The sequence below is a fragment of the Streptomyces sp. NPDC041205 genome (assembly GCF_055591765.1).
On record NZ_JBVIZH010000006.1, the window covers coordinates 398418 to 454316 of the forward strand.

General features: G+C 72.7%; 48 protein-coding genes, 2 pseudogenes and 1 CRISPR repeat array (1 of these 51 cut by a window edge). Of the genes and pseudogenes, 25 read left to right on the forward strand and 25 right to left on the reverse strand.

Features of this window, described 5'->3' with window-relative positions; all coding sequences use genetic code 11:
• On the forward strand, nt 1-614 hold the end of the coding sequence (locus tag ACZ6BG_RS26860) for a serine-threonine protein kinase (protein ID WP_469005931.1). The gene continues 715 nt to the left of window position 1, outside the view; only the last 614 of its 1329 coding nucleotides appear in the window; its start codon lies beyond the left edge, outside the window; the stop codon is at nt 612-614.
• Between the two features lie 76 nt (nt 615-690).
• Here ACZ6BG_RS26860 and ACZ6BG_RS26865 read toward each other — a convergent pair whose 3' ends face one another.
• Nucleotides 691-3537, reverse strand: a complete 2847-nt coding sequence (locus ACZ6BG_RS26865; RefSeq protein ID WP_469005933.1) for a penicillin acylase family protein — start codon at nt 3535-3537, stop codon at nt 691-693.
• A 299-nt stretch (nt 3538-3836) separates the two neighbouring features.
• Here ACZ6BG_RS26865 and ACZ6BG_RS26870 point away from each other — a divergent pair, with 299 nt between their 5' ends.
• Nucleotides 3837-4445 (forward strand): hypothetical protein, encoded by a 609-nt coding sequence (locus ACZ6BG_RS26870; RefSeq protein ID WP_469005936.1) that lies wholly within the window; start codon nt 3837-3839, stop codon nt 4443-4445.
• A gap of 59 nt (nt 4446-4504) precedes the next feature.
• Here ACZ6BG_RS26870 and ACZ6BG_RS26875 read toward each other — a convergent pair whose 3' ends face one another.
• Nucleotides 4505-5023, reverse strand: a complete 519-nt coding sequence (locus ACZ6BG_RS26875; protein WP_469005938.1) for a hypothetical protein — start codon at nt 5021-5023, stop codon at nt 4505-4507.
• A gap of 78 nt (nt 5024-5101) precedes the next feature.
• On the opposite strand from ACZ6BG_RS26875, the gene ACZ6BG_RS26880 reads away from it, so the two are divergent.
• Nucleotides 5102-5803: a 3-keto-5-aminohexanoate cleavage protein gene (locus ACZ6BG_RS26880; protein ID WP_469005941.1), complete on the forward strand. Its 702-nt coding sequence runs from the start codon at nt 5102-5104 to the stop codon at nt 5801-5803.
• A 128-nt stretch (nt 5804-5931) separates the two neighbouring features.
• On the opposite strand, the gene soxR is transcribed toward ACZ6BG_RS26880, so the two are convergent.
• Nucleotides 5932-6393, reverse strand: coding sequence for a redox-sensitive transcriptional activator SoxR (soxR, locus tag ACZ6BG_RS26885; protein ID WP_469005943.1), 462 nt, complete (start codon nt 6391-6393; stop codon nt 5932-5934).
• A gap of 93 nt (nt 6394-6486) precedes the next feature.
• Here soxR and ACZ6BG_RS26890 point away from each other — a divergent pair, with 93 nt between their 5' ends.
• Nucleotides 6487-6951, forward strand: a complete 465-nt coding sequence (locus ACZ6BG_RS26890; RefSeq protein WP_087883433.1) for a MaoC family dehydratase — start codon at nt 6487-6489, stop codon at nt 6949-6951.
• A 64-nt stretch (nt 6952-7015) separates the two neighbouring features.
• On the opposite strand, the gene ACZ6BG_RS26895 is transcribed toward ACZ6BG_RS26890, so the two are convergent.
• Together ACZ6BG_RS26895 and ACZ6BG_RS26900 are read right to left on the reverse strand one after the other, a co-directional pair.
• Nucleotides 7016-7642, reverse strand: a complete 627-nt coding sequence (locus tag ACZ6BG_RS26895) for a TetR/AcrR family transcriptional regulator (protein WP_469005945.1) — start codon at nt 7640-7642, stop codon at nt 7016-7018.
• A gap of 90 nt (nt 7643-7732) precedes the next feature.
• A complete protein-coding gene (locus tag ACZ6BG_RS26900) occupies nt 7733-8884 on the reverse strand; it encodes an acyl-CoA dehydrogenase family protein (RefSeq protein ID WP_469005947.1) in 1152 nt (383 codons plus the stop codon).
• Nucleotides 8885-8981: 97 nt separating this feature from the next.
• Here ACZ6BG_RS26900 and ACZ6BG_RS26905 point away from each other — a divergent pair, with 97 nt between their 5' ends.
• The gene (locus tag ACZ6BG_RS26905) at nt 8982-9629 is read left to right on the forward strand and encodes a TetR/AcrR family transcriptional regulator (RefSeq protein ID WP_468480649.1); all 648 of its coding nucleotides are present in this window, start codon (nt 8982-8984) and stop codon (nt 9627-9629) included.
• Nucleotides 9630-9722: 93 nt separating this feature from the next.
• Here ACZ6BG_RS26905 and ACZ6BG_RS26910 read toward each other — a convergent pair whose 3' ends face one another.
• The 7 genes and pseudogenes from ACZ6BG_RS26910 to ACZ6BG_RS26940 form a co-directional block, all read right to left on the reverse strand.
• Nucleotides 9723-10808: a Zn-dependent alcohol dehydrogenase gene (locus ACZ6BG_RS26910; RefSeq protein WP_469005950.1), complete on the reverse strand. Its 1086-nt coding sequence runs from the start codon at nt 10806-10808 to the stop codon at nt 9723-9725.
• Between the two features lie 43 nt (nt 10809-10851).
• Nucleotides 10852-12240: an aldehyde dehydrogenase family protein gene (locus tag ACZ6BG_RS26915; protein ID WP_469005952.1), complete on the reverse strand. Its 1389-nt coding sequence runs from the start codon at nt 12238-12240 to the stop codon at nt 10852-10854.
• A 229-nt stretch (nt 12241-12469) separates the two neighbouring features.
• Nucleotides 12470-12663: pseudogene (locus ACZ6BG_RS26920) on the reverse strand (transcriptional regulator); the annotation flags it as partial.
• A gap of 191 nt (nt 12664-12854) precedes the next feature.
• Nucleotides 12855-14222, reverse strand: a complete 1368-nt coding sequence (locus ACZ6BG_RS26925; protein ID WP_469005954.1) for an MFS transporter — start codon at nt 14220-14222, stop codon at nt 12855-12857.
• Nucleotides 14223-14290: 68 nt separating this feature from the next.
• Entirely contained in the window at nt 14291-15751 is a 1461-nt protein-coding gene (locus ACZ6BG_RS26930) for a CitMHS family transporter (protein ID WP_469005956.1), read from the reverse strand.
• Nucleotides 15752-15872: 121 nt separating this feature from the next.
• The gene (locus tag ACZ6BG_RS26935) at nt 15873-18206 is read right to left on the reverse strand and encodes a molybdopterin oxidoreductase family protein (protein WP_469005958.1); all 2334 of its coding nucleotides are present in this window, start codon (nt 18204-18206) and stop codon (nt 15873-15875) included.
• A gap of 141 nt (nt 18207-18347) precedes the next feature.
• Entirely contained in the window at nt 18348-19007 is a 660-nt protein-coding gene (locus ACZ6BG_RS26940) for a TetR/AcrR family transcriptional regulator (protein WP_468480643.1), read from the reverse strand.
• Between the two features lie 121 nt (nt 19008-19128).
• Here ACZ6BG_RS26940 and hmgA point away from each other — a divergent pair, with 121 nt between their 5' ends.
• From hmgA to ACZ6BG_RS26955, 3 genes are read left to right on the forward strand one after another with little or no spacing between them, the layout of a single operon-like run.
• Nucleotides 19129-20475 (forward strand): homogentisate 1,2-dioxygenase, encoded by a 1347-nt coding sequence (hmgA, locus tag ACZ6BG_RS26945; RefSeq protein WP_469005962.1) that lies wholly within the window; start codon nt 19129-19131, stop codon nt 20473-20475.
• A 52-nt stretch (nt 20476-20527) separates the two neighbouring features.
• A complete protein-coding gene (locus tag ACZ6BG_RS26950) occupies nt 20528-21277 on the forward strand; it encodes a GntR family transcriptional regulator (RefSeq protein WP_030356155.1) in 750 nt (249 codons plus the stop codon).
• A 25-nt stretch (nt 21278-21302) separates the two neighbouring features.
• Nucleotides 21303-22505, forward strand: a complete 1203-nt coding sequence (locus ACZ6BG_RS26955; protein ID WP_469005967.1) for a type ISP restriction/modification enzyme — start codon at nt 21303-21305, stop codon at nt 22503-22505.
• A 16-nt stretch (nt 22506-22521) separates the two neighbouring features.
• Here ACZ6BG_RS26955 and ACZ6BG_RS26960 read toward each other — a convergent pair whose 3' ends face one another.
• A complete protein-coding gene (locus ACZ6BG_RS26960; protein WP_469005969.1) occupies nt 22522-22803 on the reverse strand; it encodes a hypothetical protein in 282 nt (93 codons plus the stop codon).
• Between ACZ6BG_RS26960 and ACZ6BG_RS26965 the strand changes: the two genes are divergently transcribed.
• Nucleotides 22784-23299, forward strand: coding sequence for a helix-turn-helix transcriptional regulator (locus ACZ6BG_RS26965; protein WP_469005971.1), 516 nt, complete (start codon nt 22784-22786; stop codon nt 23297-23299). The two genes, ACZ6BG_RS26960 and ACZ6BG_RS26965, sit on opposite strands and share 20 nt — an antisense overlap.
• Before the next feature lie 374 nt (nt 23300-23673).
• Here ACZ6BG_RS26965 and ACZ6BG_RS26970 read toward each other — a convergent pair whose 3' ends face one another.
• The 3 genes from ACZ6BG_RS26970 to ACZ6BG_RS26980 all read right to left on the reverse strand — a co-directional run bounded on the left by ACZ6BG_RS26970 (nt 23674) and on the right by ACZ6BG_RS26980 (nt 25417).
• On the reverse strand, nt 23674-23946 hold the full coding sequence (locus ACZ6BG_RS26970; protein WP_030356142.1) for a hypothetical protein: 273 nt from the start codon (nt 23944-23946) through the stop codon (nt 23674-23676).
• A gap of 116 nt (nt 23947-24062) precedes the next feature.
• Nucleotides 24063-24878, reverse strand: a complete 816-nt coding sequence (locus ACZ6BG_RS26975; protein ID WP_469005974.1) for an anti-sigma factor — start codon at nt 24876-24878, stop codon at nt 24063-24065.
• Nucleotides 24875-25417 (reverse strand): sigma-70 family RNA polymerase sigma factor, encoded by a 543-nt coding sequence (locus ACZ6BG_RS26980; protein ID WP_469005977.1) that lies wholly within the window; start codon nt 25415-25417, stop codon nt 24875-24877. The genes ACZ6BG_RS26975 and ACZ6BG_RS26980 overlap by 4 nt, the downstream gene beginning before the upstream one ends.
• A 255-nt stretch (nt 25418-25672) precedes the next feature.
• Here ACZ6BG_RS26980 and ACZ6BG_RS26985 point away from each other — a divergent pair, with 255 nt between their 5' ends.
• From ACZ6BG_RS26985 to ACZ6BG_RS27000, 4 genes are all read left to right on the forward strand, one after another.
• Nucleotides 25673-27271: a DUF4331 domain-containing protein gene (locus ACZ6BG_RS26985; protein WP_469005979.1), complete on the forward strand. Its 1599-nt coding sequence runs from the start codon at nt 25673-25675 to the stop codon at nt 27269-27271.
• A gap of 270 nt (nt 27272-27541) precedes the next feature.
• Complete coding sequence (locus tag ACZ6BG_RS26990) at nt 27542-28969, forward strand: tetratricopeptide repeat protein (RefSeq protein ID WP_469005981.1); 1428 nt, start codon at nt 27542-27544, stop codon at nt 28967-28969.
• A 530-nt stretch (nt 28970-29499) separates the two neighbouring features.
• The gene (locus tag ACZ6BG_RS26995) at nt 29500-31035 is read left to right on the forward strand and encodes a nickel transporter (protein ID WP_469006220.1); all 1536 of its coding nucleotides are present in this window, start codon (nt 29500-29502) and stop codon (nt 31033-31035) included.
• Between the two features lie 62 nt (nt 31036-31097).
• Nucleotides 31098-32789, forward strand: a complete 1692-nt coding sequence (locus ACZ6BG_RS27000) for a serine/threonine-protein kinase (protein ID WP_469005983.1) — start codon at nt 31098-31100, stop codon at nt 32787-32789.
• Between the two features lie 43 nt (nt 32790-32832).
• Here the strand turns inward: ACZ6BG_RS27000 and ACZ6BG_RS27005 are convergent, their stop codons facing one another.
• Nucleotides 32833-33654: an SGNH/GDSL hydrolase family protein gene (locus ACZ6BG_RS27005; RefSeq protein WP_469005985.1), complete on the reverse strand. Its 822-nt coding sequence runs from the start codon at nt 33652-33654 to the stop codon at nt 32833-32835.
• Nucleotides 33655-33887: 233 nt separating this feature from the next.
• Between ACZ6BG_RS27005 and ACZ6BG_RS27010 the strand changes: the two genes are divergently transcribed.
• The 6 genes from ACZ6BG_RS27010 (at nt 33888) to ACZ6BG_RS27035 (ending at nt 42839) form a co-directional block, all read left to right on the forward strand.
• The gene (locus ACZ6BG_RS27010) at nt 33888-34328 is read left to right on the forward strand and encodes a hypothetical protein (RefSeq protein WP_469005987.1); all 441 of its coding nucleotides are present in this window, start codon (nt 33888-33890) and stop codon (nt 34326-34328) included.
• Nucleotides 34329-34332: 4 nt separating this feature from the next.
• A complete protein-coding gene (locus ACZ6BG_RS27015; RefSeq protein WP_469005989.1) occupies nt 34333-35436 on the forward strand; it encodes a GNAT family N-acetyltransferase in 1104 nt (367 codons plus the stop codon).
• A gap of 411 nt (nt 35437-35847) precedes the next feature.
• Nucleotides 35848-36756 (forward strand): glycosyltransferase family 2 protein, encoded by a 909-nt coding sequence (locus ACZ6BG_RS27020; RefSeq protein ID WP_469005991.1) that lies wholly within the window; start codon nt 35848-35850, stop codon nt 36754-36756.
• Nucleotides 36753-37793: a glycosyltransferase family 2 protein gene (locus ACZ6BG_RS27025; RefSeq protein ID WP_469005993.1), complete on the forward strand. Its 1041-nt coding sequence runs from the start codon at nt 36753-36755 to the stop codon at nt 37791-37793. Before ACZ6BG_RS27020 ends, ACZ6BG_RS27025 begins: the two co-directional genes overlap by 4 nt.
• Nucleotides 37790-38593 (forward strand): polysaccharide deacetylase family protein, encoded by an 804-nt coding sequence (locus ACZ6BG_RS27030; RefSeq protein ID WP_469005995.1) that lies wholly within the window; start codon nt 37790-37792, stop codon nt 38591-38593. Before ACZ6BG_RS27025 ends, ACZ6BG_RS27030 begins: the two co-directional genes overlap by 4 nt.
• Nucleotides 38586-42839 (forward strand): lipopolysaccharide biosynthesis protein, encoded by a 4254-nt coding sequence (locus tag ACZ6BG_RS27035; protein ID WP_469005999.1) that lies wholly within the window; start codon nt 38586-38588, stop codon nt 42837-42839. The genes ACZ6BG_RS27030 and ACZ6BG_RS27035 overlap by 8 nt, the downstream gene beginning before the upstream one ends.
• 87 nt (nt 42840-42926) lie before the next feature.
• On the opposite strand, the gene ACZ6BG_RS27040 is transcribed toward ACZ6BG_RS27035, so the two are convergent.
• Nucleotides 42927-44351: a GH39 family glycosyl hydrolase gene (locus ACZ6BG_RS27040; protein ID WP_469006001.1), complete on the reverse strand. Its 1425-nt coding sequence runs from the start codon at nt 44349-44351 to the stop codon at nt 42927-42929.
• Nucleotides 44352-44481: 130 nt separating this feature from the next.
• Here ACZ6BG_RS27040 and ACZ6BG_RS27045 point away from each other — a divergent pair, with 130 nt between their 5' ends.
• Nucleotides 44482-45576, forward strand: coding sequence for a DUF5925 domain-containing protein (locus ACZ6BG_RS27045; protein WP_469006003.1), 1095 nt, complete (start codon nt 44482-44484; stop codon nt 45574-45576).
• Nucleotides 45577-45668: 92 nt separating this feature from the next.
• On the opposite strand, the gene ACZ6BG_RS27050 is transcribed toward ACZ6BG_RS27045, so the two are convergent.
• Nucleotides 45669-46061, reverse strand: coding sequence for a GntR family transcriptional regulator (locus tag ACZ6BG_RS27050; protein ID WP_469006005.1), 393 nt, complete (start codon nt 46059-46061; stop codon nt 45669-45671).
• 73 nt (nt 46062-46134) lie between these two features.
• Here ACZ6BG_RS27050 and ACZ6BG_RS27055 point away from each other — a divergent pair, with 73 nt between their 5' ends.
• Together ACZ6BG_RS27055 and ACZ6BG_RS27060 are read left to right on the forward strand one after the other, a co-directional pair.
• Entirely contained in the window at nt 46135-47067 is a 933-nt protein-coding gene (locus ACZ6BG_RS27055; protein ID WP_469006007.1) for a GNAT family N-acetyltransferase, read from the forward strand.
• Entirely contained in the window at nt 47048-47554 is a 507-nt protein-coding gene (locus ACZ6BG_RS27060) for a ribonuclease FAU-1 family protein (RefSeq protein ID WP_469006009.1), read from the forward strand. Before ACZ6BG_RS27055 ends, ACZ6BG_RS27060 begins: the two co-directional genes overlap by 20 nt.
• A 16-nt stretch (nt 47555-47570) precedes the next feature.
• On the opposite strand, the gene ACZ6BG_RS27065 is transcribed toward ACZ6BG_RS27060, so the two are convergent.
• Nucleotides 47571-48620, reverse strand: coding sequence for a methyltransferase domain-containing protein (locus ACZ6BG_RS27065; RefSeq protein WP_469006012.1), 1050 nt, complete (start codon nt 48618-48620; stop codon nt 47571-47573).
• Between the two features lie 125 nt (nt 48621-48745).
• On the opposite strand from ACZ6BG_RS27065, the gene ACZ6BG_RS27070 reads away from it, so the two are divergent.
• Nucleotides 48746-48898, forward strand: a complete 153-nt coding sequence (locus ACZ6BG_RS27070) for a hypothetical protein (RefSeq protein ID WP_385721620.1) — start codon at nt 48746-48748, stop codon at nt 48896-48898.
• Between the two features lie 114 nt (nt 48899-49012).
• Here ACZ6BG_RS27070 and ACZ6BG_RS27075 read toward each other — a convergent pair whose 3' ends face one another.
• The 3 genes and pseudogenes from ACZ6BG_RS27075 to ACZ6BG_RS27085 all read right to left on the reverse strand — a co-directional run bounded on the left by ACZ6BG_RS27075 (nt 49013) and on the right by ACZ6BG_RS27085 (nt 50594).
• On the reverse strand, nt 49013-49495 hold the full coding sequence (locus tag ACZ6BG_RS27075; RefSeq protein WP_469006014.1) for a GNAT family N-acetyltransferase: 483 nt from the start codon (nt 49493-49495) through the stop codon (nt 49013-49015).
• A pseudogene (locus ACZ6BG_RS27080) lies at nt 49492-49863 on the reverse strand (tripartite tricarboxylate transporter permease); the annotation flags it as partial. The gene ACZ6BG_RS27075 and the pseudogene ACZ6BG_RS27080, both read right to left, overlap by 4 nt.
• The gene (locus ACZ6BG_RS27085) at nt 49758-50594 is read right to left on the reverse strand and encodes a helix-turn-helix domain-containing protein (protein ID WP_469006016.1); all 837 of its coding nucleotides are present in this window, start codon (nt 50592-50594) and stop codon (nt 49758-49760) included. The gene ACZ6BG_RS27085 and the pseudogene ACZ6BG_RS27080, both read right to left, overlap by 106 nt.
• Nucleotides 50595-50893: 299 nt before the next feature.
• Here ACZ6BG_RS27085 and ACZ6BG_RS27090 point away from each other — a divergent pair, with 299 nt between their 5' ends.
• On the forward strand, nt 50894-51343 hold the full coding sequence (locus tag ACZ6BG_RS27090; protein ID WP_469006222.1) for an NUDIX domain-containing protein: 450 nt from the start codon (nt 50894-50896) through the stop codon (nt 51341-51343).
• A 53-nt stretch (nt 51344-51396) separates the two neighbouring features.
• Here the strand turns inward: ACZ6BG_RS27090 and ACZ6BG_RS27095 are convergent, their stop codons facing one another.
• Entirely contained in the window at nt 51397-51612 is a 216-nt protein-coding gene (locus tag ACZ6BG_RS27095; RefSeq protein WP_469006018.1) for a hypothetical protein, read from the reverse strand.
• A gap of 246 nt (nt 51613-51858) precedes the next feature.
• Nucleotides 51859-52620: direct repeats of the CRISPR family, unit length 29 nt; unit sequence GGGAGCACCCCCGCGCGTGCGGGGACCAC.
• A gap of 987 nt (nt 52621-53607) precedes the next feature.
• Between ACZ6BG_RS27095 and ACZ6BG_RS27100 the strand changes: the two genes are divergently transcribed.
• Nucleotides 53608-54663: a lytic polysaccharide monooxygenase auxiliary activity family 9 protein gene (locus tag ACZ6BG_RS27100; RefSeq protein WP_469006021.1), complete on the forward strand. Its 1056-nt coding sequence runs from the start codon at nt 53608-53610 to the stop codon at nt 54661-54663.
• A gap of 100 nt (nt 54664-54763) precedes the next feature.
• Here the strand turns inward: ACZ6BG_RS27100 and ACZ6BG_RS27105 are convergent, their stop codons facing one another.
• Nucleotides 54764-55636 carry an esterase/lipase family protein gene (locus ACZ6BG_RS27105; RefSeq protein WP_469006023.1) on the reverse strand — a complete coding sequence of 291 codons (873 nt, stop codon included), beginning with the start codon at nt 55634-55636 and terminating at the stop codon, nt 54764-54766.
• Nucleotides 55637-55899: the final 263 nt, after the last annotated feature.

Genomic DNA, 55899 nt, shown 5'->3' on the forward strand with positions numbered 1-55899 from the left:
AGGGCACGTACTACGCGATGAAGCGCCGGGCCGGCGCCATCGGGCAGCTGGGTCTCGGCCCCGCCCTCGGTCTGCTCGCGGGTGACGTGCCGGGCCTGCGCGTCCATCTGATCGGGCACAGCTTCGGGGCCCGCATGATCTCGTACGGGCTGCGCGGCATGCCCGCCGGGGCGCGCTGCGTGAAGTCCGCCACACTGCTCCAAGGAGCCTTCTCGCACTACGCGTTCAGTCCCCGGCTGCCCCACGACCGCTCGCGCGGCGGGGCGCTCGCCGGGGTGGAGCGGCGGGTCGACGGGCCGCTGGTGTGCTGTTTCTCGCGCCATGACGACGCGCTCGGCAAGCTCTATCCGCTCGCCTCCAAGCTCGCCGGTGACTCCGCGAGTTTCCTCAACCTGTGGGAGCGCTACGGCGCCATCGGGTTCGACGGGTTCAAGGCCGTCGACGGTGCGAAGCGGGTGGCGCTCGGCGGGGTCCTTCCGGCCCGGGGGTGCGTGAGCGTGGACGCGGCGGCCGTGGTGCGGCGGGGCGGCCCGCCCAACGGCGCGCACAGCGACATCTGCCATGCCGAACTGGCCCATGCGGTGTACGACGCCGGACGGATCGCCCTCGCCTGACCGGGGAGTTCACCCCGTCGGTCGGACAGGGCCCGAAGCGCCCTGTCCGACCGGAGTGATCCCCGCCCCACGCCGGTCACCGGTGCCGGGGGAACTCCACCACCTGCTGGTAGGTCGGCCGGTTCTGCCACTGGACGGCGCGGTGCGTGATGCCGCCGACGGCCCGGTGGATCACGGCGTCCGCGCACCACTGCTCGCCCGCCTTGCAGCTCGCGTCACCGGGGTAGACCTCTGACGCCGGTTTGGCGACGGCACGCTCCAGGCTCTTCAGGAGCGCGTCGCGGCACGCGTCGAGCTTGCCGTTCCCGCAGTACGCCTCCTTCGTCCAGCCCTCGACCGGCTCCCCGAGCACGGTCCGCAGGTCCTTGTCGGCATAGCCCCACCAGCCGTACTGGAAGGCCGACCCCGCGTGCGCCCCGGTCGGCCCGTGCCCGGCCGACGGTGCCTCGTCCACGCCGAGCTGCGAGGTCAGCGCGGCGTAGAGACCGTCACCGAGGCCGGGCTTGAACACGGCCTCGACGAGTTGCGGCCACCAGGCGTCCATGATCCGTACGGCGTCGGGGTGCGCGTAGGCGTGTGAGCCCTGCGCGGTCTCCTTGCGCTGTGAGCCCGCCTTGCGCCAGGCCTCCAGTTGCTGCACGGCCTGGGCCAGGCGCGGGTCGTCCACGGCCTTGCTGCGGATGACCTTCAGGAGCTCGGGAAGGACCTGTTCGCCGCGCAGATCGGTGACGGCGGCCTCCGCCATGGCCCGGGTGAGCGAGGCCCGGGTGACGCCGCCCTCCTCGGTGAGCTTCTTGACCCGGTCGTCGAGCAGGTCGCCGCGGTGCACGGCGCTCATGCCGAAGCCGGCCGCGCTGAAGTCCTTGGCCTGTTTGTTGTTCCAGGAGATGTAGTAGTCCTGGTTGACCGAATGCGGGTGCTCGGCGGCCGGCGTCTGCGACGAGGTGTTGTTCGCCGGGTCGAAGTCCCGCCATTCGTAGTCCTGTTGGGCCTTCACCGGGAAGGACGGGTCGATGTCGGCGGCACGCCGGGGGTTGGCGCCGCTGTTGTAGTACGCGATGTCGCGCGAGTCGGAGTAGAACCAGTTGAAGGCGTAGGAGATGTGCTGAGCCGCCTTCTGGAAGGTCGCGGCGTCCTTCACGTACGACGGGTCGTTGAGCATCTGGAAGCCGATGATCGAGTCGGCCTCGTGCCGGTAGGTGGAGCGCAGCGAGACGTACGCCACGGGCTTGCCGTCGACCGTCGCGCGGTGCGTGACGATGCCGTAGTTCGTGCGGAAGACCTGCATGCGGTAGGAGCCCGCCGCGGTGGAGTCGGCGACGGTCGGCTTCCAGGCGTTCTTGCGCTCCAGCTTGTCCATCGGGGTGCAGGTGCCCCGGTAGAGGTAGTGGGTCGCGTCCTTCCCGGGGGTGCCGCCGCCGGGTGCGCACAGTTCGACGGCGTACGTGTCCGTGATGTCCTGGCCCGCGGACGTCGCCGACCACGCGTAGTCCTGGCCGCGGCCGAGCTGGACGTACATGCCGACGCCCGCGAAGGAGACGCCGCGCGCGCTGATGCCGGGGCCCTGGAGTTCCTGCTGCATCAGGAGCTGGGGCGCGAAGTAGCCGGTCTGGGGGCCGAAGACGGCGACGGGGTTGCCGCTCGCGGTGTGCTTGCCCGAGACCAGCAGGGCGTTCGACATGCCCTTGCCGTGGGCGGGGTTGCCGGCCGACCCGAACAGGTCGGACGGCAGGACGCCCTTGTCGTACATGCCCTGGAGCGGCTTCAGCTTCTTCGGGGCCTTGACCGGGTCCTTCGGCGCCTTCGCCGGGTTCTTGGCCGTGGCCCTGGCGCCGCCCTCGCGGTCGTGGACGAGTTGTTCGCGCTCCACGGAGCCCGGGTCCGGCAGGGCGGTGCCGCGCGCCTTCTCGGGCTTGCCCGCGTACGGGAAGCTGCTGCCGTCGTGGAGGGTCTGGACGGTCTCGGGGTCGTTGCGGCCGCGGAACTTCTCCCAGACCTCGGTGCCCTTCTCGACGCCGTACTTCTGCTGTGCCGCGAGCAGCGAGAGCGCCGACTCGACCTCTCCCCCGCCGCCGTTGCCGAACAGACCGCCCACCACGGAGGCGAGCGCGATCATGTCGGTGATCTTGAAGGGCTGGATCTCGCCGACGTTCGTGATCGCGTCGATCTTGCCGGTGAGGACGTACTCACCGGGGAAGTACCGCCCGTCCTTGGCCTTCACGCGGTACGCGTTGAGCCCGTCGACGTACGCCTGCGCGTCCTCCATGGCCCGCCGGCCGCGCTCGCCCTGCGTGGAGCGGATGTAGTCGACCTGCCGCTGCAGGTCCGCTTCCGTGTACGGGGCCTGCGGCCAGAACTGCTGCTCCAGGCCCTGGTTGGCGGGGGCGCCGCCCGCGAACGGGGTCAGCTCGCCGCGGCCGATGTGCCGGAACAGATCGATGAGCCACAGCCGGTCCTGGCCCGCGGCGAAGCCCGCGCCGAACTCGGTGCCGTAGCGGGTGGTGCCCTGGATGTGCGGAATGCCGTACTTCTTGTCGCGGGTGATCGTCACGTCGTCCCGCGGCTTGGTGACGGAGGCCACCTGGTCGGGCTCGACGCCGAAGGAGGCGTCGTTGAAGAACTCGGTGAGCTTGCCGTCGGTCAGCGAGGGATAGCCCGCCGCAAGGGCGTCGTAGGGGCCCAACTGGTCGTCGGCGTGGGCGGGCTGGGTGCCGAAGACGCGGTGACTGAGGATCTCGGCGAGGGTCGCGTTGCCGTTCGCGCCGGGCGGCAGGATGTCCGCGCAGTGGTCGCCGCAGTAGTCGGTGACCGGCGGGGGTTCGGCCGCGGCGGCGCCGGGTCCGGGGGCGAGCAGCAGACCGGCCCCGAGGACAAGGGCCGCTGACATGGTGAGGGTTCTGAGCCGTGCGGTGCGTCGTCGCATAGGTGCTCCTCCAGGTCCTAGGGGTCCTAGGGGTCCTTGGGGTCCTGTGGGTCCTGCGGAAGGCCGTCGCGGCGGAGGTTACTGTCGGGTTGCCGAACCTGAAAGGTGAACAACCGTCGCCTTTTCACAACCACCACACGCATCTCCGCTGACCTGCGGGGAACGCGCTGATGGAAGCCATCGAAAATCGGATGGCACCAAAACGTGAGTCGATACGTCTACTCGATGCCTCTCGGGTCCAGGGCGACATCCCTCGGCCCGGGGCGACGTCCGAGAACGTGTGACGGAGGTGCAGGGCGATGGCCGGATTCCGGAGTCTCGCGAGACAGGTGCGCGATCCGCAGAGCGATCTGGCACTGCGGCGGTACTCACTGCGCAAGTGCCTGGAGAGATTCGCCCCTTACGGTCACCGGGCGACCTGGGACCACCTGTGTTCCCGCGCCGGGTTCGGCCCCGAGGACCGCTCACCCGACCCGGCGCGGCTCGTGGCCGCGCTCGACGAACTGGAGGCGGCCCGCGCGGTGTGGCTCGCCTACGAAGAGGGCTTCGCGCGCCGTCGGCGCAGGGAGAAGCACGACGGCCTGCGCCGCCCCGGCAGCGTCGACGACTGGCACCGCTGCACCTGGGGCGGCCGTGGGGTCGCCTGGTGCGACGACCCCGGCGTGCACCCGTCCGCGCCGCTCGCCGACGTGCTGCGCAAACTCATCGACGCCCTGGAGCGAGAGCCCGGCGCCGCCTGCCCCGTGTGCGGCGACTCGGCCCTCGAATGGCGCTACGGCCTGGCGCACGAACCGTCGTCGGGCCCCGTCTGCACGAGCTGCGGCATCGTGGTCCCCGCCCCCGTCCTCTCGCCCGAGGCCGAGCGGCACGCCCGGATGCGGCACTCGCGCCCACTGGTCTCCGCGTGAGAGCGACGGAGCACGCACGGGGCGGACCCCTCCCGGGGCCGCCGATCCGCCCCTGACCCTCAGGGCCTGGCGACGTCCGTGTGGATGGCCAGCTTGAACTCGGCCAGCATCAGCGGCGCGGCGAGCTTCACGTCGCCCGGGCCGCGCGCGGATATCTTCAGGCCCACCGGGGTCCCGGGGTGCACGAACATCTGCCAGGTGTACGAGCGGTACTGCCCGCCGCGAGTGGGGACGGTGTCCGTGGTCGCGGTGGAGTCGTAGCCCGTCGACAGGTTCAGCGGATCGCGCACGAACCGCGCGCGGTACTCCGTCGGCCGGTTGTCCGGCTCCCAGAAGACCATCGCCGACAGCGTGCCCCACCCGTCGTGACTCGGCCAGATCAGGCCCGAGCGGGCGTCGGGGAACCGCGACGGAGCGGTGAAGCCGTGCGCCGGGTCATGCATGCGCCAGGGGTCGTACTGCTCCTCGCCGGCTTCGTACGGGAAGCGCACGAGGTGGTACCCGTCGCTGTCGTAGGTGATCTTCTGGCGTCCGCCGCGTGCTGCTTCCCATTTCAACGAACAAATGACGACACTCATCCTGTCCCCCGTGTGGTGTTGGCGTGTGGTGTTGGCGTGTGCTGTTGGTGAGCGGTGACGGCGTGCTGTGATGGCTCGATGCAGGTATGTCTGAACGGTGCCCGTGGCGCGGACGACGGCGCGGCCGTGCCGGTGTCGCCCGGAGCCCTGGCGCGATCTGCGGCCGAGGCGGTCGCCGCCGGCGCACTCGATGTCCATGTACACCCCAAGTCCCCCTGTGGGGAAGACACTTTGGCGCCACGCGCGGTCGCGGCGACGCTGGACGCGCTGCGCGCCGCCGTCGCGGTACCCGTCGGCGTGACCACGGGCGCCTGGGCCGAGCCCGACCCGGCGGCGCGCGCGGCACGGGTGCGGGCCTGGACCGTGCTGCCCGACCACGCCTCCGTCAACTGGCACGAGCCGGGCGCGGAGGACGTGGCGCGGGCGCTCCTCGAACGGGGCGTGGGCGTCGAGGCGGGCATCTGGTCCGGCACGGACGGCGCGGAGCGGTTCGCGGCGTCGCCGCTCGGACCCCGGGTGCTGCGGGTCCTCGCGGAGGTCACCGACCAGGACGCGGCGACGGCCGAGGCGTCGGCGCGGGCGCTGCTCGCGGGGATCGGCGACGCGCACGGCCGCCCGGTGCTGCTGCACGGCGAGGAGGGCGGCGCCTGGCCGGTGCTCGCGCTCGCGGGGCGGCTCGGGCTCGGGCGGCGGATCGGCCTGGAGGACACGCTGGTGCTGCCGGGCGGGGAACGGGCGGGGTCGAACGCGGAGTTGGTGGCGGCGGCGCTGGGGCGGTGAGCGGGCGCCGGGCCGGTGCCGGTCGCGCTGGGGCGGTGACGACGGCGGCCTTGAGACGACGGCGCCCGGTGACGACGGCGCCCGGTGACGATAGCCGGGCGGGGTCGCCCGGCCGTCACTCTGCGAGGTCAGGAGCGGCGTTCGCCCATGAGGCGGGAGCCGATGATGCGGTCGCCGAACTCGTCGTCGGGGTTGGACAGGACGCAGGTCTCCAGGGACAGGCAGCCGCAGCCGATGCAGTCCGTGAGGTGGTCCCGCAGCCGCCCCAGCTGCTTGATGCGCTCGTCCAGCTCGGAGCGCCAGGTCCGGGACAGCGCGGCCCAGTCCTCGCGGTTGGGCGTGCGGCCCTCGGGCAGCTCCGCGAGGGCCTGGCCGATCGTGGCGAGCGGGATGCCCACGCGCTGCGCGGCCCGGATGAAGGCGACGCGGCGCAGCGTGTCGCGGTGGTAGCGCCGCTGGTTGCCCGAGGTGCGCCGGCTGCTGATGAGTCCCTTGGACTCGTAGAAGTGCAGGGCGGACACGGCGGCGCCACTGCGCGCGGCGAGCTGTCCGACCGTGAGCTCGTGGACCTTCTCTGGGATCTGGGGCACTCCTCGGAGCCTACTTGGCGCGTTGACAGCGGTCGGGGGCACCCCGCATGCTGAGCAAGCGCTTAGTTCACCTACGTCCGGGAGGCCGGGGACATGGCAGAGCCGAGGATCTTCACGTCAGCCGACGAGCTGCGCGCCGCGGTCGGCGAGCAGCTCGGGCACAGCGACTGGCTGGCGGTCGACCAGAAGCGGATCGACCTGTTCGCGGACGCCACCGGCGACCACCAGTGGATCCACGTGGACCCGGAGCGGGCCGCGGCGGGCCCGTTCGGGACGACGATCGCGCACGGCTATCTGACGCTTTCGCTGCTGCCGGTGCTCGTCCCGCAGGTGCTGCGGGTCGAGGGCATGAAGATGGGCCTCAACTACGGCACGAACAAGGTCCGTTTCCCCTCCCCCGTGCCGGTGGGCTCGCGGGTGCGCGGGACGGCCGTGCTCACCTCGGTGGAGGAGACCAAGGACGGCGGCGTGCAGGTGACGGCCGCGGTCACCGTGGAGCGCGAGGACGGCGACAAGCCCGCCTGCGTGGCGGAGTCGGTGTCGCGCTACTACTTCTGAGCCGCCCCGCACCACTTCCGAGCCGCCCCGCCGGTTCCCGGGCGCCCCGCACCTTCCGCCCCCGCTACTTCCGGGTCGCCCCCACCATCCGCAGCACGAGGTCGGCGTACAGCGCGCCGACCTCGTCCGGCGTCCTGCGCCCCCCGACGTCGAACCAGCGGGCGACGTCGATGCACAGGGACAGCACGGCGAGCGTGGTGCCGGGCACGTCGGGGACGTCGAACTCGCCCGCCCGCACGCCGTCGTTGATGATCTCCCGGACGGCGGCGTCGGAGAGGCGGCGCAGGGCCACGATCTCGGTGCGGTGGTCGGCGCTCAGCGCGTCGAGTTCGTACTGCACGACCCGGGCGGTGGTGTGGTGCCCGGCGTGCCAGCGGACGAAGGACCGGACGGCCGCGGAGAGGCGGTCGGCCGCGGTGCCCTCGCCGTCGGCGGCGGCGCGCAGGATGGCGAGCGCCTTGTCGTGGCCGAGCCTGCTGATGCGGTGGAGCAGCTCTTCCTTCGTCTTGTAGTGGATGTAGAGCGCGGCGGGGCTCATGCCGGCGCGGCCCGCGATGTCCCGCGTCGTCGTCGCGTGATAGCCGCGCTCGGCGAAGGCGTCGACGGCGGCGATCAGCAGCCGCCTCGCCGCGTCGGGACTGACCTCGGCCCACGGCTGTTCCTCGCCGAGAGTCTCCTTCGCCGCACCCATGCGCGCTCCTTCCACCGTTCAGGACAGTCACCCTACCCTGAAGGTGAGCAAGCGCTTAGGCAAGTGGGCGCCGTGATGATCCCGGGGCCGTCAGAACGCGGACACCCCGGTCAGCGCCCGCCCGATGACCAGCTTCTGGATCTGGCTCGTGCCTTCGTAGAGCGTCATGACGCGGGCGTCGCGCAGCAGCTTGCCGACCGGGTACTCGTCGATGTAGCCGTAGCCGCCGAACACCTGGAGCGCGTTGTTCGCGGCGCGCACCGCGGCCTCCGACGCGAACAGCTTGGCCTTGGAGGACTCGGTGGCGAACGGCTGCCCCCGGTCGACGAGGTCGGCGACCCGCCAGGTCAGCAGCCGGGCCGCGTCGACGTCCACGGCGATGTCGCTGATCAGCTCCTGCACGAGCTGGTGGCGGGCGATGCTCTTGCCGAACTGCTCGCGCTCGCCCGCGTACGCCACGGCCGCGTCGAGGGCGGCCTGGGCGATCCCCACGCACCCCGCGGCCACCGACATCCGCCCCTTGGCCAGGGCCGACATCGCCACCGCGAAGCCCTTGCCCTCGGGCGCCAGCATCGCGTCCGCGGGCACCCGCACGTCCTCGAGGACCAGCTCGGCGGTGGCCTGGCCGCGCAGGCCGAGCTTGCCGTGCACGGGGCGGCGGGTCAGACCGGGGCTGTCGGCGGGCAGGAGGAAGGCGGAGACGCCCTGGTGCCCGGGGGTGTCGTTGGTGCGCGCGAAGAGCAGCACGACATCGGCCCAGGTCCCGTTGGTGATGAACATCTTGGAGCCGTTCACGACGTACGCGTCCCCGTCGCGGACCGCCCGGGTGGCCAGATTTCCCGCGTCGGAACCGGTGCCGGGCTCGGTCAGGCCGAAGCACCCGACGTACGCGCCGGACGTGAGCCCCGGCAGCCAGCGCCGCTTCTGCTCCTCGCTGCCCCAGGCCGCGACGGACTTCGCCACCAGGCCGAGCGAGACCGAGACGATCCCGCGCACCGAGGAGTCGCCGCGCCCCAGCTCCTCCGTCACCAGGCAGTACGCCAGGTGGTCGCCGCCCGAGCCGCCGTACTCCTCGTCGATGGTCAGCCCCAGGAAGCCGACGTCGCCGAGCCGCCGCACGATCGACTTGTCGACGCTCTCGGCGCGGTCCCACGCGGTCACGTGCGGGGCGATCTCGCGCTCGACGAAGTCGCGGGCGAGCCGCTTGGCGGCGGCCTGCTCGGCACTGAGCTCCAGGTTCATCGCGGCCACCTCACGCTCGGCTCCACCCTTCTCGGCGCTCGCCCACAGTCCTAAATTAGCAGTGCTAGTTTCTGCGGGCAGCCCTACTATGTGCCGCATGGCCCGACCGCGCAAGCCCCTCCTCAGCCGAGATCGCATCGTCGACGCGGCCCGCGGCCTCGTGGACGCCGAGGGCCTCGCGGCGCTCTCCACCCGCCGCCTCGCGGCCGAGCTCGGCGTCAGCGGCCCCTCGCTCTACAACCACTTCCGCACCAAGGACCAGATCCTGGAGGCGGTCGCGGACTCGGTGAGCGCGCAGGTCGACCTGTCGATGTTCGAGGACGGCAGGGACTGGCGCGCCGCGCTGCACGACTGGGCCGTCTCCTACCGCGCGGCCCTCACCCTGCACCCGAACATCGTCCCCGTCCTGGCCCGAGGACCCGGGCGGCGCCCCGCCGGACTGCGGCTCGCCGACGCGATGTTCGGCGCGATGGTCGCGGCGGGCTGGCCACCGGCCCAGGCCACCTCGATCGGCGCGCTCATGCGGTACTTCATCATGGGCTCCGCCCTCGGCTCCTTCGCGGGCGGCTTCGTCGACGACGAGACGGCGTACGACCCCGCTGACTATCCGCACCTCGGGCAGGCCCATCTGCTCGCGGAGCACCAGGAGCTGGTCGACGAGCGGGCCTTCGAGGCGGGGCTGCGGGCGCTGCTCGACGGCCTGGAGGTGCAGTACGGCTGCCTGCCGGTGACGCGGACGGGCTGACCCCACGCCTTTCCTCCGACCCGCCGCCCTTCCTGGGGCTCCGTCCCAGACCCCGCTCCTCAACCGCCGGAGGGGCTGAATTCTCCAGGGCCCTCAGAACACCACCAGAGCCCGGCCGCCCTTGCCCGCCACCATGTTCTCGAACGCCGCCGGAATGCCGTCGAGGCCGATGCGGTCGGTCACCAGCGTGCCGAGGTCGAGGCGGCCCGCGCGGACGTGCTCGGCGAGGACGGGCAGGTCGACCGCCGGGTCGGAGTTGCCGTAGACACAGCCGGACAGGGTGCGGCCCCAGTGGAACAGCTCCAGGGCGTTGAAGGTGACCTGCTGGTCCTTGCCACCGATGCCGACGACCGTGGTGCGGCCGCCGCGCCGCGTCGACTCCCAGGCGGTGCGGATCGTGACGGCGCGCCCCACGCACTCCACGGCCACGTCGACGCCGTGGCCGCCGGTCAGCCCGCGGATGTCGCGGGCGGTGGTGTCGGAGGCGACCACGTACTCGGTGGCACCCGCGGCCCGCGCCAACTCCTCCTTCGCCGGGGAGACGTCGACCGCCACGATCCGCCCGGCCCCGGCGATGCGGGCCGCCTGGAGCGTGGCGAGGCCGACGCCGCCCGCCCCGAAGACGGCGACCGTCTCGCCCTCGCGGACGCGGGCCGCGTGGTGCACGGCGCCGTACCCGGTCAGGACGGCGCAGCCGAGCAGGGCCGCGTCCGTCAGCGGGACGCCGTCGGGCACGGGCAGCACGCAGGCGGCGGCGACCACGGTCTCCTCCGCGAACGCGGCGACGTTCAGGCCGGGGTGCAGGTCGGTGCCGTCGGACCGGCGCGCGTACACCTCGCCCGCGCCCGTGAGCGCGTTGCCGCACAGCCACACCTCGCCCAGACCGCAGGCGTGGCAACTACCGCACGAGGGAGCCCAGTTCAGGACGACGCCGTCGCCCGGGGCGACATGCGTGACGCCCTCGCCCACGGACACGACGGTGCCCGCGCCCTCGTGCCCGAGCACGGCGGGTACGGGCACCCGCATCGTGCCGTCGGACAGGGACAGGTCGGAGTGGCACACCCCGGCGGCGGCGAGGCGCACCCGCACCTGGCCGGGCCCCGGTTCGGGCAGGTCGATCTCGGCGATCTCCAGGGGGGAGCCGACGGCGGGCAGGACGGCGGCGCGGACGCGGACCACGATGGCGTACTCCTAGCGGGCGAGGTGACGAGGGCGGCCGGGGTCAGAACTGGAGCGACTTGGTCTGGAGGTACTCGGTGAGGCCGTGGGCGCCGAGTTCGCGGCCGACGCCCGACTCCTTGTAGCCGCCGAACGGGGCCAGCGGGTTGAAGCTGCCGCCGTTGATGTCGACCTGCCCGGTGTGCAGACGGCGGGCGAAGGCCACGGCCTCGGCGTCGTCACCGGCCCACACCGCGCCCGCGAGCCCGTACACGGTGCCGTTGGCGATGGCCTCGGCGTCCGCCTCGTCCTCGTACCGCAGGAGCGAGACGACGGGGCCGAAGATCTCCTCCTGGGCGATCGTCATCTCCGGCGTGACGTCGGCGAAGACCGTCGGGCGGACGTAGTAGCCCTGCTCGCGCGGGGCGTCGGGGCCGCCCGCGACCAGGCGGGCGCCCTCCTTGACGCCCTGCTCGATGTAGCCGCGCACGCGGGTGCGCTGCTTCTCGCTGACGACCGGGCCGATGCGGTCGCCGTACTTCGCGGCGGCGGCCGCGGCCAGCTCCACCGCCTCGTCGTAGCGCGAGGTGTGCACCAGCATCCGGGTCCAGGCGCTGCACGTCTGGCCGGAGTTGGCCATGACGTTGGCGACGCCGACGTTCACGGCCTTCGCGAGGTCGGCGCTCGGCAGGATGACGTTGGCGGACTTGCCGCCGAGTTCGAGGGCGACGCGTTTGACGGCGGCGCCCGCGAGGGCGCCGACGCGCTTGCCGACGGCCGTGGAGCCGGTGAACGACACCAGGTCGACGCCGTCGTGCTCGGCGAGCGCCTGGCCCGCGACCGGGCCGAGTCCGGTGACCAGGTTGAAGACGCCCGCGGGCAGCCCCGCCGCGTGCACGATCCCGGCGAACAGCCGCGCCGTCAGCGGGGTGTCCTCGGCGGGCTTGAGCACTACCGTGCAGCCCGCGGCGAGTGCGGGGGCGACCTTGGCGACGATCTGGTGCAGCGGGTAGTTCCAGGGCGTGATGGCGCCGACCACGCCGACGGGCTCGGCGTAGACCGTGGAGTTGCCGACCTTCTCCTCGAAGGCGTACGTGGCCGCGAGGTCCGCGTAGGACCCGGCGACCAGGACGGGGACGGCGGCGTGCACGGCCTCCGAGAAGCGGAGGGGGGCGCCCAGCTCGGCGGTGACCGTCTCGGCGATCTCGCCCTGGCGGGCGGCCAGGCCGTCGCGGATCGCGCCGAGCAGCGCCGCGCGCTCCCGGGGCGGGGTGGCCGACCAGGCGGGGAGGGCGGCCCTGGCCGCGCGGACGGCCGCGTCGACGTCCGCCGCGGTGCCCGCGGGGACGTGGGCGATGACCTCTTCGTCGGCCGGGTTCACGACGGGGATCGTGTCGCCCGTCGTGGCGGGGCGCCAGGCGCCCCCGATGTACATCCCGTCGTGGGCCTTCATCCCATTCCTCCCCAACGCGACCTGCGGCTGACGTGCGCACCCAAACTAGCGCCGTTAGTTTTCTGCCGCCAGGCCCCTCCGCGGGAGCTGCCCCGGCTCCTCCTCGGCGGCGGGCTCCGAGGCCGTCAGGCTGCCGAGCAGCGCCAGCGCGTGCGCGGAGGCGCTGCCGGGTTCGGCCTGGTGGACGACCTCGTCCCCCCTCCAACAGCAACACCCCGGCCAGCGCTCAGAGCATCTGCACCGGGGAATTTCGCTCCCGCCCCTGCTCAAGCCGTACGTAGTAGTCGGTACTCAACCCCGCCAGCATCGCCACCTCCTCCCACCTGAGCCCCGGCACCCGCCCCCCGGCACCCCGACATCCTCGGGCCCCACCCGCGCCCGCCGGACCCGAGAAAACTGCCCGAGGGGGTTTTCGCTGTCCATGCGCCGACGGTAGCGCCGGGGCCGAGGGGGCGGGTGGGCGTGCGACTCCCGGGCGAGCGCGGGCGCCACGGGGGCGAGGCGGCAGCAACAGCCCGCCCGGCCCCAGGCGCGCTCCAGCCGTGCGGCGCCGATCAGTAAAGCCCGTCCGGCGCTTGAGGACGAGCGCGCAGCGCGACCGGGGGCGCTCCGTCTCACCGGGACCGACGGGGCGGGTCCGGGACGCCGGACGGGGCCGACCCCCCGGGGCCGACTCCTGGCCCGGGCCCCCGGGGCCCGCGTCCAGAAGCCCCCGCGGGGACATCGCGGCGCAGGGCCAGCCCGGCCGCCCCCAGCAGCAGCACTCCCAGCGTCACGAAGGGCGCCCCCACCCCCGCCACCCCGGCGATCCCCCCGGCCCCGGCGGGCGCGGCCACCTGCCCGAGCCGGTTCCCGGTGAGCCGCAAGGCCAACGCCGTGGACCGCGCCTCCGCGGGCGCGGCCTGGACGACGGTCGTCATCGACAGGGGCTGACCGACCCCGAGGCAGAAGCCGAGCAGCACGAGCATGACGCCGAGCGCCCACACGGGCACGGGCACGGCGACCCCGGCACACAGCACCGCGCCGAGCAGACAGGTGACGGCGATGAGCGCCCGCCGCCCGAGGACCCGCAGGAGCGGCGTCATCACCAGCCGGCAGGCGATCGTGGCGCCCGCCCGCAGACTGAGCAGGATTCCCACGGTCGCGGGGGCGATCCCCCGGTGCTCGCCGACGACCGGCAGATAGGCGGTGAGGATGTCCGTCGCGGACAGCACGGCGAGGCTGATGAAGATCCCCGCGGGCACACCACGGGCCCGCAGAATCCCCAGCACGGGCACCTTGCGCGGCTGCTCCACCGCCTCCCGGCCCGCCGCCTCCCGATCCCCCGCACCCCGCCCGCGCGAACCCGCCGCCCCGGACACCCTCCGAGCCGTCGCCCACGCGGCCCCGCTGCCGTACTCGATCCGCCACAGCGCCCCGGCCCCGACCGCCCCGACCCCCGCCGACACCACGAGGGCGAGGGCGCTGGTGCGGTCCATGTCCGGCCCGATGAGGGCCCCCGCGGCGATCGGGCCGACGAGTTGGCCGAGCGAGGCGCCGATCGTGAAGTGGCCGAAGTTCCGGTCCTGTTCGGAGGGCGCCGACTGGCGGGCCACGATCGACTGGGCACCGATGACGAAGCAGAGGTGGCCGAGCCCCATGACCCCGCTCCACGCGGCGAGCGCGGCGAGGGAGGAGGCCGTACCGCTGAGCGCGCACCCGCCCGCGATGAGCGCGACGCCGACGGGCAGCAGCGGCGCGCAGCGCCCGTGGTCGGTGCGGCGGCCGAGCGGCACGGCGGCGAAGAGCGGGAGCAGGGCGTACACGCCCGCGATGACGCCGATGGCGCGTTCGTCGGCACCCAGCGACAGGGCCCGGTAGGAGACGGCGGGCCGCGCCATCGACACCGCCCCCTGCGCGAAGCTGAAGGCGATGACGAGGCGCAGCAGCCAGCCCCGGCCGGGCGGCGGGCCATGGCCGCGGCGGCGGGCGCCCGACCACATCAGCGAACCCCGTCCGGCGTCATCGGCGTACCCCGTACCGCGTCATCGGCGGACCCCGTCCCACGGCATCAGATGATGCCGAAGAGGATTCCGGCGCCGAGCACCACCAGCGAGGTGAGCACGGCCCACTTGACGGTGAACCGGGTGTGGTCGCCGAACTCGACCTTCGCCATGCCCACGAGGACGTACACGGCGGGCACCAGCGGGCTCGACATGTGCAGGGCCTGGCCCGCGATGGAGGCGCGGGCGATCTCCAGGGAGGAGACGCCGTGCGCCTGGCCCGCCTCGGCGAGGACCGGCAGAACGCCGAAGTAGAAGCCGTCGTTGGACATGAAGTAGGTGAGCGGGATCGACAACAGGCCTGTGACCAGGCCCATCTGGCCGCCCATGCCGTCGGGGATGGTGGAGACGAGCCAGTCGGCCATGTGGTCGACCATGCCGGTGCCGGTGAGGACGCCGGTGAAGACGGCGGCGGCGAAGACCATGCCGGTGACGTTCAGTACGTTCTCGGCGTGGGCGGCGATGCGGGCCTTCTGGTCGGGCATGTGCGGGAAGTTGACCGTGAGGGCGAGGGCCGCGCCGAGGAGGAACAGGACGGGGATCGGCAGCCACTCCATGATCATGGCGGTGAGGAGCAGGACCGTCAGGGCCGCGTTGAACCAGTAGAGCTTGGGGCGCAGGGTGGGGCGGTCGGGGTCGAGCCCCTGGAAGCCGTCGTCACCGGTGTCCGCGTCCGCCCCGGCCGAACCCGAACCCACCGCCGCGGAGCCGGAGTTGCCGCCCGCGGCAAGACCACCCTTCGCGGGGCCGCCCTTGGTGAAGCTGACGCGCCCGGCGTCCGCTTCCCCGCCCGTCCCCACGAGCACCGGCTCCCCGGCCCGCGTCTCGCTCTCCAGGACCTCGTCCAGCGAGAGCACCCCGAGCCGCCTGCGCTCCCGCAGGCCGAGGACGTACGACAGGATGAAGACGGCGACGAGTCCGCAGGCGAGCGCCGGGATCATGGGGACGAAGATGTCGGCCGCGTCGACCTTGAGCGCGGTGGCCGCGCGGGCGGTGGGGCCGCCCCAGGGCAGCGTGTTCATCACGCCGTTGGCGGTGGCCGCGACACCCGTCATCACGACGAGGCTCATCTTCAGGCGCTTGTACAGCGGGTACATCGCCGAGACCGTGATCATGAAGGTGGTGGAGCCGTCGCCGTCGAGGGAGACGATCGCGGCGAGGACGGCGGTGCCGACCACGATCCGCATCGGGTCCGCCTTGCAGAACCGCAGGATGCCTCGGACGATCGGGTCGAACAGACCCACGTCGATCATGACGCCGAAGTACACGATGGCGAACATGAGCATCGCGGCCGTGGGGGCCAGGTTGCCCACACCGTCGAGGACGTAGTCCCCGAGGTGGGCGCCCTTTCCTACGAAGACGCAGAACAGCGCGGGGATGAGCACCAGTGCCGCGATCGGCGACATCTTCTTCATCATGATCAGCACCAGGAAGGTGGCGATCATGACGAATCCGAGGATTGTCAGCATGGGGGCTACCTATCGTTCACCATCGAACTACCACCAGGTCTGGCGGTTCGGATGACCGTAGGACCGGCTATCAAGCGTTAACAAGACGTTGACACGCGAGCAATAAGCGCAGAACTCCAGGTCAGCGGGTTTCTGGCGGCGCCAGCGGGGCGAGGGTGACCCGGAAGCCGTTGAGCACCGCGGTGCCGGAGAGCGGGTCGAGGAGCGTGCCGTCCAGGAGCTGGTTGACGTTGGCTCCCGGATCGGCCGCGGCCACGCTCAGCCGGGTGCCGGGCCGGTCGTGGCCCCAGCCGTGCGGCAGGCTCACGACGCCGGGGCGCACGGCGTCGGTGACCTCGACGGGCACGGCGATCTCGCCGCCGGCCGCGGTGACGCGGGCCTGCCCGCCGTCGTCGAGGCCGAGGCGGTCGGCGTCGTCGGGGTGGACGTGCAGCGTGCAGCGGTTGGTGCCGCCGACGAGGGCGGGGACGTTGTGCATCCAGCTGTTGTTGGAGCGCAGATGGCGGCGGCCGACCAGGACGAGTCCGGCCGGGGACCCGTCCGGGGTGCGGGACTCGTCCAGGGCGCGGGCGAGGCGCGGCAGGTCGTCGGCGATCGGTCCGGGCAGCAGTTCGACGCGGCCGCTGCGGGTCTTCAGGAGCTGGGGGACGCGGGGTTCGAGGGGGCCGAGGTCGATGCCGTGGGGGTGGTCGAGGAGGCGCTGGAGGCTGAGCCCTTCCGGGTCGGCGCCGAAGCCGTCGCCGTACGGGCCGAGGCGCAGCATCAGGTCCAGGCGCCGCTCGGGTCCGCTCTCGCCCGTGAGCTGATCGGCCAGTTCCTTGGGGTCCTGGCCGTGCACGGGAGCGTGCGGATCGGCGACGGCCTTGCCGAGGGTGCGGTCGATGGCGAGGGTGTCGACGGCGGCCGGGTCGGCGCCGTGCATGCCGATGGCGGCGAGCACGAGCCGGGCCAGGATCTCCGTCTCCGCCATCCGCCCCGGCTCAAGGGGGACGGCGGCGCGGTTGTAGCGGACCTGGTTGCGCACGGCGAGCGCGTTGAGGGCGAAGTCGTGATGGGGGCTCTGCGAGGGCGGGGGCGGCGGCAGGATGACGTGCGCGTGGCGTGAGGTCTCGTTCAGGTACGGGTCGACGCTGACCATGAAGTCCAGTGACTCCAGGGCCTTGTCGAGGCGGTCGCCGTCGGGGGCGGAGAGGACGGGGTTGGCGGCGATGGAGATGAGGGCACGGATGGGGCTCTCCCCCAGACCGCCGTCCACGGCACCGCCACCGCCCGGGCCGCCGTCCACCGCGTCGCGCTCGCCACCCGCCCCGCGCGCAGGCGTGTCGATCTCCGCCGCCAGCGCGGCGATCGGCAGCTCCCCCTTCGCCTCCGGGTGCCCGTGGGCGCGGCTGCGCCAGCGGCCGAGGGCGAAGCCCTTGCCGGGTCCGGCCGGGCGCCGGGCCCGGTCCGTGGCGGAGAGCGGGAACATGGCGCCGCCGGGCCGGTCGAGGTTGCCGGTGAGGACGTTCAGTACGTCGACGAGCCAGCAGGTGAGGGTGCCGAGGGCGACGGTGCTCGCGCCGACGCGTCCGTAGACGGCTGCCGTGGGCGCGCCCGCGAGCTCGTGGGCCAGCTCCCGGATGGTGGCGGCGGGTACGTCGCAGGCGGCGGCGACGGCTTCGGGCGTGAAGTCCCGTACGGCGTCGGCGACTTGATCCACCCCCACCACCTGCCCGTCGAGCGCCCCCAGTGCGACCAGGCCGTCCGCGAACAGGACCTGCGCCATCGCGGCGAGCAGCAGCGCGTCCGTGCCGGGCCGGATCGCCACGTGCCGGTCGGCCAGCTTCGCGGTGCGGGTGCGGCGCGGGTCGACGACGGTGAGCCTGCCGCCGCGGGCGCGCAGCGCCTTGAGCCTGCCGGGGAAGTCGGGCGCGGTGCACAGGCTGCCGTTGGAGTCCAGCGGGTTGGCGCCGAGCATCAGGAGGTGGTCCGTGCGGTCCAGGTCCGGCACGGGGATGGCGAGGGCGTCGCCGAAGAGGAGTCCGCTGGAGACGTGCTTGGGCATCTGGTCGACGGTGCTGGCCGTGAACAGGCTGCGGGTGCCGAGGCCCGCGAGCAGCAGCGGCGGGTAGAGGGCACCGGCCACGGTGTGCACGTTCGGGTTGCCCAGCACGACGCCGACCGCGTGCGGCCCGTACCGCTCGGCCAGCGGCCGGATGCCCGCCGCGACGGCGTCGAAGGCCTCTTCCCAACTGGCCTCCTCAAGCCGCCCGTTCCGGCGTACGAGAGGTCGCCGCAGCCGGTCCGGGTCGCTGTCGGCCGCGCCGAAGGAGGCGCCCTTCGGGCAGATGAAGCCGCGGCTGAACACGTCGTCCTTGTCGCCGCGCGCGCCGGTCACGGCGGTTCCCTCGACGGTGAGGGTGAGGCCGCAGGTGGCTTCGCAGAGGGGGCAGACGCGCAGGGCGGTGCGGGGCATGGGTCCTCCAGAACGGCCGCGGCGGCGACCGCGGGGGCTTCGGCGCACGGACGGGTCGAGCATACCGACCGGTATGCATGGTGGCGAGAGCCACGGCTCGGTCCGGCGCCGCCGCCGGGTCGGCCCAGCAGCCCGCCCACCTCAGTCCAACACCCCCGCCAGATAAGCCCGCAGCAGCGCCCGCGCCTCCCCCACGATCGCCTCGTCCCCGGCCGGGTCCACCCGGAAGGCGAGGCGGAAGAGCGCGTCGGCGGTCTCGACGGCGACCAGGAAGGCGCGGCGCAGGGCGGGGTCGGGAGCGCGCCCGATGTGGCCGGAGAGCAGCTCCGCGAGGTGGTCGGCGACGCGGTGGTTGGGGGCGGCGCCGGGGTCCCCGACGGGGATCTGGGTGCCGAAGTCGACGAGGGCGAAGCCGGGGGCGGTGCGCTTCATGGCGAGGTACTCGTCGAGGAGCGCGTCGAGGGCGGCCCGCCAGTCGCCCGGCGCGACCGGCACGAGCCGCCGGGTGACCCGTCCGGCGTAGCGCTCCAGGTTGCGGTGGGCCAGGGCGTCGACGAGGGCCCGCTTGTTGCCGAAGAAGCGGTAGACGGAGCCGATGGGCACGCCCGCGCGCTCGGCGACGGACCGGGTGGTCAGGCTCTCGTAGCCGGTCTCGTCGAGGAGGTCGGCGCAGGCGTCGAGGATGCGGGCGAGGCGCTCGGCGCTGCGGCGCTGGACGGGGGCGCGGCGCAGGGCGGCGGGGGCGGGCGGGGACTCGGCGGCGGGTGCGGGCGGGGGCTCGGAGGCGCTGCGGTCCTGCATCCCGGGAGAGTAGAGCACTGTTCACATTTCATGGATCCTCTTGCGCTGGGAAATCGCGAATCCTACGGTGTTCCATAGGAATCAGGTCGGGATCACCGACCGGGGAGCCGAGGGAGCTGTGATGAGCGGGGACGACCCGAGGGACCACGCACGCAAGACCGCCGAGGGACTGAGCTACCTCACCGGCTTCGGCAACGAACACAGCTCGGAAGCCGTGCCCGGCGCCCTGCCGCACGGCCGCAACTCGCCCCAGCGCGCCCCCCTCGGCCTGTACGCGGAGCAGCTGAGCGGCACCGCGTTCACCGAGCCGCGCGCCCACAACCGCCGCTCCTGGCTGTACCGCATCCGCCCCTCGGCGGCGCACCCGGCGTTCACGCGCGTCGACAACGGCGCGCTCCGCACGGCCCCCTTCACCGAGGCCGTCCCCGACCCCAACCGGCTGCGCTGGGACCCGCTGCCGGAGCCCGCCCCCGGCACGGACTGGCTCGCGGGCCTGTGGACCCTCGGTGGCAACGGCGACGCCACGCAGCGCACGGGCATGGCGGTGCACCTGTACCACGCCAACTCCTCCATGACGGACCGGGTGTTCAGCGACGCCGACGGCGAGCTGCTCATCGTCCCCGAGCACGGCGGCCTGCTGCTGCGCACCGAGTTCGGCCTGCTGCACGCCGAGCCCGGTCACGTGGCCCTGATCCCGCGCGGGGTCCGCTTCCGCGTGGAGCTCCTCGACGACAGCGCCCGCGGCTACGTGTGCGAGAACTACGGCGCGGTCTTCCAGCTCCCCGACCTCGGCCCGATCGGCGCCAACGGCCTCGCGAACGCGCGGGACTTCAAGGCTCCGGTGGCCGCGTACGAGGACGACTCGGACACGGCGGGCCCCGTCGAGGTCGTCAACAAGTTCTGCGGCAACCTCTGGTCGGCGACCTACGACCACTCCCCGCTCGACGTCGTCGCCTGGCACGGCAACCACGTCCCGTACGTGTACGACCTGCACCGCTTCAACGTCATCGGCACCATCTCGTACGACCACCCGGACCCGTCGATCTTCACGGTGCTCACCTCCCCCTCGGACACCCCGGGCCTCGCGGGCGTCGACTTCGTGGTGTTCGCGCCGCGCTGGCTGGTCGGCGAGGACACCTTCCGGCCGCCGTACTTCCACCGGAACGTGATGAGCGAGTACATGGGCCTGATCGAAGGCGCGTACGACGCCAAGACCGCCGGAAAGGGGGGTTTCGTGCCCGGCGGCGGCTCGCTGCACAACATGATGTCGGCGCACGGACCCGACCGTGAGACCTTCGAGAAGGCCAGCGCCGCCGAGCTGAAGCCGCAGCGGATCGACGACGGCCTGGCCTTCATGTTCGAGACGCGCTGGCCCGTCACCGCCACCGAGCAGGCGGCGACGGCCGGACACCTGCAGCGCGCCTACGACGACGTGTGGCAGGGTCTGGAGCGTCATTTCCGGCCGTAGTGGCATCACTTCCGGCCGCTGCCCGCGTCGCTACCGGAGTACGGAGTTCCACGTGACCGCTTTCGCCCCGGACTCGATCGTCCTGAACCGAAAGCTGCCGCTCTGGTATCAGGTGTCGCAGTCCTTGCGCGCCTCGATACTCGGCCGGGCGCCGGATGCCCCGCTGCGCCTGCCCACCGAGGAGCAGTTGGCGGGGCATTACGGCGTCAGCGTGCTCACCATGCGGCAGGCCCTCAAGGAGCTGGAGGACGAGGGCCTGATCAGCAGGCACCGGCGGCGCGGCACGTTCATCGAGCCCGGGGTGCAGCGCGGTTCGCCGGTGCGGCTGCTCGGCTCGGTGGACGCGATCGTGGCCCAGCAGTCCGGCATGGACACCAAGCTCCTGTCCCAGGGGCAGGAGCCGGTGCCCGCCGAACTCGCCGAGTACTTCCCGGACGTGGACCGGGTCGCCACGTACCACCGGCTGCGCAGCGACACCAAGACCGGCGAGCCGACCAACCACGCCCGCAACCACATCCGCCCCGACCTCGCCGACCGCGTCGACCCCGCCGACCTGGAGCGGTGGCCGATGACGAAGGTCCTGCGGGACGTGGTGGGCGTGGCGATCTCCCGCATCACCGACACCGTGGAGGCCACTCTCGCCGACCCCGAGACGGCCCGCCTCCTCCAAGTGCCGCTGCTCAGCCCGATCCTGCACTACACCGGCATCACCTACGACGACCAGGGCCGGGCCCTGGACGTGGCGCGGATCCACTACCGCGGGGACCGGTTCTCGTTCACGGTCACGCTGGACGCGACCTGACGGCCCCCGGCGGGAGCGTCGTACGATGCCGGGCGTGACGCACGACGAAGCGCCGCTGCTCGCGGATCTCCTGCCGTGGTCCGTCGCGCCGCTCAGGCCCGGGCGCGGGTGGCCGATGGCGCCGGACGCCGCGTCCCTCAAGGCCCGTTGGCAGGCCTTCGTCCGCGCCGACGCCGCCGGCCGCGAGGCGCTCCTGCGGCCCACCCGGTCCCGGACCCTGCACACCGCCGTCGCCCAACTGCCCGGCTTCGACGGCGCCACGGTCCGCCTCGCCCGCGAGAGCGGCCCCTGCCCCGAGCCCGTCCGCGTCCTGCACGGCCCCTTCGACGAGCAGTGGCTCATCCCCGACCACCGGCTCATCGACGTGGCCCGGCCCGAGCTGTGGCGCGTCCTCGGCGACGGACAGCTCTTCCTCACCGAGCAGGGGTACGTGGCCGACGGGGCAGGCTCCCCGGGCCCTGCGGTCATCGCGTCCACCGTGCTCCCCGACGGGTGCTCCCCGGCAGGCCGCCCCGGCCGCGTCCGCCCCCTGTTCCGGCGCCCCGGCGGCGTCGAACCCAACCTCGCGCCGGGCCTGTTGCGCCATCTCACGCGGGTGTACGGGGCCGAGGTCACTGCCCGGGACGTCCTCGCGTGGACGCTGGCGGCCGCACGGGCCTCGGCGTCGGGCTGCGCGGTGCCGCTGACCTCCGACGCCCGGGTGTGGGAGCGGGGCGTCGCGGCGGGGCGGCGGCTCCTGTGGCTGCACCTGCGGGGCGCGGGCGGCGAGCGCCCCAAACTGCCCGGCGGCCGGCGCCCCTACGTCCGCTCACCGCTGCCCGCGCGGCCCGACGCCCTCGCCTACGCCCCGGACGAGGAAGCCCTCCTGGTCGGCGAGAGCGGCGTCATCTCCCCCGTGCCCGCGGCCGCCTGGGACTTCCGGGTGAGCGGCGTGCGGGTCCTTGAGCTGTGGTTCGACCGGCGGACGGCCGAGGCGGAACCGGGCTCCCTGGAGGCCGTGCGCCCGGCCTCCTGGCCCCAGGAGTGGACGTCCCAGCTCCTCGAACTGGTCACGGTCCTCGCGCTCCTCGCGGCGGAGGAGCCGTTCGACGCCGGGGACGCGGGGCGGATCACGGCCGGGGACCTGCGGGCGGCCGGGGTGCTTCCGGTGCCCGGCTCGGCACGGCGCCCCGCTTCGGTCCTCGACCACCATGAGGAGGGCCCTGAGGGGCAGTTCGCGCTGCTGTGAGGGCCGACGCCCGCCGTCACGCGCGGCGAGCGCGCCCCGCCCCCGGCAGCAGCGCCACCAGGCTCAGCCCCTGGAGCACCACCAGCACGACGACGCCCACGTGGAAGCCGGACGCTCCGCCGCCGCCGACGCCGTACGCGAGTGCGGCGACCGCCGGGCCCACCGCGAACGCCAGCGTGCGGGACGTGTTGCCGACGCCGCCCGCCGTCCGCGCCGGAGAGCCCGACAGCGCCAGGGAGTTGGCGAAGCGGTACGCCGAGTGGGCCGGGCACACGGGCATGCCGTGGGCCCGCGCCATCGCGGCCCGCTGCCGGGGGCTCCTCGCCGAGGCCGGGGCGGCCGGGGCCGACGCCGTGCACGCGGCGTACGAGGAGGCCCTGCGGCTGCACGCGGACGACGGCCGCCCCTTCGAGCGGGCCCGCACCCAGCTGCTCTTCGGCCAGTGGCTGCGGCGGGCGGGCCGCAGGAGCGAGGCCCGCGGGCCGCTGCGGGCGGCGCTCGACGTGTTCGAGCTGTCGGAGGCGGCGCCGTGGGCAGAGCGGGCCCGCGCCGAGCTGCGCGCCACCGGCGAGAGCAGGTCCCCGCAGCACCCGGAGAAACTGACGGCGGCCCGCCTGACCCCCCAGGAACGCCAGGTGGTCCGCCTGGCCGCCACCGGCATGACCAACCGCGACATCGGTGCCCACCTGTTCCTGTCCCCACGCACGGTCGGCTACCACCTGTACAACGCGTACCCCAAGCTGGGCATCTCCTCCAGAGGCGACCTACCCCACCTGAACCTGCAGCCCGACTGAGCCCAACACCCCCCAACGGCCGCACACAGCAAAGCCGTTACGAAGCCGAGAAGCGGGAGAAACACCGGGACGGGGCGCGGGGGGGACATCTCAGCCCGTCCGGCACTCGGGAACGAGGCACAGGGCAGACAATCTAAGCCCGTCCGGCGATTGAGGACGAGGCGTGGAGCGCCGATTCGGCGGCGCCCCGCCCCACGGGCACACGGCGACAACGCACACGGCAACAAACCAGACGGGGCGCACCAACAACGACAGAAAGCCGGGCATTCCGGACCCCTGGCCCGACAACGAGGTGGGCGGGCGGGAAGAAAAGAGCAAAGAGAGGGAGGACGGCGGGACGCCACGGCCCGAGACCAAGGCGCCCACGCCAGAAACTAGTGGCTGCCGAACAGCGAACGCCGCAACCGCCGCAGCGGAGCGAACAGCGACACCCGGCGCACCCGTGCGCGCCTGCCGCCGCTGCGGTCGTGCGCGACATCACGCGAGGTGAGCTCGCGCATCAGCAGCGTCGCCTCGGCCGCCTCGCGCTGCGGGACGGCGGGGCCGCCCAGCACCGAGAGATGACGGTCGAGACGCGAACTGCTCGCGCCGCTCCCACAAGTGATCGCAGGGACCCTCGCCCTACTGCGCACTGTTATCTGTTCCATGTCACTCCCCACCCGTACGAGGGCACCCGGCCCAGGGCAGGTTAACCCTATCGCCCCGCCATGACACTCGTGTATCCCGGTCGCAGGATTCACCTTCTCCACAAGGACGTTGACGATTACTCTCCGAATCCAACTGATTTCAGGGAGAGTTGGACAACCGGTGCGGTGGTGGGCCGCACCGAGCCCCCGTCGGGTTCGACGGTGACAGCGAGTGAGCTCGCGTTCCTCCTCAGATCGTCCGCGACGACCGGCGTTTCGCCGTCGAGAAGGCCCAGGGAGCGGGGCGCGGCCCCGGCCCGCATCACCCACAGTTGATGGTCCCGGCCGACGGGCGGGCTGCCGAGCCGGGACGGCGTGACCACGGCCTGCCTCCGCGTGCGGGACGCGACGACGCCGAGGCCGCGCCCGCGGACGTCCTTGGCGTCGGCCGCGCGGACGTCGGGCGCGGCCAGGACGTGGGCGATCTCACGTGTGGCGGCCCGCTCCTCGTCGAGCCGGTCACCGGCGCGGCCGAGGGCGAGGGCGAGGACGCCGGCGGCGACGAGGGCGAGGACGGCGGCGGACGCGGCGAGCGCCACGAGGACGGGGGCACGGCCGCGCGCCGGTTCCCCCCCCCGCTCCCGCACCACCACCGCGGGCTCCGGAGCCTCCTGCTCGGTGGCGCGCACGGCGGTCAGGATGCGGTCCCGCAGGTCCGGCGGCGCCGGGACGGAGGCGGCGCGCGCCAGGCGTACGGTGTCGGCGGCGAGCGCGCGCACCTCGTCGGTGCAGCGCGGGCACCCCTCCAGGTGCCGTTCGAAGCGGCGGGTCTCCTGCGGTTCGAGGGCGTCGAGGGCGTACGGCACGGCGAGGGAGTGCACGGTGCGGCCGATCCGCAGGCCGCCCACGTACATCCGGATGCGGCCGAACAGGCCGGTGCCCGTAAGTCTCATGCGGCGGCGCCCAGACAGTCGCGGAGCCGCAGGAGGCCGTCCCGCATCCGGGTCTTGACGGTGCCGAGGGGGACGGAGAGGCGGCGGGCCACCTCGCGGTAGGTGTAGCCGTCGTAGTAGGCGAGCGTCACGGCCTGGTGCTGGAGGTCCGTGAGCCGCTCCAGGCAGCGGCGCACCCACTCGCGCTCCAGGCTGCCCTCGACCTCCTCGGCGACCTGGTCGAACGCGGGCGTCTCGGCGCGCTGGGCGACGCGCTGCTCGCGGTCGCTCGCGGCCCGCGCGCTGCGGACCCGGTCGACGGCCCTGCGGTGGGCGAGCGTGAGGATCCAGGACAGGGCACTGCCGCGCGCCGGGTCGTAGCGGGCGGCGGTGCGCCACAGTTCGAGCAGCACCTCCTGGACCACCTCCTCCGACTGGGCGGGGTCGCGCAGCACTCTGCGGACCAGTCCGTACACGGGCCCGGACACCAGTGCGTACAGCTCCTCGAACGCCTTCTGGTCGCCGCGGGCCACCAGTGGCAGCAGTGCGTCAGCGTCCACCGAGCCCCCCCCCCTTTCGTGACTGCTCCCCGGGTCTTCCGGCCCACGTCCCGGCCCTTCCCCGCTCCCCCGGGCGCCCAATTCTGGACGCGGTGGGGGTTCGGTGCGAGACCTCCGGCGGGATTGGTGCCAATCCGCGCGGGGCGCGGCACCGAATGGCGGGGCAGACGGACCGCGCCCGGCCCACGCGCGCGGCCGTCGGGACAACGCACGAGAAACGACTGACCACCCACCACCACAGTGAGGACGGACGCGATGACAGCAGTCGCGAGGAGCCGCGCGAGGCTACGGAGCACCCGTGGCATCGTCGGGCTCGTGTGCGGCGTGCTGGCCGCCGGGGGGCTCGCAGCCGCCGGGACCGGCACGCTCGAACCGGAGGCGGCCCACGCCTCCAGCCACCGTGAGGCCCCGTTGATCTCGGGGCAGCCGCAGTACGACAACACGGACGTGTACGCGTTCGTCAGCCCCGACAAGCCCGACACCACGACGATCGTCGCGAACTGGCTGCCGTTCTCGGAGCCCGCGGGCGGCCCGAACTTCTACACGTTCGCCGAGGACGCCCAGTACGACGTGCACATCGACAGCGACGGCGACGCGCAGGGCGACCTGCTGTACCGCTGGACCTTCGACACCCGTACGAAGAACGGGGACACGTTCCTCTACAACACCGGCGCCGTCACGTCCCTCGACGACCCCGACCTGAACGTGACGCAGACGTACGACATCGACCTGCTGCGGCTGAAGGACCAGAAGGTCGTCTCGACGAAGAAGGTCGCCGACGACCTGCCGGTCGCGCCGAGCCATGTCGGCAAGGCGTCCATGCCCGACTACGCCAAGCTGCGCGGCCAGGCCGTGCGGAAGCTGGCGGACGGCGGCACGGCATTCGCCGGGCAGGCCGACGATCCGTTCTTCCTGGACCTGCGGGTGTTCGACCTGCTGTACGGGGGCGATCTGTCGGAGGTCGGGCGGGACACCCTCGCCGGGTACAACGTCAACTCCGTCGCCCTGCAGGTGCCGTCCGCCGCGATCCGGCAGTCCGAGAAGCAGCCGACGGTCGGCGTCTGGTCGACGACGCAGCGCAAGAACGCCGCCGGGAAGTGGACGCAGGTCTCCCGGCTCGGGGCGCCGCTCGTCAACGAGGTCGTCGTCCCGATGAAGGACAAGGACAAGTTCAACGCGTCCGCGCCCTGGAACGACGCGGACTTCCTGCCGTACGTCACCAAGCCGGAGCTGCCGCGCCTGATCGAGTCGATCTACAAGATCAAGGCACCCAAGGAGCCCCGCAACGACCTGGTGTCGGTGTTCCTGACCGGCGTGAAGGACCTCAACCAGCCGCCGGGCGTACGCCCCGCCGAGGCCCTGCGCCTCAACACCTCCATCAAGCCCACCGCGTCGCCGAAGCGGCTCGGCGTCCTCGACGGCGACAACGCGGGCTACCCCAACGGGCGGCGCCTCGGCGACGACGTCCTCGACATCTCCCTCCAGGTCGTCCAGGGCGAACTCGTCGGCCAGAAGAACGACTTGGGCGACGCCGTCAACGCCAACGACCGCGCCTTCGGACGCTCCTTCCCGTACCTTGCCCTGCCCACGTCGGGCTCCCGAGGCCCGCTCGCCGAGAAGGGCGCACGCTCCGGCTCGGACGACGGCTCCGGAGCACCCCGCGACGCCCTGACCGGCGGCGCGCCGGCCACGGCCGTCCGCGACACGGACGACTCCACCGACACCGTCCTCCTGGCCTCCGCCGCAGCCGGCGGCGCCGGCCTCCTGCTCCTGACCCTCGGCCTCGTGTGGTGGCGCATGCGGGACGGCGGCTCGGGTCCGCGGGGACGCGGGTCCGGGGTCATGGGGGGTTGAGAGATGACTTGGCGCCGCTTCGGGGGTTGGCGGAGGGTGGCTCGGTCGGCCGGGGCCGCCGGGTCAGTAGGCCCGGCCGGTACCGCCGGCCCGGTCGGGGCAGTTGGTCCTGCCAGCCCCGCCGGTCCCGCCGGTCCCGCCGGTCCCGCCGGTGCTGACACTCCCACCGGTGCTGAAGAGTCGGTCGGCCCAGCCGGTGCTGCCGGGCCGGTCAGGCCAGTTGGGCCTGCCGATGCCGCCAGTGCCGCCGGGTCCGCCGGGTCCGCCGGGGTGTCACTCAACGGCACCCCGGCCGGAGAACGGCCGGAGGTCGGCGGGGCCGGTGTGCGGCGGCTCGGTGGTACGGCGATCGGCCGGTCGGCTCGGGCGGGTGCCGCCCGGCGGGTCGGGTGGCGGCTCGGGACCGTCGTCGTGCTCGCGGTCGTGCTGACCGCGGGTGCGGTGGTCGTCGGTGGGCTGCGGGAGGAGGGGCGGCCGTCCGTGGCGGCCGCCCCGCCGCCCCCGTACGCGGCGCCGCCCGACGGGCTCCGCGCGGGCGACCTCGACCGTGGAGTGGCCTCGCTGCGGGATCGGGTGCGGGTGCGGCCCCGGGACTTCGCGTCCTGGGCCGCGCTCGGGTCCGCGTACGTCGAACAGGCACGCACGAACGCCGACCCCACCCGGTACGCCGAGGCCGAGCGCGCCCTCGACCGCGCGCTCGCGCTCCGCCCCGGCCACGACGGGGCCCTGGCCGGGCTCGGCGCGCTCGCCGCCGCGCGGCACGACTTCTCCGGCGCGCTGCGGTACGCCGAGCGGGCGCTGGCCGCGAACCCCTACAGCGAGCGCGCCCTCGCCACCCGCATCGACGCGCTCGTCGAACTCGGCTCGTACGAAAGGGCGTTGCGGGCGGCGCGGGCCGCCGACGCACGCCGGCCCGGCATTCCGGTCTTCACGCGGTTCGCGTACGTGCGGGAGCTGCGCGGGGACGTCGGCGGGGCGCGGCGCGTCCTGGAACGCGCCCTCGCCTCCGCGCGGGCACCCGGCGATGTCGCGTACGTCGCCACGGCGCTGGCCCAACTCGCCTGGCGGCAGGGGCAGTACGCGCAGGCCGCGAGGCGGTGCACGGTCGCGCTGCGGGCCGACCCGTCGTACGTCCCCGCGCTGGAGACACGGGGGAAGGTGCGGGCCGCCCAGGGCGAGACGAGGGCGGCTGTCGCCGATCTGCGCGAGGCCGTGGCCCGGCAGCCGCTTCCCGGCACGCTGGTGGCGCTCGGCGAACTGTACGAGTCCCGAGGGGAGTCGGCGCGGGCCCGGGAGCAGTACCGGCTGATCCGCGCCTGGACGCGGCTGGCCCGCGCGAACGGGGTCAACCCTGATCTGGACACCGCGCTCGCCGCGGCGGACCACGGGGACGCGAAGGCCGCGTTGGCGGCGGCGCGGGCCGAGTGGGGGCGGCGGCGCACCGTGCACACCGCTGATGCGCTGGGGTGGGCCTTGCACGCCGTCGGGCGCGACGACGAGGCGCTGCGGTACGCCCGGCGGGCCACGGCCACGGGGTTCCGTGAGGCGGCCTTCTTCTACCACCGCGGGGTGATCGAGCTGCGCGCCGGATCGCCCTCGGCGGGGCGGCGGTGGCTCGAGCGGGCGATCGGGCTCAACTCGGGTTTCTCGCCTGTGGGTTCTCGGGACGCTGGGCGACTGTTGGAGGGGTTGCGATGAGGGCTTTTTCGTGTGCGGGTGCCTTTTGGCGGGCGGTGCCCCTGTCCCGCCGCTCCGCGGCGGATCTCCCCCACCCACCCACTCGTTACTCCGCGCCGGGCCCTGGACCGGGGGCCCGTCCAGGGCCCGGCACCCCGGGCGATGAGCCCGACGCGCGCTCGGGCGGGCTCGACTCTCGGGCGGGTGCCGCCCGGTGGGCGGTGCCCCTGTCCCGCCGCTCCGCGGCGGATGTCCCCCACCCGCCCACTCGTTACTCCGCGCCGGATGGTGGACCGGGGGCCCGTCCAGGGCCCGGCACCCCGGGCGGACAGCCCGACGCGCGCTCGGGCGGCCCCGACCGTTGGGCGGGTGCCGGTCCGGGCGCTCTGGGCAGTGCGCTTGAGACCGACGGGACGGGCCGGCCGGAGGGACCCGTTCGGCGGCTCTCGCCCTTCGGGGGCGTGCGTGTCCGACGGCGCCGACGCCCCGGATGGGCCGAAGGGCGTCGGACACGTGGGTCGCTCACGCCACCTCGGCCGCGCCGGGCACACCTGGCACGCCAGCCCCGGCCCGGGAACCGCGCCTCCACCTGGGCACACCGCACCCTCGTCGCCGTCCTCCTCGCCCTCTGCGGCGCCCTCCTCCTCCCCGCCGCCCCCGCCTCCGCCCACCCCCTCGGCAACTTCACCGTCAACCAGCACGACGCCCTCACCCTGGCCCCCGGCCTGCTCCGCGTCGACCACGTCGAGGACCTCGCCGAGATACCTGCCTCCCAGGCCGAACCGGGCATCAAGCGGGCGGGCAAGGCGCGTTGGGCCGCCGACCGGTGCCGCGAGGCCGCCGTCGGCACCCGCCTCGCCCTCGGTGGGCGCCCCGTCCCCCTCCGGTCCCGCGCCGCCCGCGCCCTCGTGCGCACCGGCCAGGCCGGGCTCCCCACCGTCCGCGTCGAGTGCCGCTTCGCCGCCCCGCTCCCCGAGGGCAAGAACCTCGCCCTCACCTATCGCGCGCCCCGCCGACCCACCCCCGGCTGGCGCGAGATCACCGCCCGCGGCGACCGCATGACCCTCACCGACACCGACGTACCCACGACCTCTCCCTCCCGCTCCCTCACCCGCTACCCGAGGCACCTCGCCTCCTCCCCGCCCGACACCACCTCCGCCACCCTCCGCGTCCGCCCCGGCGGCCCCGCCCTCGCCGCCGACCCCGCGCCGCCCGCCTCCGCCCTCCCCCGCGCCGCCACCGACGCCCTCACCCGTCTCGTCGCCCGCCACGACCTCACCTGGACCTTCGCCGCCGCGGCCCTCGGCACCGCCCTGCTCCTCGGCGCCCTGCACGCCCTCGCCCCCGGGCACGGCAAGACCCTCATGGCCGCCACCGCCGCCGCCCGCGGCACCGCCACCCTCCGGGACGTCCTGCCCCTCGCCGCCTCCGTCACCGTCACCCACACCTTGGGCGTCGTGGCGCTCGGGCTCCTCGTCGCGGGCGGTTCCGCCGCCGCCCCCTCCGTCGTCGCCTGGCTCGGCGTCGCCAGCGGCCTCCTCGTCGCCGGCGCGGGCGCCGCCCTGCTCCGCCGGGCCTGGCGTCATCGCCACCACGCCCACGGGCACAGTCACACGCACGGGCACGGGCACCCCCACAGTCACAGCCACGAGCAGCAGTTCGGCCACGGGCACCCCCATGCCCACCCGCACCCGCACCCGCACCCGCACGAACATCCGTCCCCGCCCTCACCCCCCACCCTCCGCGGCACCCTCCTCCTCGGCTTCGCCGGTGGGCTCGTCCCCAGTCCCTCCGCCGTCGTCGTGCTCGTCGGCGCCGCCGCTCTCGGCGAGGCCTGGTTCGGGCTGTTGCTCGTGCTCGCGTACGGCGCGGGGCTCGCGGTCACGCTGACGGTGGCCGGGTTCCTCGTGGTGCGGCTGGGGACGCGGGTCGCCGCGGTGGCGGGGCGGCGGCTGTCGCGGAGGCGGACGGGGCGGGTGCGGCTGGCCGGGCTCACCCGGCGCCTCGCGCCGCTGGGCTCCGCGTGCGTGGTCCTCGCGCTCGGGTGCGGATTGGTGTTCAAGGGGGCCGCAACAGCGCTCGGTTGAGCTACTTTTGTGGAGAATCGCACGGCTGCGAAAGTGGGGGGCTCGTGTCCGACGAAGCGCGAGTGATCGCTGGGCGTTACCGCCTCCTGGCGCCGCTGGGCGAGGGGGGCATGGGCACGGTGTGGCGGGCCCGGGACGACGTGCTCGGCCGCGAGGTCGCCGTCAAGGAGGTCCGCGCGCCCGCGGGACTCCCGGCGAGCGAGGTCGAGCGGCTCTACACCCGCCTGGAACGGGAGGCCTGGGCCGCGGCCCGGATCCCGTACCGCAATGTCGTGACGGTGTACGACGTCGCCACCGACGAGGGGCGGCCGTGGATCGTGATGGAGCTGGTGCCCGGTCTGTCCCTGTCGGACGTCCTGGAGGCCGAGGGCCCGATGACCCCGCAGCGCGCCGCGCACATCGGCGCGGAGGTCCTGGGCGCGCTGCGCGCCGCGCACGACGCGGGGGTGCTGCACCGCGACGTCAAGCCCGGCAACGTACTGCTGTCCAATGACGGCCGGGTGGTGCTGACCGACTTCGGGATCGCGGTGGTGGAGGGCAGTTCGGCCCTCACAATGACGGGCGAGGTCGTCGGGTCGCCCGAATTCCTCGCTCCGGAACGGGCGTTGGGGCAGCGCCCCGGTCCGGAGTCCGACCTGTGGTCGCTCGGTGTGCTCCTGTACGCGGCCGTGGAGGGCGTCTCGCCGTTCCGGCAGGACACGCCGCTGAGCACGCTGCGCGCCGTCGTCGACGAGCAGTTGCCGCCGCCGCGCCACGCGGGCCCGCTGGCCCCGGTCATCGAGGGCCTGCTGCGCAAGGACCCGGCGGAGCGCTCGCTCGCGGCGGACACGGAACGGGATCTGCGCCTGGTGGCGGAGGGCCACACGCCGCGCACGGAGGTGTCGTCCTCGTACCAGCCGACGGTCGTCGCCCCCCAGGGGCCTGGCCCCACTCCGCCCCCGCCGCCCGCCGGTTTCGCCTCGTCCGCGCCGACCGGCACCACCTCCACTCCCCTTCCCGCGCCCGGCACGACGACGACCACGACATCCCAGCGCCGTTCGCGCCGCACGACCGCCGTCCTCGTCGCGGGCCTCATCGCCGTGGCCCTGGCCATCGGCGGTGTCACGTACGCCCTGATGAAGGACGACTCGGACGGCGGGAACGGCGGCGCCGACAGCGGCAGCGGCACCAGCGGCGGATCGAACGGCGGCGCCACGAGCAACGGCGGATCCGACGGCGGCGGCAGCGACGGGGGCGGGTCCGGCGACGGGGACAGTGGCGGCGGTGGATCCGGCAACGGAGGCGGCGGCACCGACGGTGGCACCACCGGGGGCAGTGGCGGCGGTTCCACCGACGGCGGCGGGAACGGCGGCACGACCACCCCGGCCCAGTCCGTGCGCGTCAGCGTCACCGCGCACCGCACCTCGTACACGGGCGCGTGCCCGGTGCCGTCCGGCGAGGCACCGTCGTTCGCGGCGACCTTCACCGTGGGGCGGGTGCCGGTGGGCGTGCAGTACCGGTGGGTGACCGCCGAGGGCGAGTCGAGCGACCCGGGCTGGAAGACGCTCTCCTTCGCGTCGGGCGACGGGAAGAGCAAGCAGGTCAACCATGTGGAGGTGCCGGCCTGGACGGATCCCGGCACGCACCGGGGCAGCGTGCGGGTCGAGGTCCGCAGTCCGGTGGCCGCGACGTCGAACTCCGTCGCGTACTCCGTGACGTGCGAGGAGGAGCCCCCGACCACCGGAGGGGGCTCCTCCTCTCCCTACGATCAGTGAAGCCGGCGCGGCGCGCGGTGCGGCTGCGTGGGGTGAGGGGCCGTCAGGAGGCCGCGCCCCGGAACACCGGGAGGTAACCACCGGACTGGCCGGCGGCGGTCGGGTGGTAGGACTCGCCGATGTTGCCCCAGTTCACGCTGTGCAGCCACGAGTCGCTGGAGCAGATCTCGTGGTTGGTGAACGTGGTGGTGACGTCGCCGAAGGTGAAGCCGTGGTCGGCCGCACGCTTGGCGGTGGCGGTGTTGAGGTGGTCGGCGGCACCGTTGATGGCGCGGCGCTCGCCCTCGGTGAGACCGGCGAGACAGCTGCCGCCGAGTTTGTAGAAGCGTGGATAGCCGAGCACCACGACGCGGGCGGACGGCGCCTTGCTCTTGATCGCCGAGTAGACCTGGTCGAGCTGGCCGGGCAGCGTCGAATCGACGTACGCCTTGGCCTGGTTGACGCGCGTCACACAGCTCGATTCGGACTGCAGTACGCAGGTCATCATCACGTCGGCGAAGCCCGCGTCGTTGCCGCCGACGGAGAGGGACACCAGTCCGGTGCCGGAGTTCAGCGGCCCCAGTTGGTTGTTCAGGACGTCACTCGTTCGAGCGCCGGAACAGGCCGTGAAGTTGAAGCTGGAGGGTGAGTTGGCGGCGGCCCACAGCGCCGGGTAGGAGCGGGTGCTGCGCTTGCAGTTTCCGCTGCCGCTGTCGTAGCTGCCGGCGCCGACGCCGGAGGAGTAGGAGTCGCCGAGCGCCACATAGGCGGGGGCGGCGGCCCGGTCGTCGCCGGAGTCCGCGTGCGCCGTGGCCACCCCGGTGAGGGTGCAGGCGGCGGCGAGGAGGAGCGAGGAAGCGTATGCCGTGAAACGGGACAATCTCATGGAACCTCCCTTAGCAGGATTTCTGCATCGACAGTGGTAGCACGCACCACCCGTTGCCGATAGTGTCCATGTCAATCAATTCTTCAGTAATTCCCTTGCCCGCCAGGACAGTTCACCGATCGGACTACAGTCCGACAACGAACATCTGCACACCCTCTCCGCATCTTGACGGGCCGCCGGAAACTGAGCGACATTGAAGCCCGGCATCCGGCGCTTCGGGGGGCAAGTCGCCCATGCAGACCATCAGGATCAAGTCAGCGTCTTCCGGCACAGGACGGCCGGACCAGGACCCTGACGGAGCGCCGCGCCCCGCGGCGTCCGCGGACCTCACACCACTGTTCGCGGGCGTGGCCGTGGCCGCCGGATGCGTCGGGGCGGCGTTCGGGCTGCTCGACCTCTCCTCGCCGCTGCGCGCCCCGTTCGTCCTCTTCTTCCTGCTCACGGCCCCCGGATTCGCCCTGTCCCCGTGGCTGCGGGGGCTCGACACCTGGGCCCGCGTCGTGGCCTGCGGCAGCGGGGCGCTCGTGGTCGACCTGGTGGTCGCCCAGGCGATGCTGGCGCTGCACGTGTGGTCGATCCGCGGCGGCGTCGCGGCGGTCGGCGCGCTCAGCGTGCTCGTCTTCCTGTCGGCCCTGGCGCGGCGGCGTCACCGCGCCCCGAGTAGACGGACGTGATGACGTGGAGGTCACCGTGCACCGCCCCGGCGAGCTCACCGCAGCCGACCGGGCGGCGTGGACGGCCATGCAGTCCAAGGCTCACCTGAACGGGTTACCCGACCTCTCGAACCCGTTCCTGGCACCGGAGTTCACCCTCGCCATGGCGCGGGTGCGGCGGAACGTGCGGGTCGCCGTCGCCCGGGAGGACGGCGAGCCCGCCGCGTACTTCCCTTTCCAGAGATCCAGAACCGGCGTGGGCCGGGCCGTCGGCCTCGGCGTCTCCGACTGCCAGGGCCTGGTGCACCGGCCCGGCTTCGCGTGGGACGCCCGGGGACTGCTCCGCGACTGCGGGCTCGCGATGTGGGAGTTCGACCATCTCGCGGCCGGCCAGGACGCGTTCGAGACCGGCGCCTCCGGTCGCTTCGCGTCCCCCGTGATGGACCTCGACGAGGGCTACGAGGGTTATCTCGCCCGTGTGCGGGCCCGATCCCCCAAGTTCCTCCGCTCCACCCTCGCCAAGGGCCGCAGGCTCCACCGCGACCACGGCGAGGTGCGCTATGTGCACGACGAGCGCGACCCCGCCGCGCTGCGCAGGCTGATCGCCTGGAAGTCCGCGCAGTACCGCAGGACGGGCCGCAGCGACCGCTTCGCGCACGACTGGATCACCCGCCTGGTGCACCAGCTCTTCCACAGCCGCGGCGACTCCTTCGCGGGCGTCCTCTCCGTGCTCTACGCCGGGGGCGCGCCGATCGCCGCGCACTTCGGCCCGCGCAGCGAGCGCGTGCACGTGTGCTGGTTCCCGGCGTACGACCCGGATTTCGCCCGGTACTCACCGGGCCTGCTGCTGCATCTGCACATGGCCGAGGCGGCCGCCGCCGACGGTATCGCGCACATCGACCTCGGGCGCGGCCAGAAGCAGTGGAAGGACTCCTTGAAGACACGTGAACTCACAGTGTCGGAAGGATGGGTGGCGCTGCGCCACCCCATGGCAATCGGACATCGTGTCCACCGGGCACCCGTACGGGCGCTTCGCAATACCGTCGTAGGACGACCGGAATTGTTCGGCCCCGCAGATCGCCTGCTCAAACGCCTGGGAAAGATCAGAGCCACGCGCCGGAACGATTAAGAAGCGCGCAGGAAGCGCCAAGGAACGCCAGTGGTGATGGGAGATCCGGACACTCTCGTGGTGTCCGAAGAGAATGGTCAAATATCCGAAACCGTGAGACCCCGTTCCAGGTCTTGCCATACGGTCGCAAGCATCAATACCGTCGTACATCTACCCGCATCGGTCCATCGACAGTCGGTCTAGGGGAGGGCTCAAGACCGCGATGGTTCCGGCGCGGGGCGCGGTAGGGGGGTGCCCGTGTCCGGTGATCGATTCTCTGCCGGAGCACGTGCCGCGCAGTCATGCCAGCTCACTCGGCGTGCCCGGAAATCCATTCCGCCATGATCGCAGTGAGAATCCCCCCTTTCGAACCGGATCGACAACCGGACCGCCCGGGGGCGGGTGGTCCACCGGACGAGAGGGATCAGACTCATGAGTTCTGCTGTGCGCCCGGCCGGCCGGGGGCAAGATCCTTTAATCGAACCGTCGTCGAACGCCACCGACGGGCCGAAGGAAAAGACCGGACCAACGGAAGGAACCGCCATAGCGGGATTGCCCGCCATTCCGAGCCAGCACGAATACCGCGCGGTTTCCTCACATCTGGCGATTGCGCCACCGGTGAGTGTCGTGATTCCCGCCATGAACGAGGCGGAGAATCTTCCCTACGTGTTCAAGACGCTGCCCGAGTGGATCCACGAAGTCGTACTGGTGGACGGTAATTCCACCGACGACACGGTCGCCGTGGCCCGGGAGCTGTGGCCGGACGTGAAGGTCGTGCGCCAGCTCGGCAAGGGCAAGGGCGACGCGCTCATCACCGGCTTCGAGGCCTGCACCGGCGACATCATCGTGATGGTCGACGCGGACGGCTCCGCGGACGGCCACGAGATCGTCAGCTATGTCTCCGCCCTCGTCTCGGGCGCCGACTTCGCCAAGGGCTCCCGCTTCGCCAACGGCGGCGGCACCGACGACATGACCTTCATCCGCAAGCTCGGCAACCACGTCCTGTGCTCCGTGGTCAACGCCAAGTTCGGCGCCCGCTACACGGACCTGTGCTACGGCTACAACGCGTTCTGGCGGCACTGCCTCGACAAGATCGAACTCGACTGCACCGGCTTCGAGGTCGAGACGCTGATGAACATCCGCGTCGTCAAGGCCGGGCTCAAGGTGCAGGAGATCCCGAGCCACGAGTATCTGCGCATCCACGGCGTGAGCAACCTCAGCGCCGTGCGCGACGGACTGCGGGTGCTCAAGGTGATCCTGACCGAACGCTCCAACAAGCGTACGCAGCGCCAGGGTTCGCGGACCACGCCCCTGCCACGGCACCAGGGAGAGGCTTCTTGATCTCCATCTCGGTGGTCGTGTGCGCGTACACCGAGGACCGCTGGGAGGACATCCTCGCAGCGGTCGCCTCGGTGCGCGCGCAGTCCCACACCGCCCACGAGACCCTGCTCGTGGTCGACCACAATCCGCCTCTCCTCGACCGCCTGACCAAGGAGTACAAGGAGACACAGGGAGTGCGGGTGCTCGCCAACGCGGGCCCCCGCGGCCTGTCCGCGGGCCGCAACACCGGCATCGCCGAGTCGAGCGGCGAGATCATCGCCTTCCTCGACGACGACGCCGTCGCCGAGCGGGACTGGCTGCGCCACTTCGCCGCCGGGTACGAGGACCCGCGGGTCCTCGCCGTCGGCGGGCGCACGCTGCCCGCCTGGGAGTCGGGCCGTCGGCCCCGCTGGTTCCCCGAGGAGTTCGACTGGGTCGTCGGGTGCATGTACCGGGGCCATCCGACGGGCCGCGTCGCGGTGCGCAACGTGCTCGGCGGCAACGCCTCCTTCCGGCGCACCGCCTTCGAGATCGCGGGCGGCTTCGCGACCGGCATCGGGCGTGACGGCGACAAGCGTCCGCTGGGCGGCGAGGAGACGGAGCTGTGCATCCGGCTCACCCGCGCCCGCCCCGACGCCGTGCTCCTCATCGACGACCGCGCGGTGATCCACCACCGGGTGCCCGCGGCCCGGGAGCGGTTCGGCTACTTCCGCACCCGTGCCTACGCCGAAGGCCTGTCCAAGGCACTGGTGTCCCGGAGTGTCGGCGCCGGCAAGGGCCTTGAGTCCGAGCGTCGGTACACCACCCGGGTGCTCCCGGCCGGCGTCGGCCGCGGGCTGCGGGACGCGGTGCTCGCGCGCCCCGGTGGTGCCGGGCGCGCGGGGGCGATCGTCGCGGGCGTGGTGGCGGCGGCCGGTGGGTACGTCGTCGGGAGCGTCCGGGCGCGCCGGGCGGGGGCGACCTTCGCCGTCGTGGACGTGTCCGGCCCGGCCACCGCGACCCGGGGCAGCGAGAGCACCCGGGGCACGGGGACGAGAGGCGGTGAGGGGGGAAGATGAGCACCGGCGGGATACCGATCCTGATGTACCACGCGGTCGCCCCGCACCCGAACGAGGCGACCCACGACCTGTCCGTCTCGCCCGAGGCGTTCTCGGAGCAGATGGAGGTGGTGCGGGCCCTCGGCTGCACTCCGCTCACCACCTCCCAACTGGCCTGGCACTGGCGTCACCCCGGGCGCCCACTGCCGACCCGGCCGGTCCTGATCACCTTCGACGACGGCTACGAGGGCGTGCACCAGCACGCCCTCCCGGCGCTCGCCCGGCACGGCTTCAGCTCGACGCTCTTCGTGGCGACGGGCTGGCTGCCGGGGAAGTACGACACGGGCGGCGGCCTCGACACCATGCTCGGCTGGGACCAGGTGCGCGAACTGGCCGCGGCGGGCACGGAGATCGGGGGACACAGCCATACGCATCCGCAACTGGACCAGCTCTCCGACGACGCGCTCTGGTTCGAGCTGGTGCGCTGTCGTGAGATCCTCGCCGATGAACTCGGCAGTCCGCCGGTGTCGTTCGCCTACCCCTACGGCTACTCCAGCCGCCGGGTGCGGTGCGCGGTCCGCGGCGCCGGGTTCGGCCAGTCCCTCGCCGTGGGCAACGGCCTGGCGCGGCGCTGCCAGGGTCCGTACGCGCTGCGGCGGGTGACGGTGCGGCGCGGCACCCGGGTCGGGGAGTTCGAGCGGCTGCTGCTCGGCCGCTCGATCGTCCGGTCCTTCGCCAGGGACCGGGTACTCAGCAAGGGATACGCCATCGTCCGCAGAGCCCGACAAGCCCGCCGGAAGGCAGCCCGCCCCCGTGTCTGACACGACCACCGCACAGGCAGCGGTCACCGGGACCGACGCGCAGACCGACGGCGCACCGCCGTCCGGCAAGTGCCGCAGGGCCCGGAGAATGCGGCTGCCCGGAGCGGGCCGGAGCGGCGGCGGGAGCCCGCTGTTCCGCAACGCCTACGCGCTCATGCTCAACACCGGAATCTCCGGTCTGCTCGGCCTCGGTTTCTGGCTGGCCGCCGCCCGGTACTACTCGGAATCGGCGGTCGGCCAGGGCTCGGCGGCCATCGCGGCGATGAAGCTCCTCGCGGGCATCACCGCCGTGACGCTCATGGGCGCGCTCGCCCGCTTCATCCCCGTGGCGGGCCGCGCCACGGGCAAGCTCATCTTCCGTACGTACGCGACGAGTTCCGTCGTCGTCGCGTGCGCGGCCCTCGCCTTCCTGGCCACGCTCGGGCTGTGGGGTCCTTCGTACCGCTTCCTGCACGGGCCGGTGGCCGGGATCTGCTTCGTCGGCGCGGTGGTGGCGTGGTCGCTCCTGACGCTCCAGGACGGGGTCCTCACCGGGCTGCGCAACGCGCTGTGGGTGCCCGTCGGCAACACGGTGTTCTCGGTCGTCAAGCTGGGGCTCCTGATCGTCTTCGCTGCGGCCATACCGACGGCCGGGGTGTTCGTGTCGTGGGTGGCCGCCATCGCCTTCTCGGTGGTGCCGCTCGGCTGGCTGGTCTTCCGGCGGCTCGTGCCGCGCCATGTGCGGGCCACCGAGGGCAGGACCACGCCCCCGACGCTGCGCGAGATGGGGCGCTTCCTCGCCGGTGACTACACCGGTTCGCTGTGCTCGCTCGCCGTGGTCTATCTGGTGCCGGTGATCGTGGCCGCGCAGGTCAGCTCCTCCGACAACGCGTACTTCTACATCGCGACGACCATCGGCGGCACCACGAACCTGCTCGCCATCAACATGGGCGCGTCGCTGACCGTCGAGGGCGCACACGACCCGGCCCGGCTCGCCGCCAACACCCGCGCGGCGCTGCGCCGGATGGCTCGGATCATGGTCCCGGTGTGCGGGATCCTCTTCGTGGGAGCGCCGTACATCCTGAACGTGTTCGGCGCGGGCTATTCGGAGGCGGCCACCCCGCTGCTGCGCTGGTTCGCGGTGGGTGCACTCCTTCGGGTGGTCATGGAGACGTACTTCGCCGTCCTGCGCGCGCAGAGCCGCACCTCCGGACTCGCCTGGCTGCAGGGCCTGCTGTGCGCGCTCGTGCTCGGCCTGACGCTGCTGCTGCTCCCCCGGATGGGGCTGACCGGCGCGGGGGTCGCGGAGATCTCCAGCCTCGCGGTGATCGTGGCGATCGCTGCGCCCAAGCTGTACGCGATCACGCGCGCGGCCCCGGCGGCCGAACGCGCGGCCCCGGACGGGGACCTGGCGGACCTCGGCACCCGGGACGTGCCCGCGGGCACCACCATGGAGCTCACCCCGCAGCGGCCCGCGGGCCCCGGGAACAAGCAGCGGCGACACGGCCCCGCGTGGGCGCTGCGCGAGTCCCTGGACTCCGACACACTTCAACTGGCGGTCCAGATCGACGTGGAGCACCAGGAGCGCCGCCCGGACGTGCGTCCGCTCCCGACGGCACGAGGGCCCGTGGGAGCGGGCAAGGGGGACGACATGGAGGGGCACCGGCCCACCTGGGCGACCCGGTCGGCGCGCACGACGCCCGCCGCCGGGGCGCGCGTGGTGCTGCCGCCGGAGGCGGACGGGGCGGAGCGGATGGCGAGTTCGCAGGGGTCCGCTTCGGAATGGCCCGCCTCGGACAGGTCGGAGATGCCGGAGAGGCCCGGCGGGTCGGAGGGGTTCGGCGGGGCGGAGAGGTCCGGCGGGGCGGAGGCCTGCGGCTCGCCCGGGTCGGCGTCGGTCCCGGAGCCCGTCAGCGGGGCGGGCCCAGTGGACGCGGAGAGCCACCGGGACGCGGACAGCCGCGCCGACACGGAGCACCACGGCGACGCAGCGGGCCGACCCGCCGCCGAGAGCGGTCTCGACCCCATGGGCCTGCCCGTGAAGGAGCCCTGGCCGACCGTGTCCGACCCGAAGGCGCCCCCCGTCGCCGTGCCCCCGCCCTCGGCCGGTGCACCCGGCACGCCACCCGCCGCGCCGCCCACCACGGCACCGGCCACCACCCCGGCCCCCGCGGCTCCGTCCGCCCCGCCGCCCCCGGCCTCCGCTCCCCCGGCCCGACCGGCCGCAGCGCCCACCCGGCCCGCACGCCCGTACCGAACCCCCCGCAGGCCCCTGGTCCTCGGCCTGCTGCTGCTCGTCGCCCTCGGCCTGTACTGGATCCCGGCGTTCGGGCTCGGTGACGGCGACCTCGACCGGATGGGCGGGCTCGGGCTCATCTCCGTGCTGCCGCTGCCGACGCTGGTCGGCGCCGCGCTGCTCGTGGGTGTGTTCGCCTCGCTGCTGTGGCTGGAGCGGCAGCACCGCTGGCTGCTCCTGCTGACCCTGCTCGCCACCGTCGTGTCCCTGCACGCGCTGCCCGCCGTCATCGAGACCGAACCTCGGTTCGCGACGGCCTGGCAGCACCTGGGCTTCATCGAGTACATCGACCGGACCGGCACGGCGGTGCCGGACCTGGACGCGCGCTGGAGCTGGCCCGGATTCTTCGCCGCCGCCACGTTCCTCGCGCAGGCGTGCGGCGTCTCGGACCTGACCGAGGTCATCCGCTGGTGGCCGACGGCCGTCCAACTCCTCTACCTGGCCCCGATGCTGCTGCTCACGCGCTCCCTGCGGGCGAGCTGGCGCGCCAAGTGGGCCGGGCTGTGGATCTTCGTCCTGAGCGGCTGGGTCGGCCAGGACTACTTCTCGCCGCAGGGCTTCACGTATCTGCTGTACATCGCGTTCGTGGCGATCCTGCTCGTGTGGTTCCGCGCGCCGCGCGTGATCTGGACGAAGCGGCGGCCCGGCGAGGCCGAGGTCGAGCCCGCCGACCGCCGTCAGCAGGCGGTGCTGCTCCTCGTCCTCCTCGGGCTGTTCGCGGGCACGGTGCCCGCGCACCAGTTGACGCCGTTCGTCATGCTCGGCGTCCTCACCGTCCTGGTCCTGCTGCGCCGCTGCGAGCTGCGCGGGCTGCCGCTGCTGTGCGGCGTCATGGTCGCCGTCTGGCTGGGCTTCTTCGCCGAGCCGTACTGGTCGGGGCACTTCGACGAGCTGTTCGGCGGCGTCGGCGGCGTCGGCGGCAATGTGTCGTCGTCGGTGTCCGGCCGGATCGAGGGCGGCAGTTCGACGCACAAGCTGGTGCTGTACGTCCGGGTGGCGCTCGCCGGCGGCGTGATGGCCATGGCCTGCTGGGGCTGGCTGCGCAGGCGCCGGCACAAGTACCGCGAGGTGTCGCTGCTCGTCCTCACCTTCGTGCCGTTCCTCGGCTTCGGCATGCAGTCGTACGGCGGCGAGATGGCGCTGCGCGTCTTCATGTTCGCGCTGCCGGGCGCCGCGCTGCTCGCCGCGCTCGCGCTGTTCCCGCGCACCGGCGCCACGCCGCAGGAGCGCGACCGGGACAAGGTGAGCCTCGCGCCGCTCGCCGCGCTGCTCGCGGGCCTCGTCCTGGTGGGCGGCTTCCTGGTGGCGCGCTGGGGCAACGAGTCCTTCGAGCGGATCAGGACCGGCGAGGTCGCCGCGATGGAGTACGTGTACGCGCACGACGACCCGACGGTGCGGCTGCTGTGGATGAGCAACGACACCGTCAACAACGTGACGCCCGCGATCCCCTGGGGCGCGCGGGACGCGGAGAAGGTCGAGTACGTGCCGACGCTCGCGCCGCCGGACCCGGTCCTGGTGTCCGGCCTGGTGAAGGCGCTCAAGGACGCGGGCCCCAACTCGTACCTCATGATCAACCGCAGCCAGACCGTGTATCTCCAGATGGACACCGGCTATCCGGCGAACTGGGACACCCGCCTCGCCCGCAACCTCGACGAGCGCCCGGAGCTGAAGAAGGTCTACGGCAACGCCGACGCGACCCTGTACGCGCTGCGCGAGCAGCCGGAGGGACCGGTCGCCGCGGCCGAACCGGGCGCCGTCGGCCCGAAGGTGACGTGGACGCCGTGGTCGGTGGTGGGGGCCCTCGCGGTGCTCGCGCTGATCGTGCTGCTCGCGGTGCGCGAGGTGGTGCGGGTCGCGGCGGCGCCCGGCGTGGGTCAGCAGCGCTGGCTGCAGAGCAGCTTCTGGTTCTCGCTGCCGCTGCTCGCGGTGTTCGTGGCGTCGCTGATCCAGCGGTTCCTGACGATGGCGTAGGACGTGGCGGCGGTGTGGGGCATGGCGGCGGCGCGGGCCCTGGCGGGGCCGGGGGCGCGGCCGGAGGGGCTCACGCGGTGACGTCGCTCACCGCGTCAGCCACTTCACCTCGTACCCGGCCATGTCGAACCGCTTGCCGTCGACCTTCGCGCTGATCTTCCGGTCCAGGGTGTTGACCACGAGCACGGCCTTGTCGTCGGCGAGCACGCGGACGTTCGGCGTGTCGTCCTTGGCGATGTCCACCTTCTCGTAGCGGGTACCGGGCGGGAAGGCCTCCGAGAAGCGGGCGAGGAGGCGCAGGACGGGCCGTTCGCGGCCGCCGTCGGCGCTCTGGGTGGGGCTCCAGAGGCAGCCCGCGCAACTCCCCTCCCGCTTCTGCGGGTTCCAGTAGAAGCCGCTGGTCGCGCCGCCGCGCGCCATCGCCATGAGTCCGGAGGCGTGCACGGCGACGCGGCGCGCCTCGGACCAGTCGTCGCGGTTGTCCTGGCGGTCGCCCGGCTCCACGTAGTACTCGGCCCACCACAGCGGCAGGTCGCCGGTCTGCCCGCGCACCCAGCGGCCGACGGCCGTGAGCTTGTCGGTGGCCCCGAACTCGTCGGGGAGCAGCTCGTCGTCCTCGGTGTAGCTGGCGCCGTCGACGACCACGAAGTCGGCGCCGTCCTTGTGCTTGTTCCAGTACCTGAAGGCGTCGAGGGACCGCTGGTCGAGGCGGCCCCACGGGCCCTCGACGGACCCCGAGTCGTCGTCGGACCCGCGCGGGTCGACGCTGTCCATGGCCAGGTAGGGGCCGCCCACCTGGATGTCCTTGTTGACCTGCTTCAGGGCCTTGTAGACGAGGTTGTAGAGCTTGGTGTAGCCCTCGTAGTCCCAGCGGGCCTCGGCGGAGTTCCAGAAGCCCTTGAACTCGTTCCAGACGAGGAAGTGCCGCACGTCGGGGTAGCGCTTGGCGACGGTCGCCGCCAGTGCGGCGTAGTCGTCGAAGTGCTCGGGCCGGGGCGCGGTCTCCAGGGAGTCCTGGCTCCAGTTCGTGTTGTCGGAGCCCGGCTTGCCGCCCTTCATCCAGTCCGGGGCGCAGCACAGCGTGACCACCGGCGTGCCCTTGGTGGCGCGGATCAAGTCCATCCGGTGGTCCATCGCCTCGAAGTCGTAGCGCCCCTTGACCGGCTCGGGGTTGCCCGCGCCCCAGCCCATGAGGTGCTGGATCTGCGGCAGCGGGCGCGGCTGGTCGGCGAGCAGCCGCTGGATCCGGCCGACGGCCGCGTCGTCTCCTTCGCCGGCGCTGTACTGCGTGTGGGTGAAGCCCCAGCCGACCTCGGGCCGGGCCTCTCCGCTTGTCGGGGCGGGCGTGCCGTACACCTTGTCGCCGTCCGGCGTCGTGCCCGCCGTGCTGCCGCGCTCCCCCTCGGGCAGGGTGAGCATGGTCAGGACCAGGGCCAGCGCGGCCATCGCCACGCCGACGAGGGCGGTGAGACGCCACCGCCGTGCATCCACTTGCCACCCATGACGTCCCATCACGGGCAAGCGTATCGGCGCGCCCTGGCGGTGGGGGCGGTTCCGCGCGACAGCCGGCTCCACGGCGCGCGGGGTGACGCGGTGGGGAAACCGCGTGCACGAGAGCGCACCCGTGACGGATCATGGCGGCATGTCTGCGAACCCTAAGGACGCCCTGCCGATCCGGCTCAACGTCGACGACAGCGACTCCCCGTCCGACGTCGTGGACGCGCTGTTCCTCGGCCGCTTCGCGACGGGCGAGCAGCCGTTCTCGCACAGCGCCAACATCGACCGCGTGAAGCCCGGCTCCGAGCTGCTGCCGCCCGGCGCGACGGTGCTGCGGGCCGCCCGCGACGACGACCGCAGCGCCACGCTCGCCGAGGGCGAGGGCTGGACACTGCTCGTGTCCCGGTGGAACCGCGGCGCGGACGTCACGGTCACGGCCACCACCGCCGAACTCGCCGAACGGGTGCTCAAGGAGGCCACGGACGGGGCGCAGGACGACCCCGAGCCGCAGCCGGAGAACGTCACCATGGGGTTCTGGTACGTCTCGCCCCGGCGCGGGCCGCACCGCACGACCCGGCAGATCTCCGCGGGTACGTGGGACGAGGTGCGGGAGAACTACACCGCGCCGGTCGCCGACGCCATGGACAAGCTGATGAAGACCACGCCGGAGGACATCTCCGGCCGCCTCCTGCTCCTTCACGGGCCGCCCGGCACCGGCAAGACGTCCGCGCTGCGCACCCTCGCGCGGTCCTGGCGCGACTGGTGCCAGGTGGACTGTGTCCTCGACCCGGAGCGGCTGTTCACCGACGTCGGCTATCTGATGGACATCGCCATCGGCGAGGACGACGGCACGGCGAAGGGGCGTTGGCGACTGCTGCTCCTCGAGGACTGCGACGAGCTGATCCGCGGCGAGGCCAAGCACACGGCGGGCCAGGCCCTGTCCCGGCTCCTCAACCTCACGGACGGACTGCTCGGCCAGGGCCGCAACGTCCTCGTCGGCGTCACCACCAACGAGGACCTGGAGCGCCTCCACCCGGCCGTGGTCCGCCCCGGCCGCTGCCTGGCCCGCATCGAGGTCGGCCCCCTCACCCTCACCGAGTCCGTCGACTGGCTCGGCACCTCCGAGGGCGTCTCCCGCGAGGGCGCGACCTTGGCGGAGCTGTACGCCTTGCGCCGGGGGCAGTCGCCGACCGCGCTTCCGTCCGCCCGGGACGGGGCCGACGCGGGTCTGTACCTGTAGGCGTCCGCCCTGTCCCGCCGCTGCGCCGCGGGCGCCCCGGCCTGCTCCCCGCTGGGGGCGTCCGGTTCGCCCGGAGGGCCATGGACCTGGGTTCAGCCCGCCGCACCGTAAGCCGCGCGCAGCGCGTCCCGGACGGCGGCCACCGCGTCCTCCTCGGAGAGGCCGAGCCGCCGTACGCGCTCCGCGTAGGCCTGCGCGGCGCCCGCGGCCCCCTTGGCCGCCGCGTCCCCGGCGGCGGCCACGAACGTCCCGTTGCGCCCCCGGGTCTCGATCACCCCGTCCTCCTCCAGCGCCCGATAGGCCTTGGCGACGGTGTTCGCGGCAAGCCCGAGGCCCTCGGCGAGCCCCCGCACGGTGGGCAGCTTGTAGCCCACCGGAAGGCTCCCGCTCCGGGCCTGGGCGGCGATCTGCGCCCGCACCTGCTCGTACGGCGCGGCCGTGGCCCGCCCCTCCGCACCCTCATCGATCACGATCTTCAGCGTCACGCGGCGATTGTCCCGCACCCCGCCGGGGAAAAAGGAGAGGCGGCTCCCGCGCACCCCGACTACCGTCCGCCCCATGACAGAAGTCCTGGTCCGCGCCCTGCGCCCCACCGATCCCGCGGACGCCTCCGCGTTCGCGGCGGTCCGCCGCGTCTGTGTGCCCGCCATGCTGGCCACGTCCGCGTCCGTGGCGTTCGACGCGGCGCACGCGCATCCCGACGCGCACTACCTCCAGTTGGTCGCGGAGGTCGACGGCGAGGTGGTCGGCACGGCGCAGACCGGCATGGCGTACGACAGCCCGGAGCCGGGCCAGAGCTTCGCCAACGTCTATGTCCACCCGGGGCGCCGGGGCGTCGGCGCGGGTTCGCTCCTGGTCCGCACGGCGGAGGAGTACCTGGTGGGCAAGGGTGCGACAGCCCTGTACTCCTGGGTCCTGGACAGCGAGGAGAACCGCGCGTTCGCCGCGCGCCGCGGCTACCGCGCGAGCCGGTCCGCGCACTTCCTCCGCCTCGACCTGGCGAACGGCGAGCTGCCGCCCCTCGCGACGCCGCCGCCCGGCGTGGAGCTGCGCAGCGGCGCCGAGTTCGCCGCCGACCCGCGCCCGCTGTTCGACCTGGACGCGGAGACCGTCGCGGACGAACCGGGCGACGTGGCGGCGGAGTTCACCGACTACGAGCACTGGCTGGCGGAGACCTGGCGCCATCCCCTGGTCAGCCAGGAGCTGACGACGGTGGCCGTGGTGGACGGGCGGCCCGCGGCGTTCAGCCTGGCCCGCACGGACGACTCTTCGCGGTACGCGAGCGGGATGACGGGCACGGCGCGGGCGCACCGCGGGCGGGGGCTCGCCAAGCTGGCGAAGAACGACTCGCTGCACCGGGCGCGGGCCGCCGGGTTCACGGAGGCGTTCACCGGCAACGACGCGGGCAACGGGCCGATGCTCGCGATCAACAAGTGGTTCGGCTACGAGATCTGTGACACGGAGGTACGTCATGTCCGCACCCTCGGCTGAGCCGAGCACCGCCACCGACGTGGAGGTCGTCCTGCGCAAGGCGGGCCGCACGAAGATCCGCTACCCGGCGCGGCTCCTGTCCGACGACGGCACCCGCGTCTCGGTGCGGGCGCCCTGGGCGGGCGCGGGCGTACGGGACTTCGGCTTCGTGCGCTTCGAGCCCGGCGACGTGTTCGTCGAGCACTTCTGGCGTGACCGCTGGTACGCCGTGAAGGAGGTGTACGCGCCGGACGGCACGCTCAAGGGCTGGTACTGCGACGTGACCCGTCCTGCCGTGCGCGAGGACGACGTACTGACCGTGGAGGACCTCGACCTGGACCTCTGGTGCTCGGCGGACGGCACCACGATCCTCCGCCTGGACGAGGACGAGTTCGCCGCGAGCCCCCTCCCCGAAACGGACCCGCCCGCGGCCGCGGCAGCCCTCGCGGCCCTGGACGACCTGGAACAACTGGCCAAGCAAGGCGGCAACTTCCCCCGGACGAACTGAACGCGGCGCGGATCGCTCACGCATCCGCCTGGGGCAGCGCCACCAGCTCCACCTCGTACCCCTGCGTGTCCTCCAGATACGCCGCGTGCTGCCCCTCTCCCCCGGCGTGCGGATACCGCTCCGCGTACAGCTGGGACCAGCCGTGGCCCGGGGCGAGCGCGACCAGCCGGTCGAGCTCGGCCCGGTCGGCCACGTGGAAGGCCAGGTGGTTCATCCCCGGGGCCCGGCGTTCGTGCGGGCCTGGGCGGAGGTCGGGCGACTCTTCCAGGACGACGTACGCGTCGCCGTGCCGCCGGCTCCGGCCCCGCTCCCAGACCTGTTCGCGGACGTGCCCCAACTCCCCGAGCAGCCAGCCCCAGGAGGCCTCCGCGGTCTTGAGGTCGGGCACCCACAGCTCCACGTGGTGCAGGGCGCCCGGGAGCGGCACGCGCCGGCCGGCGCGTGCCGCCGTCCCCACCACCACGTACCTCTCGTCCTCCACCGTCCTCCCCCACAGCCGCGCGTCCCCCGAGAGGCGCTCCGTGTGCGTGTGGGGGACCAAGGGGGCCAGGGACCGTATGAGGTGGGGGGCGGGGATGCCGACGGGGCTTACGGTGCCCCAGACGCCCTCGATGAGGACGAGGCGGCCGCCGGGGCGGAGCAGGGTGTGCCAGTGGCGCAGGACCGCGTCCGGGTCCGGGAGCGTCCACAGGACGTGGCGGGCCAGGATCGCGTCGAAGCGGTGGTCTCCGACGGGGGGTCGGGCCGCGTCGCCCACGAGGACGCGGGCGTCGTGGGCGGTGAGCTTCGCGCGGGCCCGGGTCGCCATCTCCGGGGAGAGGTCGACCGCGGTGACGCGGTGTCCTCGTTCGGCGGCGAGGAGTGACAGGCTGCCCGTGCCGCAGCCCACGTCCAGGACGTCGCCCGGTGTGTCCGGCAGCCAGTCGGCGAGGCGGTCGGCCCAGGCCGCGCGCACCAGCGGGTCGCGCAGGCCGTGGTCCGGCTCCTCGTCGAACGCGGCGGCCTGCGCGTCCCAGTCGATGCCCGAACCGTCGTCTCCCGCGCGATTGCCCACGTCAAAGCTCATGCGCCGATCGTGACACCCGCCACTGACAATCGGCCCGCGATGAGAAACGCTCCCCGGACTGGTCTACCGCTGTGTCACCGAGCTCTTTGGTGGGTACGGCAGGACGGGTAGGCAGGGAGGCCGTCATGCGCCGAGTGACCGTGCACAAGACCGTCGAGAAGTCCGCCGCGCGCCGCGCGAGGGAGAGCCGGGAGGCCCGCGAGGGCGCCCAGCGGCTGCCCCGCGAGCGCCCTGAGGTCCGCAGAGACGTCCTGCGTGTCTGGTGGCCCACCGAGTAGCCCCCCGAGGGGCCCCCGCCCGCGGCTCCCGGGGCGAGCCCACCTGAGTCCGCTCCCGGTCGGTTCTCGCGTCGCTTCTCTCGTCGCTTCTCGTGACCGTTCTCGCGTCCGCTCTCAGTCCGTGAGCCGCTTGCGGTAGTGGAAGCGGTCGTAGATGCCCTCTACGCGCCGCTCCACGAAGTCGTATCCGAACCGGGGATAGATCTTCTGGTTCTCCCACATCATGGCGTTGGTGTAGAGCCGGATCTCGGGCAGACCGAGGGCCCGGGCGTGCGCCTCGACGAATTCGAGGAGGACGCGCCCGAGGCCCTGCCCGGCCGCGTCGGGGTGGACGGCGATGTTGTCCAGATAGAGGTGGTCCTCGTGGGCGTAGAGGACCACCAGGCCGACGACCGGGTCCCCTGTGACGTGCACCCGCCCCGCCGCCACGTTCGCCGCGTGGTCCGACTCCATGGGGGCGGGCACCCGGCCGATGCGTTCGATGTAGTGGCGGTACGCCGCGTCGGTGACCGCCTTCACGGCGGGCACGTCGGCGGCTTCGGCGAGGCGGAGGGTGTGCGCGCCGGGGCCCTCGGCCGTGTTGGTCCTGTCTGTCATTCCGTCACGTTACGACGGGAGTTCAGCAGGCCGCGCGCCAGTTTCCGCAGCAGCGGCCACAGCACGACGAGCACGACGACGGCGTACACGCACACCGAGAACGGCGTGTCCACCAGCCCGCTGACGCTGCCGTCGCTGATCTGCAGGGCGCGGCGCAGTTGTTGCTCGGCGCTGGGACCGAGGATGACCCCGATGACGGCGGGAAGCACGGGCAGTCCGTAGCGCCGCATGCCGAACCCGATCAGCCCGATGATGAGGAGGATCACCAGGTCGAGGGCCTCCCCGCCGACCGCGTACGCGCCGACCGCCGCGAAGAACAGGATGCCCGCGTAGAGGTGGGGCCGTGGGATGCGCAGGAGCTTCGCCCACCCACGCGCGGAGCGAGCCAGGACGCGGTCGTCTGCCCCAAGTCCATCGCGGCCTCATAGCGGCCGTTGGCCAGCAAGGCGTGAGTACCGGAGCGTGCTGCCGAAGCGAGCACGAGCGGGTCGTCTGAGGAGTCAGCCGCTTGCATCGCGCGTTCCGCGGCGAGCCACGAGAGGTCTGATTCGCCGATCTTCGCGAGTGTCGTGGCCGCGAGGTGGTGTGTGCGGGCCGACACTGCCCAGCAATCCCGCCGGTCGTCGCCGCGCCGTGCCGCGCGGTCCTCCAGCTCCTGCGCGGTCTGCAGGAGCGCGGGCAGTGCAGCGACGACGCTGCCGAGCCTGCCGCCCTGGCAGTCGTTCCATGCCCGCTCCACCCGCACGGCCACGGGAGCCGGAGTGGGGAGTTGTACGTCTGCCTCCGGGCCGAACAGCAGACGAGAGAGTCGACGCGGGCTCATCAGCGCGTCACGCACCGCGGGCACGTCGTCGTGCTGCCGCTCGTCTTCCATGAGCACAGGCTGACCGAGCAGGTCCCCCATGGGGACCCGCAGAATCCGCGCCAACTCAGCGAGCATGTCGATACGAGGGGGCTTCCTGCGACCCGTCTCGATCTTCGCAAGCCGGTCAGTGCTGTGACCGACCAGGCCAGCGAGCACCGCCTGTGTGTAGCCGCGACGCTTCCGATAAAACGCGATCCGTTGCCCGATGCTGAGGTGATCTCCCAGACCACGCATTGCGTGCGTGCCTCCTGCTAGCAGGGGCCAACTTCACGGTACAGAGCTGGTCAACAAGGCCGGAAGCCAGCTATGGGCTGCCCGTGGCCGACTCCATCGTCAAGGGCTTCAGAAAAGAAGGCCGGGACAGACTGTCCGGCCTGGGTACGTGGCACCGGTGCATCGCGTCGGGTCGCCGACTCAACCCGCGAGCATGCACGCGAGCCGTTCCATAGGCGACCTAGCTGACAGGCTCCGAGTCGTGTGGGGTGGTTAGGCTCGGTCACGTGAGCGCGACCGAGAACGAACACGAGGCGAAGATGGCGCGCCCGCGTATGGCCGCGGGCGCGCTGTTCTTTGACGAGCATGGCCGCGTCATGCTCCTTGAGCCAACGTACAAGGACTACCGGGATATCCCAGGTGGGTACGTCGACGCCGGTGAGTCCCCGCTACAGGCATGCGTGCGGGAGGTCCGCGAAGAGCTGGGCATCACGCCCGGGATCGGTCGTCTGCTCGCCGTCGACTGGGCCCCCAGCCCTGCTGAAGGCGACAAGGTGCTGTATCTCTTCGATGGCGGTGATCTACCCGCGCAGCTTCAGGAACAGATCCGTTTGCAGCGTTCCGAGATCAAGGCGTACGCCTTCCACAGCATCGACGCCGTCGACTCCCTGACCATTCCGCGCCTCGCGCGACGGGTCCGGGCTGCCGTGATCGCTCGCAGCGAGGGTCAGGTGGCCTACCTGGAGCACGGCCGAAATCCAGGGCAGTAGCGAAGGTCGAAAGATGCCCCCGGGTGCCGCCGGGCTACTTCACTACCCCGAGATCATGGAGTGCCCGCATCCGAAACGCTCTGCGCGAGATCGGTAACGGTACGCAGAATTCCCTGACCGAAATCAGTTGGGGCGACCAGCACACCGAACGTCACCGCTACGGTCAGCACCATCGTCTGGTCGACCCGACTTCTGGCCTGTACGCGTCGGCGTACGAATATGACAAGGACGACAGCCAACAGAACTGCCAGATTGATCGTCAGCTTCACCGGTCGGTCCTTCCCCCAGGCAGGAACGTCCCAACTTCCTTGTGTAGCTGAGGGGAGAGTAATGCGGCGACTCGGTTACGGACGGTTGGCTGGTAAGGCGCTCATCTGAGGCCGATTCCTTGAGCCTGGCTTGGCGCCATATCACTCTGGGTGAGATGGCCCCTCTCTCCATGAGCGAAGCCTACGGGGCGATTACGACAGCAGGTGGGACCACAGCGCTGGTTGGCGGGAACGGTACCGGGGTGCGGGATCACCCCCGCACGTGCGGGGACCACTTCGACGTGTTCTGAGCCCACTGCAACGCGATGGGACCACCCCCGCGCGTGCGGGGACCACCATCCTGAGCTGAGTGGACTCGTACAGGCCCTCGGGACCACCCCCGCGCGTGCGGGGACCACGCGGCGCGGATGTGCGCGTTGGCCTCACGTGTGGGACCACCCCCGCGCGTGCGGGGACCACCCCGGGGCTTGGTCGCTGTCCGGGTAGAGGGCGGGACCACCCCCGCGCGTGCGGGGACCACGGTGACATCGACCGTTTGGTGTATCGCGAAATGGGACCACCCCCGCGCGTGCGGGGACCACAGCCCGTCCGGCACGCTGATCCGGATCGGGGTGGGAGCACCCCCGCGCGTGCGGGGACCACTCCTGCGTCTCCTCGTCGCGCACGGCCAGGTAGGGAGCACCCCCGCGCGTGCGGGGACCACGGCCGCGTTCGAATCGATCAAGACCGAGCTGCGGGAGCACCCCCGCGCGTGCGGGGACCACCATGTGCTCGATCGTCGCGCGGGCCCCGGCCAGGGAGCACCCCCGCGCGTGCGGGGACCACCTCCGGGTCTCGGTGCGGATGCGGTAGCCGACGGGAGCACCCCCGCGCGTGCGGGGACCACGTGGCGGCCGATCCGGACCGCATCGGGGACGCGGGAGCACCCCCGCGCGTGCGGGGACCACACACAGGCACTAACCAGGCGGAGCACTCCGGAGGGAGCACCCCCGCGCGTGCGGGGACCACCAGGAGCTGACCAGGCACGTTATCCCGGGCGGACCCAGATTTTACTCACTTCCATGGAATCGGACATTTCCCCTCCACAAGGTCACTGGCTCGCTACACGGGATCCTATGGGGCCCTTCACCGCATGGCCCCAGCTCCGGTCGCAGGCTTCAAAGTGCGTGAGGGGTGCGTGAATCCCCCGGGCGTGATGGCGGCGGCTGGCCCGGCTACAGGTCAGGGCACCATTGCCCCGCCTTATTGGTACGGCCTCCGGAGCCACTGCTCTATGGTCTCTGGGCCGTCGGAGGACGCCCCAGGGCGACCAACGACGACCACTGACAACCGCTGCCCCACTGGTCAGCACGCTGCCGGATTCCTTCGAGGTCGCAGATTCGGCGTATCAGTTCTTGCGTATAGCCGCGACGCTTCCGATAGAACGCGATCCGTTGCCCGATGCTGAGGTGATCTCCCAGACCACGCATTGCGTGCTGCCTCCTGTTTGTAGGGGCCAGCTTCACCGTACAGAGCTGGTCAACAGGCGGGTAGTCGGCTGCGCCGCCCGCCAACTCGATCGTGAAGGGCTCCACGGGAGGAGACCCGGACGAACTGTCCGGGTCTCCATGCCCTTCAGTGCAGTTCCTCTGAATCGCAGGGCGCCAAGCACACGCTCAGCGGCCGCTCGGCCGTCACCACCCCTTGGCATCGACTCCCTGTGGGGAGCCAAACGGGGAGCCATGCCTCGCGACATCAGGTGGACTGGCATGGACTCGTACGGACGAACGTGCCCTCCGCGCCTGCTCCGGCAGGGGTCCCAAAGGTCTCTTCCTGTGCCCTCGATTAGCCATCCCTTAACGGCGGCATAAGGATCTCCTCCGGCCGGTCCCAGCAGGCGAATTCGGGGTTCGCGGCGGCTAGCTTGCTGATCGCCGCGAGGTTCGTGCCCCGCCCGCCGCGGGGGCTCGTGAGCCGCACGCCCCCACTTGTTCGTCGCCCTAGGAGAGATCCCCCATGACCGCTGCTCGCAAGGTCGTCGCCCTCGCCACCGCGGGTGTCGCCCCGCTCGCCCTGACGGTGTTCGCCGCGGTGCCCGCCGCCGCGCACGGGTCGATGACGGACCCGGTGAGCCGGGTGTCCGCCTGTTTCCAGGAGGGGCCCGAGGCGCCGAAGTCGGCCGCGTGCAAGGCGCTTGTGGCGGCCGGCGGGACGCAGGCGCTGTACGACTGGAACGGCGTCAACATCGCCAACGCCGCGGGCAAGTCCAAGGAGATCATCCCGGACGGGAAGCTGTGCAGCGCCGGGAACGACAAGTACAAGGGGCTCGACCTGCCGCGCGCCGACTGGCCGTCCTCCAAGCTCACCGCCGGTGACCACACCTTCAAGTACCGGGCCACCGCCCCGCACCGGGGCTCCTTCGAGCTGTACGTCACCAAGGACTCGTACGACCCGAAGAAGCCCCTGAAGTGGTCGGACCTGGAGGCGCGCCCCTTCGCGAAGGTCACCGACCCGAAGCTGGAGAACGGCAGTTACGTCTTCCGGGGGAAGGTGCCCGCCAAGTCCGGGCGCCACCTGGTCTACTCGATCTGGCAGCGTTCCGACTCCCCCGAGGCCTTCTACACCTGCTCCGACGTGGTGTTCGGCGGCAAGGGCAGCGGCGGTTCGGGCGCCGGGGCCGCCGCGCCCACCGCCTCCGCGCCCTCCGAGAAGGACATAGCCGACGGCGCTGACAAGTCGTCCGTGGAGCACCGCGGCCACGGCGACAGCGACGCGAAGACCGGGCCGAAGGTCACGGAGGCCGAGCCCGCCAAGGGCACGGGGACCACCGGGGCCGCCGAGGACACAGCGGACGGCACGGCGGCCGCGCCCGGCACCTCCGGGAACCAGCCCGAGGTGAAGGGCGCCGCGGGCAAGCCCGTCGCCGCCGACGAGAACCTCGCCGAGACCGGCGGCGACAGCACCACCCCGTACCTCGCGATCGGCGGCGCCGCGGTGCTCGCGGTCGGCGCGGCCGCGATGTTCATGACGACCCGCCGCCGCGCGGCCACCGGCGGGCGCCACGGCCGCTGACCTGGTCCTCCCTGGCCGCGTGAAGTCGCCCGCGGCCAGGGAGAGGTGAGGGCCGCCGCCACCCCGGACGCGGGGCGGCGGCGGCCCCGCGCCGATCGCTCTACGACAGGCAGGTGGTCGGCTTCGCGTGGGCCGGGTCGAGGGCGTTCGCCACCTCGTGGTGGGCGACCCGGTCCAGGATGCCCACCGCCACGTGCTCGGAGAGGTCCACCGCGCAGAGGTCCTGCACGACGACGTTGCGCACGTCGGGGCCGTTCAGGAACTGCGAGCGGTACGGGGTGACGACCTCGTCGTACTTCGTGGCGATCACGGTGTAGCGCACGCCGGGGACGGTGTCGCCGCCCGCGTTCAGCTTGGCGAGGAACGTCGACCCGGCGATCTGGTCGGCGAGTGCGGGGGTGGCCGTCGACAGCAGGTCCTCCGCGCCCGGGAAGAAGGGCAGGAGCTTGGTCAGGCCGAGCAGGGTCGTGCCGTGGTTGTCGGGCGCGAGGCCGATCAGGGCGTTCACCTTCTCGGCGCCGCCGAGGAACTTCAGGTAGTAGCGGGGCATCATGCCGCCCTGCGAGTGCCCGACGATGTCGACCTCCTTGGCGCCCGTCGCCTTGAGCACCTCGTCGACGTAGGCGTCGAGCTGTTCGGCCGACTTGTCGATCGGGCCGAGGCCGTGGAAGAAGGGCACGGTGGGCAACTGGCCGTAGTCCAGCGAGAAGACGCAGTAGCCGCGCTTGACCAAGTAGGGCGCGAGAACCAGCCAGTTGTCCACGGAGTTGCCGAAGGTGCCGTGGGCCAGGACGACCGGGCGGGGGTGGGCGGCGGACGGCTTGCAGCCGTAGTCGTTCCAGCCGCTCGACACGGCGGCGGCGGTACGCGAGGGAGCGGATTCGGCGGCCGTGGCGGTGGGGGTGAGCGTGGCGGCGCCCGCGACGATCAGGGCGGCGGTGAGCGCGCGCAGCGCTCGTCTCCAGGGCAGCATCGTGTGTTCTCCTTGCGGCTCAAGGGAGTGCGAGGACTGGGTAACGATCGCCCTGTGACCCGGGACACGAGGTTGACGTGGTCACGCTAAATTACGAGCCGGTAGTGCAAGTGTGAAGTTACGCGCGGGTAAAAATTCCAGCGATCACTGGCGCGGTCGACGCCGTCGGCGCCGTCGACGGCGAGCGACGGCGGACGCGCCATGGCGGGTTGTCGAGCATCCGGCACGCGTGGGCACCGGCGAACCCTATGATCACCCTACGT

Bases quoted from the DNA above. Each gene is read 5' to 3' on its own strand.
- ACZ6BG_RS26865 (WP_469005933.1), bottom strand. From the start codon at position 3,537: ATGCGACGACGCACCGCACGGCTCAGAACCCTCACCATGTCAGCGGCC.
- ACZ6BG_RS26870 (WP_469005936.1), top strand. From the start codon at position 3,837: ATGGCCGGATTCCGGAGTCTCGCGAGACAGGTGCGCGATCCGCAGAGC.
- ACZ6BG_RS26875 (WP_469005938.1), bottom strand. From the start codon at position 5,023: ATGAGTGTCGTCATTTGTTCGTTGAAATGGGAAGCAGCACGCGGCGGA.
- ACZ6BG_RS26880 (WP_469005941.1), top strand. From the start codon at position 5,102: ATGCAGGTATGTCTGAACGGTGCCCGTGGCGCGGACGACGGCGCGGCC.
- ACZ6BG_RS26890 (WP_087883433.1), top strand. From the start codon at position 6,487: ATGGCAGAGCCGAGGATCTTCACGTCAGCCGACGAGCTGCGCGCCGCG.
- ACZ6BG_RS26895 (WP_469005945.1), bottom strand. From the start codon at position 7,642: ATGGGTGCGGCGAAGGAGACTCTCGGCGAGGAACAGCCGTGGGCCGAG.
- ACZ6BG_RS26900 (WP_469005947.1), bottom strand. From the start codon at position 8,884: ATGAACCTGGAGCTCAGTGCCGAGCAGGCCGCCGCCAAGCGGCTCGCC.
- ACZ6BG_RS26905 (WP_468480649.1), top strand. From the start codon at position 8,982: ATGGCCCGACCGCGCAAGCCCCTCCTCAGCCGAGATCGCATCGTCGAC.
- ACZ6BG_RS26915 (WP_469005952.1), bottom strand. From the start codon at position 12,240: ATGAAGGCCCACGACGGGATGTACATCGGGGGCGCCTGGCGCCCCGCC.
- ACZ6BG_RS26925 (WP_469005954.1), bottom strand. From the start codon at position 14,222: ATGTGGTCGGGCGCCCGCCGCCGCGGCCATGGCCCGCCGCCCGGCCGG.
- ACZ6BG_RS26930 (WP_469005956.1), bottom strand. From the start codon at position 15,751: ATGCTGACAATCCTCGGATTCGTCATGATCGCCACCTTCCTGGTGCTG.
- ACZ6BG_RS26935 (WP_469005958.1), bottom strand. From the start codon at position 18,206: ATGCCCCGCACCGCCCTGCGCGTCTGCCCCCTCTGCGAAGCCACCTGC.
- ACZ6BG_RS26940 (WP_468480643.1), bottom strand. From the start codon at position 19,007: ATGCAGGACCGCAGCGCCTCCGAGCCCCCGCCCGCACCCGCCGCCGAG.
- hmgA (WP_469005962.1), top strand. From the start codon at position 19,129: ATGAGCGGGGACGACCCGAGGGACCACGCACGCAAGACCGCCGAGGGA.
- ACZ6BG_RS26955 (WP_469005967.1), top strand. From the start codon at position 21,303: ATGCCGGGCGTGACGCACGACGAAGCGCCGCTGCTCGCGGATCTCCTG.
- ACZ6BG_RS26965 (WP_469005971.1), top strand. From the start codon at position 22,784: ATGCCGTGGGCCCGCGCCATCGCGGCCCGCTGCCGGGGGCTCCTCGCC.
- ACZ6BG_RS26960 (WP_469005969.1), bottom strand. From the start codon at position 22,803: ATGGCGCGGGCCCACGGCATGCCCGTGTGCCCGGCCCACTCGGCGTAC.
- ACZ6BG_RS26970 (WP_030356142.1), bottom strand. From the start codon at position 23,946: ATGGAACAGATAACAGTGCGCAGTAGGGCGAGGGTCCCTGCGATCACT.
- ACZ6BG_RS26975 (WP_469005974.1), bottom strand. From the start codon at position 24,878: ATGAGACTTACGGGCACCGGCCTGTTCGGCCGCATCCGGATGTACGTG.
- ACZ6BG_RS26985 (WP_469005979.1), top strand. From the start codon at position 25,673: ATGACAGCAGTCGCGAGGAGCCGCGCGAGGCTACGGAGCACCCGTGGC.
- ACZ6BG_RS27005 (WP_469005985.1), bottom strand. From the start codon at position 33,654: ATGAGATTGTCCCGTTTCACGGCATACGCTTCCTCGCTCCTCCTCGCC.
- ACZ6BG_RS27010 (WP_469005987.1), top strand. From the start codon at position 33,888: ATGCAGACCATCAGGATCAAGTCAGCGTCTTCCGGCACAGGACGGCCG.
- ACZ6BG_RS27020 (WP_469005991.1), top strand. From the start codon at position 35,848: ATGAGTTCTGCTGTGCGCCCGGCCGGCCGGGGGCAAGATCCTTTAATC.
- ACZ6BG_RS27030 (WP_469005995.1), top strand. From the start codon at position 37,790: ATGAGCACCGGCGGGATACCGATCCTGATGTACCACGCGGTCGCCCCG.
- ACZ6BG_RS27040 (WP_469006001.1), bottom strand. From the start codon at position 44,351: ATGGGACGTCATGGGTGGCAAGTGGATGCACGGCGGTGGCGTCTCACC.
- ACZ6BG_RS27045 (WP_469006003.1), top strand. From the start codon at position 44,482: ATGTCTGCGAACCCTAAGGACGCCCTGCCGATCCGGCTCAACGTCGAC.
- ACZ6BG_RS27055 (WP_469006007.1), top strand. From the start codon at position 46,135: ATGACAGAAGTCCTGGTCCGCGCCCTGCGCCCCACCGATCCCGCGGAC.
- ACZ6BG_RS27060 (WP_469006009.1), top strand. From the start codon at position 47,048: ATGTCCGCACCCTCGGCTGAGCCGAGCACCGCCACCGACGTGGAGGTC.
- ACZ6BG_RS27065 (WP_469006012.1), bottom strand. From the start codon at position 48,620: ATGAGCTTTGACGTGGGCAATCGCGCGGGAGACGACGGTTCGGGCATC.
- ACZ6BG_RS27070 (WP_385721620.1), top strand. From the start codon at position 48,746: ATGCGCCGAGTGACCGTGCACAAGACCGTCGAGAAGTCCGCCGCGCGC.
- ACZ6BG_RS27075 (WP_469006014.1), bottom strand. From the start codon at position 49,495: ATGACAGACAGGACCAACACGGCCGAGGGCCCCGGCGCGCACACCCTC.
- ACZ6BG_RS27085 (WP_469006016.1), bottom strand. From the start codon at position 50,594: ATGCGTGGTCTGGGAGATCACCTCAGCATCGGGCAACGGATCGCGTTT.
- ACZ6BG_RS27090 (WP_469006222.1), top strand. From the start codon at position 50,894: ATGGCGCGCCCGCGTATGGCCGCGGGCGCGCTGTTCTTTGACGAGCAT.
- ACZ6BG_RS27100 (WP_469006021.1), top strand. From the start codon at position 53,608: ATGACCGCTGCTCGCAAGGTCGTCGCCCTCGCCACCGCGGGTGTCGCC.
- ACZ6BG_RS27105 (WP_469006023.1), bottom strand. From the start codon at position 55,636: ATGCTGCCCTGGAGACGAGCGCTGCGCGCGCTCACCGCCGCCCTGATC.